A 57,671-nucleotide genomic window follows, 5' to 3' on the forward strand; every position below is an offset into this window, starting at 1 on the left:
CATGAAACCGGAAAATGCATTTTATTTTCTACTCATGATATTGATATGGCGATACAATTGAGTGACGAAATGATTATTATGACACCGGAAACAGTGCTTCAAGACGAGCCTTGTAATTTTATTGCAAAAGGAAGTTTTAACACCTTATTCAAAGACGAACATATTGTTTTTGATGCTGAAAAAGGAAAATTCATGATTGTTTAGTTCCAACATTTTATTCCGTCCAAAATCGTACTAACCATTCCCTTTCAATAAATTTATACTCACTGTTGCAAGATTTGAGTCTGGGAATCTCCTAAAGAAATTAGCATCCGGATACAATCCCGCTTCAGCAGCGATTTTGTGCAAAACGGGAATTTCAACGATGTATTGATCAGAGAAACCATGCGTGGCATCATAAGCCGTAGCGGCCGTTTTACCTAAATTAGCAGCAGTCAAATTTGGAGCAATCGTATGCAATTCAATCATTAACAATCCAAATTTCCGAACGTACGGCGACCATTTGTTCAAATGTTCCAATAGATTATCTTCGACAAGACCATTGCTGATTCGCTCTCCCCTATGCGCAAATGCTCCAGTTGAATGACTTACTCTGCCTTTAGTAACGTGTTTTGGTATTTCCCAAATTCGGTTATGATCCAAGAAGGTTCTCACATTCAGTAAATCCTTCAAATCAATGTTATAATTTTCCAATAAGTCATTGGCTAACAAATCCGGTTGACCAATATCGCCCCAAATTACTTTGGCCCAAATATCGGCTTTGATTAAATTGGCTCGGGTTACTTTCAAGGCTGCCTGATTGTAATCGGCACCAACAAGGAATAAAGGATAATCATCCAGCATTTTTCCGCGAAGGGTTTGTCGTTCGATCACAGTATAAATATGCTCTATAAATGCTCCATTGCCACAACCCATATCGAGAATTCCTTTGGGCTGATCTTCTATTGGTAAATTAAATAATTTGATGATAATCTCATCTACGATTTTAAAATAAGTATCGTGTGCGCCTCCGCTTGCCCAAACATTCATTTCTCGGTCTACATGAATTTCATCTTCGCCCTCGGCAACCGTTCGAAGTATATTTGGATTGCCAAAAAGCAAATCTTCCATTTTACTAAAAGTAGGTAAATAGGAAACCGTCACTCCATAAGCAGAAGCTCTTTTGGCAAAAAACAATCCCTTTTCCGTAAACTGATAATTGCCTTTTTTTTGGGTAAACCAACCTAAATCAACAAAGAAATCCAGTATAATTTTGAAATTTTCAGGCGACTTATGAAATTCTTCGGGACGGAAAGAAATTTCCATAAAATATTTATGGAACATACCGCTCATACCCAGTCTTACTAATATTGGCCCAACCAAACAACCTTCAATATGCGTTAGAATCTGATGCTGAATTTCATTGGTCAGCGTATCATCCGAAAATGAAATTCCATATTTTTTTTTATACAAATCGAAAATTAAACCCAATCGAGCGAATGGCATATCGTCTAATAATCGCGTGCGAAATTGCATCGTGAAATGCAGTAAATCAAGAACATCTTCATACAAATAGAACATTGAAAAAGCAATCGCGCTTTTATTGTTTATGCTGAATTTAATTTGATCTGTGGAGGTATGGATATGATAGTCCAAGAATCCTTGCGAACACAAAACACGCAAACCCACATTGAGATAGCCTCCATTGGCTTTAAAATATTCGGTAAGTTCCGTAAGTGTGACTTCTTTTTTGTCAAGGATATAGGATAGCATTCCTTTTTCAAACAAAACATATGCAACCGGAGCGGTAACCAAACCATCTAAATGATTGAAAATGGTGCTTCTAAGAGTAATTTTATCAATCATAAAAAGTACGTTTTAAGGGAGAAAAAACACAATTAGATCCAGAATGACCTATTCAAATATATGAAATTCCATCCACAAAATTGCCTTACTTTTTACAATTCAAAATTTACAACTTACCGTTTATTAGTGATTTGCCTCTTTGCTTCGCCAATGACAAACGCGACAGAATTTGCAATATTAAAACTTCTAATTAACGGTGACATTGGAATTGTCAGATGATTGGGAAATTCGTTTAAAACAGCTTCGCTCAAACCCTTACTTTCTTTCCCAAAAACCAACCAGTCACCATCCTGAAAATCATTCTCCAAATACGATTTTTCGGCATGGGAACTCATCAGGAAAACTCGGGATAAATCAGGAATCTGCGCTTTCCATTCGGCTACATTTTGATATTCAGTAACATCAAGATGCACCCAATAATCCAAACCGGAACGTTTTAGGTTTTTATCATTTATGACAAATCCAAAAGGATGAATTAAGTGCAAACGGCTTTCGGTACCTACGCACAATCGGCCAATATTTCCCGTATTATTTGGGATTTCAGGTTCTACTAAAACGATGTTTAACATTGCAATTATTGTTATTTTTTATTGTTATTTTTCATTCGAATCGACTGCAAAATCAGATACTTCCAAAACTTCTCCTGCCTGTAAGTCATTGAGATGTACGTCCCCTATTCGAACACGAACCAATCGTAACGTAGGAAAACCAACAGCGGCAGTCATTTTTCGGACTTGGCGAAACTTCCCTTCATTTACCGTTATCGAAGCCCAAGAAGTGGGACCGTGACGTTCATCGCGTATCTTTTTTCCTCTTGCGCCAAAAGCGGGAATTTCGTTTATCAAGAATGCTTTACACCGTTTCGTGATGTATTTCGTACCATTAAAACCTATTTCGACTCCTTTTTGCAATTGCTCAATCGCTTCCTGATGGATAATGCCATCGACTTGGACATAATATTCCTTGTCGACTTTTTTACTACGAATGATTTCGCTCATCATCCCGTCTGTGGTCAACAGCAACAATCCTTCGGAATCTTCGTCAAGACGCCCTATTGCCATCGTTCCTTTTGGGAAATCGTGCAATTCACCCAGCAGTTTCTTTTTTCTTTTTAATTCGTAAATAAACTGACTCAGATACCCGTAAGGCTTATGAATGATGAAATGAGAATGAGACATTTTAGTGTATTAGTTGTGCGTGCAAAGATAGTTTTGTTTTCTCTGGATTTAAAATAGTGTCGCCATACATTTATTGGTGTAAACCAAAAGCTATGTTAAATGATTGAATTCCTTCGTTTAAAAGACGTAATCTTATAGAAGCTAACAGTATTAGCTTTAAAATTAAAGAGTATGGAAAGCAACGATTTAGGTTCAAAAAAAACAAATAATAAACAAAATATAAACGAAGGATTTAGCGGTCAGAATCTAGCCCAAAATACGAATCCTGAAGTATCACATTTAAAATCAGAAGTAGAAACTGATAGTCATGGAAATCAAAAAATTGTCCAAAGAGCACGGAATATAGACGGAACTTTAGAACAAAATGAGGATAGCACTCCTATAAATTTAAGTTCTGATATTGCAAATGTCTCTGAAGAACAAGCTAAAAAAATGGTCGAAAATAAAGATCATAACTCGGATATCATTCCAAACCGTTATCCAAATTCCCATCCGGATAATAAGGAAGACCGAGGAAATATAAAACTGGATGAATAACAATTGATTTTATTTAAAAAAGGCCAATACGAATCTAATTCCTATTGGCCTTTTTCATTTTCTATTCTAAAGTATTACTTCTTAATTTCCCAATACCAATGAATAAAGTACCAAAAAAAAGAAAAGCCAACAACATAAAAAAGCTGTTAAGCAATACTTTATCATAACCCAAAAGTATCACATCTATAAATGGATAGGGATAAAAACTAAAAAAAGCGCCCCGAATTAACGTGTAAACCAAATACACCGCAGGGAAAATCAACCACGGAAAGATGTTTTTGAATTCCAATGTTTTCTTAGGTACAAATAGAATCCAATATACTAAAACCAAAATTGGAATAACCAGATGCAACAACTCATCCACTACTTTTTGAGAACCCGTAGGCACCCATAAAAATCTAAGAATTGCATTGTAAACAAGTCCAACAATGGTAATGTATAACGTAATTGCTGTTGTGTTTTTAGGTTTCGAAAAAAATAATCCCCATTTGGATTTTGGCTTTAGCCAAAGAAAAGTAAAACAAACTGCCACTAAAATATTCGATTGAATCGTGAAAAAACTAAAAAAACGAACAATCGTTTCCGAAAGTGACACCACCCGATTGATAATGATAAGGTACAATTGTAATACAACCGCAAACCAACCGACAATAGCAATAATTGCAAAAAAACGAGAATTCAATTTTAAAGATTTATCCTGCATATTTTTTAAAGTATAAAAATTAATTGGCAACTAATTTTGCAAATCCATGAATGCTAAAACTTGAGATACTATTTTGATTTCCGAAAGGAAAGAAGGAAACTTTTGTTTATTTTTACAAACTTACAAAAAGAAATTTTATGTCAAATATACTTCCGTTTTTATTGATTTTCATCGTTGCTCTCGCTATTGGTATTTTTATTGGCAAACTCATTTTCTCCGCCCGATTCCAATCGGAAAAAATCAGTTTAGAAGAAAAACTAATTGCTTTTACTTCCCAATTCAACCAACTAAAAGAGCAGATTGTTATTGATAAAACAACTTTTGAAAAGCAATTAGAAAATGCAAATTCCGAGAAAGAAAGCATTCGAAGTGAAAAAGACAGTCTGGCGATTCAGCTTTCTAAGAAAGAAGTTGATTTTGAGAATCTTTGGGAACGCAACAAAGAACAAAAAGAAGAAGTAGAGAAATTACAGGAAAAATTCACCAAGGAATTTGAAAATCTCGCCAACAAAATATTAGACGAAAAATCCAATAAATTTACGGAACAGAACAAGGAAAACATGAAAAACATCTTGACGCCTTTGCAGGATAAAATTCATTTGTTCGAAAAGAAAGTCGAAGACACCCACAAAGAAAGCATCGATTACCATGCCGCTTTGCGCCAACAGATTCTGGGGTTACGAGAAATGAATATCCAAATGAGCAAGGAAACCCTCAACTTGACGAAAGCTTTGAAAGGCGACAGTAAGATGCAGGGAAATTGGGGCGAATTGGTTTTGGAACGCGTTCTTGAAAAATCAGGATTAGAGAAAGGCCGTGAATATGAAGTCCAACAAGCGTTCACTACCGAAGATGGAAATCGTGTTTTTCCGGACGTTGTCATCAATCTGCCGGACGGTAAAAAGATGATTGTCGATTCTAAAGTTTCTTTGACCGCTTATGAAAAATACATCAATGAAGAAGATGACGATGTAAAAGTTGGATTTTTAAAAGAACACGTTAACTCCATCAAACGCCACGTAGAACAATTAGGCAATAAAAACTACCAAGATTTATATCAAATAGAAAGCCCTGATTTTGTATTGTTATTTATTCCAATAGAGCCTGCTTTTGCAATGGCTCTGAACGAGGATACAAGTTTGTACAACAAAGCTTTCGAGAAAAACATAGTTATTGTTACTCCGGCGACTTTATTAGCTACTTTGCGAACGATTGACAGCATGTGGACCAACCAAAAGCAGCAGGAAAACGCACTTGAAATTGCACGTCAAGCTGGTGCTTTGTATGACAAATTTGAAGGTTTTGTTGGGGATTTAATCCGAATTGGAAAGAAAATAGACGAAAGCAAAACAGAATACAGCGGTGCTATGAATAAACTCGTAGAAGGAAAAGGAAACCTGATTGTGAGTGTGGAGAAATTGAAAAAAATGGGAGCCAAAGCGAAAAAAGCGCTTCCGGAAAGTATATTAAATAGAGCAGAAAAAGACGAAAATCAACTTTTAAACTAAACAAAAATGAGAAAATTTTTAATGGTTATAACTTTAATACTTGTAGTATCAGTTGCCGGTTATTTTGCTTTTTTATACACTGCCACGTATAGCGAAGGGGTACGTTCAGGAGAATTAATAAAAGTGAGCCGTAAAGGAGTTGCATTCAAAACATGGGAAGGCGAAATCAGTCAAGGGATTTCCGGAGCACAAATTTTCTCTTTTTCGGTATTGGACAGTGAGGAAAAAGTAATTACTGACTTACAAGAATTCGAAGGACAATATGTACAAGTTAATTATGTAGAACGTTACAGAACATTTCCTTGGTGGGGTGATACACATTATTTTATTACAGAAGTCAAAAAAGTAAATTCTCCTTTTAAAATAAAATAAATGAACCGTACTTTTAAAACCGTTGCGTCCTCAAATATTCGAATTTCAGAATTGATGTTGCCGTCACACACTAATTTTAGCGGTAAGATTCATGGCGGTTATATTTTATCGTTATTAGATCAGATTGCATTTGCCTGTGCATCAAAATTTTCAGGGAATTATTGTGTGACAGCATCTGTTGATACGGTCAATTTCCTCAAACCAATTGAAGTTGGCGAACTGGTTACGATGAAAGCCTGTGTGAACTACGTAGGAAAAAGTTCTATGATTATAGGCATTCGGGTTGAGGCCGAAAATATTCAAACGGGAAAAATCAAACATTGTAATTCTTCTTATTTTACGATGGTAGCCAAGGACAAAGAAGGAAACAGCATGCTTGTTCCCGGGTTGATTTTATCTAATATGAATGAAGTACGCCGTTTTTGCAATTGCATCAAACAAATTGCCTTAAAAAAAGAAAAAGACCTACACGAAGAGAAGTTTGATTACACCTCCAAGGAATCATTAGAAAGCTTAAAAAAATACAACATAAAGCTAGAATTATAATTACACTAATCGATAACTAACACTTTTGTAAAAAAACACTTTTCTACGAATATTACATTCTTGATTATACTTTAATTTCTGATTAAAAAAATCATGAAAAATTAACTGATTCGGTCATTTTTTCAACCGGTTAATACTTTTATTTCATCGGTTAATTTCGTAACTTTAAGTAATTTAATTCATAAATCATTATGAAAAAAATTACTCTAATAGTACTACTCATTATTGCAATTAAATCTTTGGCACAAGATAAAATGGTGACTTATGGAGCTATCATACATTTTGAGGCTTCAATTCCTTTATTTGAAGAAGTAAAAGCAAGTAATGACAAAACAACCTGTATTTTGATAACTAAAACGGGACAAATTGCTTGTTGGATGAACATCAAAGATTTCAAATTTCAAAGAAGCTTGATGGAAGAACATTTTAATGAAAACTACATGGAAAGCAAACGATTTCCTAGAGCCGTTTTTAAAGGCAGAATTGAAAAATTTGATTTAAAAAACATCAATTCAGATTTGAATCAATATCAAATAACCGGTAAAATAACGATACGCGGGCGAACTAAAAAAATAGTGATTAATGGAACTATGAAAAAAGTGGGCAAAGGGATTGAACTTCATTCTGAATTTCCTTTAAATACGGATGATTTTAAAATTGATATACCTTTTATTGTTCGCACCAAAATATCCAAAAACGTAAACACACAACTCATTTGTGTCTTGAAATAATTCTATTTTGCTAAACAATTCCTTAATGCTTCTTCGAGATTTTTAAATTTAAATTTAAAACCAGTTTGTTCGATTTTATCAGATGACACTCTTCTTCCGGTGAGTACAATTAGGGCCATTTCCCCCATAACTAACTTTAATACAAAAGTAGGAACATTAGGTAACCAAACAGAATACCCAAAAATACGTGCTAATGTTTTAGAAAAAATAGTATTAGTCGTAATATCATTAATGGCTGCGTTATAAGCACCCTCCATATTAGGATTTAAAACCGCTTGAAGATAGATGTTGCACAAATCATCAACATGAATCCATGGCATGTATTGCTTTCCGGAACCAAGTGCAGAACCTAATCTAAACTTAAATAACGGAATAAGTTTTTTCAAAAAACCATCATTTTTTCCTAAAACTAATCCAGTACGGATTTTTACGGTACGAATGTTTAAGTTCTCAATAAAATCCAAGGCATCTTCCCATTTCTGGCAGGTATACCCCAGAAAATCATTCGCATAAGGTGAGTTTTCATAACAAATCTCTTCGCCATTCACTGCACCATAAATTCCTACAGCGGAAGCCGAAATAAAAGCATCTAGCTTTTTATTGTTCTTTTTTAAAACAGAATATAACAACTGAGTCGATTTCTCCCTACTATCAATAATAGCCGCTTTTCGTTTTGCTGTCCATCTTTTCTCAGCAATATTTTCACCTGCTAAGTGAATGATATAATCCGCATTTAAAACGGCACTTTCTTCAATAGTCTGATTTGCGACATCCCATTGGTAATAGAAAATGTCAGCTTTATTTTGTTTTTCACTTCTACTTAATATAGAAACTGAATAGCCATTTGCAATTAATAAGTCCGTTAAATGGCTCCCGATAAATCCCGAACCGCCGCTTATTAAAACATTTTTTTTCATAATAGTGTAAAGCTAATGATTTATAATGGTATAAAATTATATTAAATTTTGTTTAACTTTATTAATATATAGTTAAACATTTCATATCTTTATACTTTAATTTGAAATACACTAAAAATGGCTGCTAAAAAAACAGTACTAACAAAGGACAAAATAGTTTCAATGTACATGAATTATGTACTTGATCATAGTGAAAAACCGAAATCAGTATATCATTTTGCAAAAATAAATGATTTTACGGAATCTGAATTCTATGCGTTTTTTGGAACTACAGAAACTATCGAGAAAGAGATTTTTAAAATGTTTTTAGAAAAAACAGTAGAATTACTGAATAAAAACAAGGAATACGAGATGTATGACATGAAAAGTAAAATGCTAAGTTTCTATTTTACTTTTTTTGAAATCCTAACTGCTAACAGAAGCTATGTCCTGCTCGTTTTAAAAGAACACAACAATCAATTAAAAAAATTGATGCAACTTTCTGAACTTAGAAATAGTTTCAAAAATTATCTTATCGAAATAATCTCAGATGAATTTAGAACACAACAAGAAAAATTTCAGAATTTTCAAGAGAAAGCATTTCAGGAAACCTCATGGATTCAACTTTTATTGACGTTGAAATTCTGGCTGGATGATTCTTCTCCAGCTTTTGAGAAAACAGACATCTATATTGAGAAATCAGTGAAAGCCTCTTTTGAATTAATGAACATCACTCCGCTTGACAGCTTAATAGACTTTGGAAAATTTATTTTCAAAGAAAAAATATACAATAAGTAATGAAAACGATAGACTATATCCCTACTTCAAAAATTGAAAGGGCTACAAAACTAGTGCAAACCGGTGCGAAAGTAGGTGTAAACTACCTTAAATATTACGGAGAAAAAATTGTTAATTCTGATTTGACTCGTGATAAACTCAACGAAGATAATGCCGAAGATATTTATGACGGACTAAAAAGTTTAAAAGGTAGTGCGCTCAAAGTCGCGCAAATGTTAAGCATGGACAAAAGTTTTTTGCCACAGGCTTATGTAGAAAAATTTTCACTTTCACAGTTTTCTGTTCCGCCACTTTCGGCTCCATTAGTATTAAAAACGTTCAAAGCAAATTTTGGTAAAACACCGTATGACATTTTTGATGAATTCAACGCTAACTCTGTAAACGCCGCAAGTATAGGACAAGTTCATGTTGCGATAAAAGACGGAAAAAAACTGGCTGTAAAAATTCAATATCCTGGTGTAGCCAATAGTATTTCATCTGATTTGGCTTTGGTAAAACCCATTGCAATCAGAATGTTTAACCTTCAAGGGAAAGACTCTGATAAATATTTCAAGGAAGTGGAGGACAAATTGATTGAGGAAACCAATTATTTATTAGAATTAAAACAAAGTCAAGAAGTTGTTGAAGCCTGTAAAAATATTGAAAATCTGGTTTTCCCAAACTACTATTCTGAATATTCATCAGAGAAGATTATCACGATGGATTGGATGGCAGGAATTCACCTTTCGGAGTTTACAAATAAGAATGACAATCAGGAAATCGCAAATAAAATCGGTCAAGCATTGTGGGATTTCTACATGTATCAGATTCATATCCTTAAAAAAGTACATGCTGATCCGCATCCGGGAAATTTCTTAGTAAACGATAAAAATCAGTTGGTAGCATTAGATTTTGGCTGTATGAAACTAATTCCTAACGATTTCTACATTCCTTATTTCGAATTAATAAACAAAGAAGTGATTGATAACAAAAAACTTTTTAGTCAGAAATTATTCGAATTAGAAATCCTTAGAGTAGATGATTCCAAAGAGGAAGTGGACTATTTTACTCGAATGTTTTATGATTTATTATCGTTGTTCACACAACCTTTCCAAACTGAAACTTTTGATTTCTCAGATGCAGCATTTTTTGAAAGCATAGCACAATTGGGAGAACGATTTTCAAAAGACACCAATCTTAGAAAAATGAATGGCAATCGAGGTTCTAAACATTTCATTTACATGAACAGAACGTTCTTTGGGTTGTATAATTTAATGTTTGATTTGAAAGCGAAAATCGTTGTCAATGAATATCAAAAATACAACTAGTGAAAAAGGGAAATCTGCCTTCAAAAATGTGTTTGGTTTGCAGCCGACCTTTTAGTTGGCGGAAAAAATGGGAGAAAGTTTGGGACGAAGTAAAATATTGTAGCGAGAAATGCAAAAGAAACAAAAAGGGTTAGTCTGGTTTAGAAATGATTTGAGAGTACATGATAACGAATCGCTGTCGAATGCTATAAAAGAAAATGATAGCATAATTGCTATTTATTGTTTTGACCCAAGGCATTTTGAAAACACACGTTGTGGATTTAAAAAAACCGAGAAATTTAGAACTAAATTCCTAATTGAATCGGTAACAGCATTGAAACAAAATCTGGGAAAATTAAATATTCCACTTTTGGTGTATCACCAAAAACCAGAAGATATTATTCCGGAAATTATTGCTCAAAATGAAATCAGCTATGTTTATTTTCAAGAAGAATGGACGAGTGAAGAAATGGAAGTTTTGAAGAATATCAAATCTAAAGTTCCGGGTTCAATAGCGTTTAAAGCTACTTATAATCAGTTTTTATTTCATCCGGATACGATACCGTTTGCGATTGAAAAGATTCCAAATGTTTTTACACAATTCAGAAATCAATGTGAAAAGTCTACGAAAGTCGTACCTGAATTTTCAGTTCAACAGATGCCTGAAGAAAATTGGATCGCAAATGAAACTGTAATTCCTACGATGGAAACATTAGGATTTACTGACTTTCAAATAGATTCTAGAACAGCTTTTCCTTTTCGTGGTGGTGAAAATGAAGCGTTACAAAGGTTGGAGCATTATTTTTGGGAGACCAAAAAACTAAGTGTTTATAAATTGACTCGCAACGGATTAATCGGCACTGAATTTAGTTCAAAATTTTCTCCTTGGTTGGCCAATGGTTCAATTTCGGCGAAGACCATTTATTGGGAAATTGTAAAATATGAACAACAAATTGGGAAAAATGATTCTACATATTGGTTGATTTTCGAACTCATTTGGAGGGATTATTTTAAATACGTTTCGATGAAAAACGGAGATTCGATTTTTAAAATTGGAGGGATTTTAGACAAAAAATACGATTGGAAAAACAATCCATTATCGATAAAAAATTGGATTAACGGCACAACTGAAGAGCCTTTTGTCAATGCCAATATGATTGAATTGCAACAAACAGGCTGGATGAGCAATCGCGGCAGACAAAATGTAGGTTCTTATTTTGCAAAGAATCTGTTGTTAGACTGGCGCATTGGAGCTGCCTATTTTGAGGCTATGCTCATTGATTATGATGTTCACAGCAATTACGGAAATTGGATGTATGTTTCAGGAGTTGGTAATGACCCCAGAGATCGAAAATTCAATATTAAATTACAAGCGGAGAATTACGACGGACAATCAAAATTTCAGAGATTATGGCTGCAACAACAATTATTTTAAAAATAAATGAATACAAATAAGAAACATATAAATGTCGTTTGGTTTAAAAGAGACCTTCGTTTACAGGATAACGAAGCGATTTTTAATGCCCTAAAAACTAATACTCCTACTTTGTTGCTTTATGTATTCGAAAAATCCTTAGAAAATGATTCCCATTACAGCTCGAGACATTGGAATTTCATCAAGCAATCACTTGTAGATATCAATAAACAACTGGAACAATCCAATACACAGGTATTAGCGGTATCGTCAGAGGTACTTCAAGTTTTCAATATACTTGAGGAAACATACAAAATTGAAACCGTTTTTTCGCATCAGGAAACTGGTTTAAAAATTACTTACGAAAGAGATAAAACTTTCAAACGGTTTTGTAAAAACAATCAAATCAATTGGGTTGAAAACACAAATAACGGAATTTTCAGAGCGTTAAGAAACAGAACTAATTGGGTTTCAAAGTGGGAAAAATACATGAATGAACCCCAATTTATTTTTGATTCTAAATCAGAAAACTTCCTGAATACAGAAGCAATAATTGAACTTGAAAAAACATTAGAAAAGACGAATTTAGAAACTGTTCCGGATACTATTTTTCAAAAAGGCGGCAGTACGATGGCTGGAAAATATCTGCAAAACTTCTTTGAGGAACGCTATCACAATTATAGCTCGCATATTTCGAAACCTTTATTGGCTAGAAAAAGCTGCAGTAGATTATCACCATACATTGCTTGGGGAAATTTATCATCAAGACAAGTTTTGCAAAAAGCAGCCACGTTCAGACTGACATGTAGCCATAAAAAGCAAATTGATTCTTTTATATCCAGACTGACTTGGCAGGCACATTTCATTCAAAAATTTGAGATGGAAGAAATTATGGAGTTTGAAAGTGTTAACAAAGGCTTTCATTCGTTGAAAAAGAAAGTCAATGAAAATTATATTGAAGCTTGGAAAACGGGAAAAACGGGATTTCCATTAATCGATGCTTCCATGCGTTGCTTGAATGAAACCGGTTATTTGAACTTTAGAATGCGTGCAATGCTAGTATCGTTTTTTACACATAATTTATGGCAGCCTTGGCAGGAAGCAACACAACATTTATCACAAATGTTCCTTGATTTTGAGCCTGGAATACATTTTCCCCAGTTACAAATGCAGGCTGGTGAAACCGGAATCAATATGTTACGTATATATAATCCAATAAAGAACAGTTACGAACACGATCCTGACGGTGAATTTATAAAAAAGTGGGTGCCCGAATTACGCAATTTGCCTAGAGGATTTGTACATGAACCTTATAAAATGACGTATTTAGATCAAAAATTTAATGATTTCGAAATAGGTACCAGCTATCCGAAACCAATTGTAAATATGGAACGAACGAGGAAATTTGCCAGTGATTTTTTATGGAAAATGAAGAAAAATCCATTGGTAAAAGAGGAAAGTTCACGCATATTAAAATTACACACCATGGCCGATATTGGCGACAGTGAATAATTTTTCAATAGTAATCTAAAAAAATAGCAATTTCAAATAAATAAAACATCGTGACTGTAAAAAAAGAACTTACTGATTTAGACAAAGACCGAATCATAGAAATGGCATGGGAAGACCGAACCACTTTTGATGCGATTTTAATGCAATTTGGATTAAAGGAACAAGAGGTTATCGACTTGATGCGCAACGAAATGAAACCTTCGAGTTTTAGAATGTGGCGCGAAAGAGTGCAAGGCCGCAAAACAAAACATGAAAAATTGAGGGATTTTCGAGAAGGACGTTTTAAATGTACGATGCAAAGACAAATTAACAACAACAAGATTTCCAAACGATAAAAATTAGTGTTCAGCGAACAGTAATCTGTTAAAATAACAATATATATAAAAAATGAAAAACATAGTAATCATTGGTGGTAGTAAAGGAATTGGTAGTGCTATTTTGTTGCAACAATTAGAAACAAACATAGTCTACAACATCAGTAGAAATGCTCCAGACATCACACATCCCAACCTGAAACACTTTTCTGCAGATGTCTTGCAGGATGCACTTCCAGAAATTGAAGCCATCGACACCTTGATTTACTGTCCGGGTTCCATCAATTTGAAACCAATAGGAAGTCTTAGTATCGATGATTTCAGAACTGATTTTGAAATTAATGTCATTGGCGCTGTAAAGGCCATCCAGAAATATTTACCTGTTTTAAAAAAGGGAACTAATCCATCGATTGTTTTGTTTAGCACCGTAGCCACAAAATTAGGAATGCCGTTTCATGCTAGTATTGCTACCGCAAAAGCAGGTATTGAAGGATTAGTAAAATCGTTGGGAGCAGAATTAGCTTCGGTAGTACGCATCAATGCCATTGCTCCCACGATTACTGAAACATCACTTTCAGCAGGAATTTTAAGAAATGATCGAATGAAAGAAAACATGGTGGAACGCCATCCGATGAAAGGTTATTTGAAACCGGAAGAAGTGGCAAATATGGCAAACTTCCTGATTTCTGAAAATGCTAAATCAATCTCAGGTCAGATATTTGAGATGGATTACGGAATAGTGACTTTTAAAATTTAAAGAAGTCGTTATTTATCATCTTAGAAAATAAGTTTTAAACCATTAAGAAATTAAGTATATTTAGAAAGAGTACTTAACTTTTCTTAATCTTTTAATGGTTTACTAAAAAAATTAAAAACATCCAATAAAATAATTAGCCAAATTTAAATTGAAAGACAGCATACCATGATAAAAGAAATGAAAAGTTACGAGAAAATTGAACAATACGATACTGAAATAACAGAAGCTTTAGCAGATAATTATAGAGTAATCATTGAAAATTTAGGGGAAGATGTTACTCGTGAAGGTCTTGAAAAAACACCAGAACGTGTAGCCAAAGCCATGCAGTATTTAACTCATGGTTACGGATTAGATCCATTAGAGATATTAAAATCAGCGATGTTTACAGAAGACCATCAACAAATGATTGTGGTAAAAGACATCGAGGTATACTCTATGTGTGAACATCATATGTTGCCATTTTTTGGAAAAGCACACGTGGCTTATATTCCAAATGGTAAAATTGTAGGTTTAAGTAAAATACCTAGAGTGGTAGATGCTTTTGCCAGAAGAATGCAAGTACAGGAACGATTGACAGACCAGATTAAAAATTGTATTCAAGATGCTTTGAATCCACTTGGTGTAGCGGTTGTAATTGAAGCCCAACACATGTGTATGCAAATGCGAGGAATTCAAAAACAAAATTCAGTTACCACGACTTCTTCCTTTACAGGAGCTTTCGAAAAAGACAAAACCAGAAAAGAATTTATCAGTTTAGTTTCTAATAAACTGAGTTAATTTTTATCATTTAAATACAAAACCGTGAAAATTCTCTTAACAGGTGCAACAGGTTATATCGGGAAACGACTTTTGCCTTTGTTGGTGGCACAAGGACATGAAATAATCTGTTGTGTAAGGGATAAAAATAGGTTTTATTGTCCAATTGAATTTCAAAAAAGTATAACCGTAATTGAAGTTGATTTTCTCAAACAAGAAACATTGACAGCCATTCCAGACACAATTGACGCAGCTTATTATCTGATTCATTCCATGTCAGGAACGGCAACTAATTTTGATGAATTAGAAAGCTTGTCAGCATTGAATTTTGTGCAACGATTGAATGAAACCAAAGCAAAACAAGTTATTTATTTGAGCGGAATCATCAATGATAAATCGCTGTCCAAACATTTATCATCGAGGAAAAAAGTAGAAGAAATTTTAAATATTGGAACGTTTGCCACAACAACATTAAGAGCGGGAATTATTGTGGGTTCTGGAAGTGCCTCGTTCGAAATCATTCGGGATTTAGTGAATAAATTGCCCATCATGATTACTCCAAAGTGGCTTAACACAAAATGCCAGCCAATTGCAATTCCTGATGTTCTTGATTTTTTATCCAAATCTTTATTAAATCCGCTTACTTACGATCAGAGTTTTGATATTGGCGGACCAGATATTTTAACGTACAAAGAAATGCTTTTGGGATTTGCGGAGGCCAAAAAACTAAAGCGATGGATTTTTACTGTTCCTATCATGACCCCAAAATTATCCTCGTATTGGTTGTATTTTGTAACCTCAACATCATATAGACTCGCATCAGCACTAGTCAGTAGTATGAAAGTAGAAGTGGTTTGCAGTGATAACAAAATCAATACTTTGCTAAATGTTTCGCCTATGACATACAAACAAGCGCTTTCCCGTGCTTTGATAAAAGTAGACGAAGATAAGGTTGCTTCGAGCTGGAAAGATTCTTTAGTCAGCGGACGCTTTAGCAGCAATTTGTCAGAATATTTAAAAGTTCCAAAAAAAGATTGCTTTATCGACCGACGTAAAATGGAAATCATAGATCGAGATTTTACCATCAACAGAATTTGGTCCATCGGTGGCGATACAGGTTGGTATTATGGTGATTGGTTGTGGGATTTACGTGGTTTTATTGACAAATTATACGGTGGCGTGGGTTCCCGAAGAGGACGAACGAATCGTCATGACATTCATTCTGGTGATGCCTTAGATTTTTGGCGCGTTTTGTATGCCAATAAAGAAGAGGGAAAACTAATCTTATTTGCCGAAATGAAATTACCAGGTGAAGCTTGGTTAGAATTTAAAATTATCGGAAATACTTTGTATCAAGCGGCGACTTTCAGACCAAAAGGAATTTGGGGAAAATTATACTGGTATTCTGTTTTACCGTTTCATGGATTTATTTTCGAGGGAATGCTGAAGAAATTGATTCAATAGTAAACAAATATCCTTTTCTGTACCTACTGGAAAAAGGAAATACAAATTGAACAGGTTATCAATCTGTTCAATTTGTATCTTTTATTTTAAAATTCCGGCCTTGTAAGTTGCAATCGCTCTGTCTCTAGCCATAGCGTGTTCTACCATTGGTTTTCCATATCCTAAATCAAATTCTGGAATCCATTTTCGGATGTAGATTCCTTTTTCGTCGAATTTTTTTTGTTGAATCTCCGGATTGAAAACACGGAAATAAGGCGCAGCATCACAACCGGTTCCTGCTGCCCATTGCCAGTTTCCTACATTTGCAGACAATTCGTAATCCAGTAATTTTTGAGCAAAATAAGCCTCACCCCATTGCCACTGAATCAATAAATGCTTGCAGAGAAAACTCGCCACAACCATTCGGACTCTGTTGTGCATGTATCCTGTTTCATTGAGCTGACGCATTCCGGCATCAACCATAGGATATCCAGTTGTTCCCGAACACCAACGCTTGAAATCCTCTTCATCATTGCGCCACTGAATCCCATCATAAGCTGATTTGAAGTTTTGCGTAACGACTTTTGGAAAACTGAATAAAATTTGCATGAAGAATTCTCTCCAAATTAACTCACTCAAAAAAACATCGTTTTTGTGAAATGCCCAATTGACTAATTTCCGCACGCTTACGGTTCCAAAACGCAGATGTGGTGAGAGATACGAGGTTTTGTCCATGGCTGGAAAATCCCTTATATCTTGATAATTTGAAATGAATTTTAAGTTGTGTGGTTTTACTTTTATTGGACTTTCTTCAAAACCTATTTGTTCCAAAGTAGGAACAGTAAAACTATTTTTATTGAAGTTAGAAAACATACCAGTGGCATCGTATTCTGGAACCGGAGCCATAGCTTTGTATTTTTCTAACCACTTATTTTTAAAGGGAGTGTAAACCGTATACGGCAATCCATCAGCTTTTGTGATTTCTTTTTCTTCAAAAATAACTTGATCTTTAAAAGAATAAGTGATGGTATTGTTAGCTTCCAAAATTTCACAAATAACGGTGTCACGTTGTATAGCATACGGTTCGTAATCTTTGTTGAAAAAGACTTCTTTGACATCGAATTCTTCTAAAAGAGATTTCCAAACATCAATAGTTTTTCCTTTTTTTACTAAAAGTGAACTTCCTAGTTCTTGTAATTGTTGATTTATTTTCGAAAGTGATTGGTGAATGAAACCTACTCGAGCATCGTTTTTTGGTAAACTCTCTAAAATGGAATCATCAAAAATAAACAACGGAATAACAGGATATTTTGATTTTAAAGCCTGAAATAATCCAACGTTATCTTCTAAACGTAAATCGCGTCTGAACCAAAAAAACGATACTTCTTGCTTGTCCATTATTTACCATTAAACATTTGATCTACCATAACACGTCTGTGATCAAAGATAGCTTTCAATTTATTTTTTACGATAAGTGTATTCATTATACGACCTATGAAACCTAAAGGCAACGCATAATGAACTAAATCAGTCATTTTTACTCCGTTTTCTGTAGCTTCGAAAAAGTGTTTGTGATGCCACAATGCATAAGGGCCAAAACGTTGTTCATCGATAAAATAACTATTCTCTTTCACAAATGTGATTTCGGTAACCCAAGGCAATTTTAACCCTAAAAGTGGTGAGACTTTGTATTGTATTATTTGCCCAGCGTACATGGATTTATTATCGAAATCTGTGATTTCGAAACCCATTGTTTCCGGTGTGATTTTTTGAAGATTACTTGGACTGGAGAAAAAAGCCCAACAATCTTCTAAGCTTGCATTTACATGCTGAACGGTTTCTTTTTTATAGAGTTTCATCTAAAAATATTTAAGATTTTTGATTAACGATTCTTGATTTAAGATTTTCAAACGTGCTTATAAGGATTTTCAGAAATCTGCTCCCGAAGCTTCGGGACAAAAATCATTAATCTTGATTCAAAAATCTCTTTAACTTTACGGAATTGTGCGTGAGGGATGACAGTGGAGCTCTTTTTATAGGTGGTCTCGTTTTTTTTTAGAACGAGACCAGATGTAAAAAAGCGGGAACGTACAGCCTGACCTGCTTTTTCAGCGGGTCACGCCCAAATGGAATTGTTACATTTTATAATATTTGAAAGGCACAAATAACATTCCGAAACACTCTCCGTGTTCCTTACCCAAATGTTTATGATGTACTTTGTGGGCTTTTCGCAAGCCTATCAAATACTTATTATTAGTGTTTTTGAACCACTTGAAACGCTGATGAATTAATACATCGTGGATCATGAAATAACAAAAACCATAAAATGTGATTCCGAGTCCAATGAAAAATAAATAATTCATACCGCCTTGCACGCCAAAGTAGAAAAGAACGATGCTAGGAAGAGCAAAAATTACAAAGAAAATATCATTTCGTTCGAAAATATTGGCGTATTTAGGTTGGTGATGATCGGCATGAAAATACCACATTAAACCGTGCATTATGTACTTATGTGTAAGCCAGGTCACACACTCCATGAAAAGGAAAACACCAAAAAAGATTAAAAAGGAAATCATTATTTTTTTTATTTAATTAAAAATATACTTTTCAAAAAAGGCATTATTTTATACCAATTTTAATTTATACGTTACAAAAGATTGTGCTAAAAGACCCGCTTTAGTATAATTAGAAACTCGAATTCTTGCATTTCCAATTTCATCGCAAGGCGTGTTTTCTAATTTTTTTAGTAGTTTCTTGTAGTATACAAAGGCGGTGTAAACTCCAAATTTAGCTTCTATTGGTAACTTTACAATTCCTTCATAGGCAACTTTGAAATCTTCTTCGATTTCATTTATGATTGCTGTTTTAGCTTTTTCATCGAATGAATTCAAATCGACTCCAGGAAAATAATTTCGGTTCAACACTAAATTATCATCTTTTAAATCTCTCAAAAAATTAACTTTCTGGAATGCAGAACCTAATCGCATTGCTTCTTCTTTTAGTTGATCATATCGTTCATTATCACCTGCAACAAAAACCTTAAGACACATCAATCCAACCACGTCTGCCGAGCCATAAATATATTCATCATATTCAGCTTTACTGTTATAATCGGATTTAATTAAATCTAATTTCATACTTCTCAAAAAAGCTTGAATTAAATCATCCGAAATATTGTATTGTTTTACTGTTTGCTGAAAAGAATTCAAAATTGGATTCAGACTTATTCCTCTTTCAATTGATTTGTAATACTCATCCTCAAACTCTGTGATTAAACTTTCTTTATCGAAACCGTGAAATGAATCTACAATTTCATCTGCAAAACGAACAAATCCATATATACTATAAATGGCATCTCTTATACTTGGCGACAACATGTAAACTGCCATAGAAAAAGAGGTGCTATAATTTTTTGTAACTAGCTTGCTACATTTAAAAGATACATCATCAAATAATTGCTTCATATTATTGCTCTGAAAATTGCTTATTAATTAATTCTGACACTAATTTACCTGAAATTAATGCTGGCGGAACACCTGGTCCCGGAACGGTCAATTGACCTGTGAAATATAAATTCTTTACTTTTTTACTTTTTAATTTAGGTCTCAAAAAAGCGGTTTGTAATAATGTATTCGCCATTCCGTATGCATTACCTTTATAAGAGTTATACTCAGAGACAAAATCGTTTTTGCAAAATGATTTTTTAAATATAATATTATTTTTTACACTTTGCTGAGTTAACGTTTCAAAACGATCCATTATTTTTTCAAAATATTCTTCTCGTAATGCCTCAGTATCATTGATTCCCGGAGCCAGAGGCACTAAGAAAAAACCAGATTCCATTCCTTCTGGGGCTGCGGTTTTATCTGTCAATGACGGGAAATTAGCATAAAACAACGGCTCAATTGGCCATTGTGGTTCATCATAAATATCCTTAGCATGTTGATAAAAATCGACATCAAAAAATAATGCATGATGTGAAATATTATCTATTTTTTTGTTGAAACCAACATAAAATAACAATGACGAAGGTGCGAAAACTCGACTGTCCCAATATTCATCAGAATACGCGCGATGTTTTTGATCCAATAATGTTTCGGTATGATGGTAATCGGCACCACTCAAAATCAAATCAGATGTAATTGTTTCGCCATTTACAACTAAAGCCTTAGCTGTTTTATTCTCAACAATTATCTTTTCAATATTTGAATTCGTGTGAAACGTAACTCCTAATTCTCTTGCTAAACTTTCCATCGCACGAACCACATCAAACATTCCTGTTTTAGGATGCCAGGTTCCAAGACCAAAATCAGCATAATTCATAAAACTATAAAAAGAAGGTGTATCTGAGGGTTTTGCTCCAAGAAACAAAACTGGAAATTCCAAAATTTGAATCAGCCTTTGATTTTTAAATTTCTTCCGAACATCTTTACTGATGTTGCTGAAAAACTGTCCTACTTTTTTAGCCGTTTCAACTGTTATTAATTCTAATGGAGAAACTCCCGGACGGTATACTAAATCCTTTATTGCAATGTCATAGTTGCTTTTGGCTTCAGCCATAAAATCATTTAATATTTTTCCGCTACCTTTTTCAATCGCTTCAAAAGCAAATATGATGTCAGTTAAATTATCTGCAATGGTAATGAAGTCATCGATTCCGTAATACACACGATACGCAGGTGACAACTTTATTAACTCATAATAATCCGAAGTTTTTTTATCAAAATCAGCAAAAAAACGATCAAATACATCGGGCATCCAGTACCAACTTGGTCCCATATCAAAGGTGAAACCTTCCATTTTTAATTGTCTTGCTCTTCCTCCAATTGTTGCATTTTTTTCATAAACGGTTACATCGTGACCGCTTTGCGCTAAATAACAGGAAGCTGCAAGTGAGGAAAACCCAGAACCTATTATTGTTATTTTTTTTATTTCTTTCATTTGTTTAGCAAATATACAAAAAGTTTAAACAAAAAAAATTAAATTTCATCCACTAATTCAGAAATGGAATTGAAAATTGATATTTTATCTGAAAGCCCTTCTTTGTTAATAAATTCAACCAAACGTCCTGTGTACCATAACTCCGTATTGTCATCTAATAATTCATCAGCCATTTTTTGAACATAGTCGTTTAAAATATCCCTTTCAGGTTGCACTGTGAAGTACGAAATAAAAACAATAGAGTCAAAATGTTTTTTTAAATCTTTCAAATTACTGATAGGCATACTTTCGCCCAGATAGATGGTTTTGTAACCTAGCAAGAGAATTTCATAATTTAAATACATCAACCCAAGTTCATGAATTTCATTCATTGGTAGCGAAAGCACAAAAACTTTATCGTTTTTTGTTTGCTTCAAAACTTGAAGTTTCTCTGTATTTATGAGCAATTTTTGCTTGATTAAATAACTAACAAAATGCTCATGGGCTGGTGTTATTGTATCTGATTGCCATAATAATCCCAACTCATTCATCAAAGGAATAAAGACTTGATGAAAAACTTCTTTGAATGATTTTTCAGCAATCAACCAATTGTATGTATTGAAAAACAATTCTTGGTCAAAATTCATCATTGCCATTTTAAACTCACTGATTGCATGACTTTTGGCCGTTTTGTTCGAAATTATTTCTCGTACAAGCGATGGGATTTTTTCTTGTGGATAGGTCGCTATTTTTGAAATTTTATAGCCATAGTCATGCAACAAAGTTATGTTTAATAGTTTTTGCAAACTAGCCAAATCGTACAATCGGATATTAGTATCTGTACGCATCGGTTGAAGAATATCATATCTTTTCTCCCAGATTCGTATAGTATGTGCTTTGATTCCTGAAAGATTTTCAAGATCTTTTATACTAAACACACTTTTTATATTGTTCATCATTTGTCTAAATTTAATAAACAAATGTAAAATAAATTTTATTATAAATTTGAAATAATTTGAAAACTATTGTATTATTCTAAAGTGACGCTGTAAAAAGCATTCAATTTGTCTAAATCAAGAACTGTTTTGGAATTATCAGTACTTCTAGTATACATAGGTTCAAATTTTGCTCCATAGATAACTTCCTCAAAAGTATATGAAGTTCTAATGGCAACGGTATTACTAAACATGTCATCAAAGGTTTTTATAAAAACAAGAATTTCTCCATGGATACTATCAAAATCGTCTTTGGTCAAGTTATACAGCGGACTGTTTTCAGTTATGGGATGTACCAAAGTCCAGCTTAAGGTTAATGCATTTATTCTCTCCAATTCTAAATCTAAAGTATAAAATCTATTCGTTTTAGCACCATTCTCCTCCACACTCATACCTAGAGTTATTTTGGCTTCAGCATCAGTGAAATTGGTGTTTTTGAAAGGTGTAATTCGTATCATTAGACCTTTTATTTCTCCATAAGGAGCTATCAGGGCATTGTGAGAAAATTTCAAAAAAGCGGTTGGCTTACTAAAACGTCCAAAGAATAAACCAGTAGCAATTGCAAAACTCAATAACCCTATCAAAGCCTCAGCAGCCGCTAACAAACTGGTCAAAAAACCAGAAGGACTAATGTGTCCATACCCCACTGTTGTAAAAGTTTGTGCACTAAAAAAATAGGCTTGACCAAATTGAACCCAATTTGAGCCTGTAACATCAATCCCATTTAAATTTTCGATTCCGATGGCATAATACAGCAACGCAAATAGAAAATTCATACCCACGTAAAACAACAAAAGAATTAACATGAATTTCCATCTTGGCAAATCAATCATGGTATGATACCAACTAATGCGATGCAAAAGATGCATGCCGCGTTTCTCTACATTAGCTGTTCCATTTTTATTTACAAAACGTCCACCATAATTATTGGCATTTGTTCCAAAACCAGTATTTGTATCTGCCTTTGCTTTTGAATTTATTTTCTTCATTGCAGTTATTGCTATTCATTTATTACGAAGTAAAAATAGCAAAAAACCTTTTATAAATTAGGAAGTGATTTCACCTTTAGAATATGCCCTTCCTAAATTCCAACTTATTTTTACAATACTATTCTTTTATTTGTAATAACAGTTTTAAATCTCTCATTAATGTTCGCTTTCAAGAACTTTCTTTTTTTTAATAATTCATAATTTTTACACTAAATGTTTTTAAAAAATAATCATAATGATTTAAAAATCAATACCTTTATATACTTTTTTTTTATTTCAACATAAAATTAGAATCATGTATTAAGGGATGTTAAAAGATAGAATTGAGGCGGGTAAATTGCTTTCAGAAAAACTAAAAAAATACCAGAATAGCAACACCATAGTACTTGCCGTTCCCAGAGGCGGAGTACCTGTGGGATATGTAATTGCTAAAAGTTTACACCTTCCTTTAGACATCGTTCTTTCAAAAAAAATAGGACATCCCAGTAACACCGAATTTGCGATAGGCGCCATCTCATCAGATTCTATGATTCTTGATGAACATCCAAATGTTTCTAAAAAATACATTGACCATGAAATTATTCGATTGCGGAAATTAATGACCGAGAAATATCAACATTACATGGGCAATAGAAAACCGCTGGATGTGAAAGAAAAAAATATAATCTTAGTAGATGATGGTATCGCTACAGGAAATACTTTACTTGCCAGTATAAGCATGCTTCGAAAAAAAAATCCAGCAAAAATAATTGTGGCTACACCTGTGATACCTTATGACAAAGTGCCTGTATTTAAAAAAAATGCTGATGAGTTTATCTATCTAATAGCTTCCAAATATTTTAGAAGTGTGGGCGGATTTTATGAAGAATTCAACCAAGTGGAAGATGCCGAAGTGATACACTTGTTGAGTCTTCCCATAGATACTGACTAATGTTGTTTTAAGCTGTAGTTTTATTTTTAAAATTGAAATGATAGAAAAATCAGATTTCTACTTTTCAAAATTAAAACTAAAAAAATTGCAGTTTCCACTAATACTAAAACTATCGCTTTTTTTCCTAAATTAGTTAAATCAAAATAAAAGCTATGAAAAAACTAACCAAAGAGGATATCAGTCAGGAAGTATTTGACTTATACGATGATTACGCCCATAACAAAATTGAACGAAGACAATTCGTCGAGAAACTATCCCTGTTTGCGGTAGGAGCGCTAACACTACCGTCACTCCTTAGCTTTATGACACCAAATTATATTGATTCTATTTTGATAAAACCCGGTGATCCCCGATTAAAATCAGAATTCATCACTTACGATTCTCCTAAAGGCGGAGGAAAAATTAAAGGTCTTTTATCCCAACCCACAGGAACCAAAAAGAAATTACCGGGAATCATCGTCGTACATGAAAACCGTGGACTGAATCCGTATATTGAAGATGTAGGACGAAGAGCAGCCGTGGAAGGATTCATTACTTTGGCACCAGACGCATTATCGCCTCTGGGCAGTTATCCCGGAAATGATGACGCGGGAAGAGAATTACAAAAAAAACGTACCCGTGAGGAAATGCTCGAAGACTTCATTGCAGCCTACGAATACCTAAAATCCCACAAAGATTGTAATGGTCGTATTGGTGTGGTAGGATTTTGTTTTGGCGGTTGGATTGCCAATATGATGGCGGTAAAAATCCTAGATTTGTGTGCCGCTGTTCCGTATTACGGCGGGCAACCCACGGCAGCTGAAGCCGAAAAAATAAAAACGCCTATCCTAGCGCAATATGCTAGTTTAGACACGCGCGTAAATGAAGGTTGGCCCGCTTTTGAAGCCATCCTTAAAAAGAACAAAATAGAACATATTGCTTATTTCTATGACGGTGTGAATCATGGTTTTCATAACAATACGACTCCCAGATACGATGAAAAAGCCGCCACTTTATCTTGGACAAGAACCATAGATTTTTTTAAGGAAAAATTGAAGAAAAAATAATTACAGATTATTTTTAAAGAGAATACTGCGTAAATTGAGCAATCTTATAAACAAACGGGAGAAACCAATGATGATAAGGATCGACTACAAGAATAAATTCATTGTTAAAACAACACCTCGGGCTTTCTGTAACAGCTAAAGAAGATGGCTGTTAAACAAGTTCATCTTTGAGCATATACACCCGTTACAATATATCGGATTTAAGTCTTTTGAAGTAACCATCAGAAGACTGAAAAGGGATTTATTTTTTGGAATTTTGGGTATGTAGATAGTTCTGCTTTGAAGGACCCCTTCGGTCGTTTAATAAAAAAATATGTTAAATAAATCACAAATTAACAAGTGATAAATAATTATTTTCGTTAGTTTTGTTTAACTTTTTTACTTAAAACTTAAACAATGAAGATTATGAAAAAATTTTTAAAATTATATTTTTTATCATGTTTATTTTTATCCAGTATGACGTTTTTTACTGGATGTAGTGATGACGAGGCTTTGCCACAACTCACCGGGGAATCAAAACAATTCGTTTTGTTCAATAAATCGAACCCTTCCATTAGCGGAACCGTTACTATTTCCAAAAGAAATGATGATGCTACTCTGATCACAGTTCAATTAAACGGCACTAGTGCTGGTGGAACTCACCCTGCACATATCCACGCTAATTCAGCTGCAGAAGGCGGAGCTATTGCACTTGACCTATCAGCTGTTGATGGAAGTACAGGTAAAAGTGAAACGGTGGTTAAAACTTTAAATAATGGCTCACCAATCACTTATGATCAGTTAATAAATTTAGATGGTTATGTTAATGTGCACCTTAGTGTAGTTGATCTTGAAACATTGATTGCGCAAGGCGACATTGGTATAAATGAACTTACAAGTACTAGCAAAACGTACCCCCTAAGTGCAGTTTCTAATACCGCCATAAGTGGTACTGCAAAATTCACTAAAAGAGTAAGCGGTAAAACTTTGGTAAGTATAGCACTAACTGGAACAACTCCAGGAGTTAGTTCTATTGCACATATTCACCTCAATACTGTCGCTCAGACAGGCGGTGTAGTAGTAGATCTCACACCGGTAAATGGATCTTCTGGTAAAAGTGAAACTAGTGTAAATAAACTCAATACTGGAGCAGCCATCACTTATGATGAGCTCTTGATTTTTAATGGTTATATAAATGTTCATGAAAGTGCTACAGCCATATCAACATTAATAGCACAAGGCGACATTGGTAAGAATGAACTTACTAATACTAGCAAAACATATACTTTAAGCGCGGTTTCTAACAACGCGATAAGCGGAACAGCGAAATTCACAAAAAGGGTTAGCGGTGAAACTTTAGTAAGTATCTCCATAACTGGAACAACTGCAGGAGTTAGTTCTCCCGCACACATCCATCTCAATACTGCCGCCCAGGGAGGACCTATAGCAATTGATCTTACCAATATCACCGGTGCTACTGGAAAGAGTGAGACTAGCGTGAATAAGCTTAATAATGGAACCCCCATAACCTATGAGGAACTATTGAATTTTAATGGATACATAAATGTTCATCAAAGTGCTAACAATTTGGCAACAATAATCGCTCAAGGAAATATTGGATCTAATACTGGAAATCCTACTACTGTAAATTATAATGTTACTAACTCAGGAGCTACATCTTATGTTTTTAACGGAAATGGTTTAACCAATAGTAATAATCCTAATTTAACATTCCAAAGAGGAAAAACATATACTTTCACTGTAAATACACCTGGACATCCTTTTCTAATTAAAAGTGTTCAAAGTACAGGAACTCTAAATCCATTCAGTGATGGGGTAACCAACAATGGATCATCAAATGGAATTATAACTTTTACGGTACCAAGTAATGCACCAAATACATTATATTACATCTGTGAGTTTCATTCATCAATGACAGGTATTATAACAATTACTAATTAAGAAAAAAACAAAAGTACCCAGATAGCGCTAATATTAGACAATCGTTAGTGCAGTTTTGCAAACTGTGCCTACATAAGCGAGTAAAAATCACAAATAGCTATGAGAAATTCATAGCTATTTGTGATTTTTAAAACAAAAAACAAACCTCTCTACGATATTTAATCAAATGTATCCAACTTTGACACTCAACAATGATGCACAAGAACAAACCATTATACCACAAAAAACAATCTCATTAATACAAATTAAACGTCACATACGTAAACGTAAATTAGTTTCAAAATATAATCCGCAAGTAAAATGGTATTATCGCTGTAACGGTTTTTAATAGCCTACCTTACCAAGAAATTAATGTCTATAGAACACAAGGTTCGATTGGTCGAAGAATTATTTGACCGTCTTGAAAATGAAGTTACGGTGTTCCAATCAGAAACTCATTTACAGTGTCGCACCGGTTGCGGCAAGTGTTGTTCCACTCCAGACATCAATGCTACGCCACTAGAGTTTTTACCTTGGGCATTGTATTTATTTTTAAACGGGAAAGCCGAGGAAATGTTAGTCGAGCTAAACAATAAATCCGACAGCAATTGTCATCTATACCGACCACTTACTGTACTGGACAGAAATATGGGAAGTTGCAGCAATTATCGCTATCGCGGATTAATTTGCAGGCTTTTTGGGTATGCTGCCAGTAGAGACAAATATGGCAAACTACGATTAGCTACTTGCAAAATAATCAAAGAAGGACAACAAGAAAACTACAAAACGGCCGAAGAAGCCATCAGCAAAGGACTCTACATACCTGTTTTTACTGATTACTACATGCAACTCTCACAAATTGACAGTAGATTAGCCACTACCATACTTCCTATAAATGAAGCTTTAAAAGTTGCCATCGAAGAAGTCTTGCATTATTATGCGTACAGACCATTTCCGGGCGGTCTCGAAAACATCGCCTAAAACACAAAACACATTCCATAAAAAAAGCCCCAAACGAGGCTTTTTCAATATATAAACTCAAGCTTATTTGCTCAAATACATTTTTCTTCTGGAGTACAATTCGTAGAACTGATCGTCTTTCAAGTCATCAATAAACAAGATACTTTCTCCTGTTGATTTCATTTCTGGTCCTAATGCTTTGTTCACATTTTGGAACTTGCTAAAAGAGAAAACCGGTTGTTTAATAGCATATCCTTTCAACTGTGGGTTGAAAGTAAAATCGGTTACTTTATTGTGTCCTAACATTACTTTGGTAGCATAGTTCACATAAGGTTCTCCGTATGCTTTTGCAATAAATGGAACCGTACGAGATGCTCTAGGATTGGCTTCGATGATATAAACCGTATCGTCTTTAATCGCAAACTGAATGTTGATTAATCCAACCGTTTTCAAAGCTCTTGCAATTTTTTCTGTATGATCTTTTATTTGCTGCATCACAAATTCACCTAAATTGAAAGGAGGTAAAGTGGCGTTAGAATCTCCCGAGTGCACTCCACATGGTTCGATATGCTCCATAATTCCTATGATATACACATTTCCATCGGCATCGCAAATCGCATCTGCTTCGGCTTCGATTGCTCCTGCCAAATAATGGTCTAACAGCAATTTGTTACCTGGAATCGATTTCAATAAGTTGATAACGTGCTCTTCCAACTCTTTTTTGTTGATTACGATTTTCATTCCCTGACCTCCTAATACATAAGAAGGACGAATCAATAATGGAAAATCTAAAGTATCTGCTAAAGCAGAGGCTTCATCCGCCGTTTCAGCAATTCCAAATTGAGGGAAAGGAATATTTAATTCGGTTAATAAATCAGAGAAACGCCCTCTGTCTTCGGCTAAATCCAAGGCATCAAAACTAGTTCCTATGATTTTTACTCCGTATTTAGACAGTTTTTCTGCTAATTTCAAGGCCGTTTGTCCTCCTAATTGCACGATAACACCTTCTGGTTTTTCGTGTTGGATGATGTCGTAAATATGTTCCCAAAAAACGGGTTCAAAATACAATTTATCTGCTGTATCAAAATCAGTCGAAACCGTTTCTGGATTACAGTTGATCATTATTGTTTCATAACCGCATTCTTTGGCGGCAAGTACCCCGTGAACACAAGAATAATCAAACTCGATTCCTTGTCCAATTCTATTTGGGCCTGACCCAAGAACGATTATTTTCTTTTTGTCTGTTACAACACTTTCGTTGTCAACGTAACGTGTTCCGTCTGCTTTTTCTATTTCAGCCTCAAAAGTCGAATAATAATATGGTGTTCTTGCTTTAAATTCTGCCGCACAAGTATCTACCAATTTGAACACTCGGTTGATGTTCATTTCAGTACGCAACGTATGTACTTGGCTTTCCTTGCAACTCATCATGTGTGCAATTTGTCTGTCGGCAAACCCTTTTTGTTTGGCTTCCAGCAACAATTCTCTTGGCAAATTAGCTACAGTATATTTAGAAATCTCTTTATCTAAAACATACAATTCTTCGTATTGTTTCAAGAACCACATATCGATTCTGGTAATTTCATGAATACGGCTCAAAGGAATTCCCATGGCGATAGCATCGTAAATCACGAAAACACGATCCCAACTCGCAAAAGTCAATTTCTCTATAATTTGCTCATAATTGGTATATCCCTTTCCATCAGCTCCTAAACCATTTCTTTTGATTTCCAATGATTGTGTGGCTTTGTGCAAGGCTTCTTGGAACGAACGTCCTATTCCCATTACTTCCCCAACCGATTTCATTTGAAGTCCCAATGTTCTGTCAGCTCCTTCAAATTTATCGAAATTCCAACGTGGTATTTTTACAATTACATAATCTAAAGTCGGTTCGAATAAAGCCGAAGTTGATTTGGTAATTTGATTTTGCAATTCATCTAAATTGTATCCTAAAGCCAGTTTAGAAGCAATTTTTGCAATTGGATAACCCGTTGCTTTCGATGCTAAAGCTGATGAACGAGACACACGAGGATTGATTTCAATCGCAACAATATCTTCTTTATCATCTGGCGAAACAGCAAACTGTACGTTACAACCTCCTGCAAAGTTTCCGATAGAGCGCATCATCAAAATGGCCATATCACGTAACTTTTGGAAAGTCGTATCGGATAATGTCATTGCTGGTGCAACCGTGATGGAATCTCCGGTATGAATTCCCATTGGATCCATATTTTCGATAGAACAGATAATAACAACATTGTCGTTTTTATCTCTCAATAATTCCAATTCGTATTCTTTCCAACCTATTAAAGCTTTGTCAATTAAAACTTCATGAATAGGCGACATTTCTAATCCGTAAGAAAGTTTTTCGTCAAAATCTTCTTTAGTATGTACAAAAGCCGCTCCAGTTCCACCTAATGTAAATGAAGGGCGAATGACTAACGGGAAACCAAATTCCTGTGCAATTTCTTTCCCTTCCAAGAAAGAAGTAGCTGTTTTTGCGGGTGCAGTAGGCACATTTATTTTATGAAGCAATTGTTTGAATTGCTCTCTGTCTTCGGTAATATTAATGGCGTTTACATCAACCCCGATTAATCGTACTCCAAAATCTTCCCAAATTCCTTTTTCATCTGCTTCCAGACACAAGTTCAAAGCGGTTTGTCCACCCATTGTAGGTAAAACGGCATCGATTTGAGGATGTGCTTTAAGGATTTCGATAATTGATTTAGTTGTCAAAGGCAATAAATAAACATGATCGGCCATGGATGGGTCGGTCATAATCGTTGCCGGATTAGAGTTAATAAGAATAACTTCAATTCCTTCTTCACGAATAGAACGAGCAGATTGCGATCCCGCATAATCAAATTCGCACGCTTGACCAATAACAATAGGACCTGAACCTATTATTAAAACTGACTTTATAGATGTATCTTTTGGCATTGTATGGTAGTATTGTGTTGTGTAGTTGTTGTCTTCAAAAGATTAAAGTTACTGAACTCAAACCCTTTAACTGTAAATCTTAAACTTTTTTTAACGAATAGGTATAAAAAAAGGCGATACTAAAAAAAGTAACGCCTTATTTATGTTTATAAAAACATTATTTTTTGTGTCTTGGTTCGCAAGAAACAGTCAATTTATGTCTTCCTTTAGCTCTTCTACGCGCAAGAACTTTTCTTCCATTAGCAGAAGCCATTCTGTCCATAAATCCGTGCTTATTTCTTCTTTTTCTTTTCGATGGTTGAAACGTTCTTTTGCTCATTGCTTTGTATCTTTAAAATCTTATTTATATGTCTTCCTATTTTTGAATAACTGTTATTCTAAAACCGAGTGCAAATATACAAAGACTTTTTTTTCTCACAAGTAGTTTTGTAAAAATATTTTCAATTCATTTTACTATATTTGTGATCTTAAAATAATCATACTATGTTTCACAGAAATATTAAACTTATTATCGCCGGACTAATTATAATTACTGGCATTTGGCAATTCACGGAAAGCAATATCGGTAATGGAATTTTCCTTATATTATTGAGTGCAATTCCTATTTTCCTTTACTTTAAAAACGAATTCATCTTATTAGCCTTCTTAAAACTAAGAAAACAAGATTTTGAAGGAGCTAAAAAATGGTTGGCTTACATCAAAAACCCGGAAACAGCTTTAGTCCAAAAACAACAAGGATACTTTAATTACCTGCACGGAATCATGCTTTCGCAAACGAATATCAATCAAGCGGAGAAATTTTTCAAAAAAGCAATTGAACTAGGATTATCAATGGATATGGATTTGGCTGTAGCCAAATTAAACTTAGCCGGAGTTGCCATGACACGCAGAAGAAAATTAGAAGCTACAACACTATTGAATGAAGCCAAAAAATTAGACAAACAGAATATGTTGAAAGATCAGATTGTCATGATGAAAGAACAAATGAAGAAAATATAATTTTTTATAATTATCGAAAAAGGGTCAAATGATACACATTTGACCCTTTTTTATTTGGTTATATCCTAAATTTTTGGAAAACAAAGCTACTCCCCATTTTTTATTAACTATATAAGAAATATAAGTTCATATAGCATTTGCTGATTTTAGTTTTTATGTGGGTTATATTTCCTTAAATGCTTTGTCTAGTTCAAAAAAATTAGTTAATATCCTTTTAACGGAATTTCGATTTGGTATTTTTTACCAGTATCATTTATTAGTTTTGTTTCTCTGAGCCAAGGGTTGTGAATTTTTAAAATCTTATAGTTAATCCCTTGCCCTTTTGCAAAATCAGCCAAATCTGTAATCGTACTGTCAATTTCGATTTTCTTAGTTGGTAAGGTTGCATATAAATCTTCGGGAGCAATTGTAAATCCATATTTTACGGGATTCTCCATGATTTCTTTCAATGCTAAAATCCTAAAAACATAGCGAGACGTTTCTTCGGTAAGCAACAAATCATAGTAATTTGTCACTTTTTGAATGTCAATTTGTTTATTGACACCCGTCATTCCTCCGTTATAAGAGGCTGCCGCCAAAGTCCAGCTTCCAAATTTACCTTTGGCACTCAAAAAATAACTGCAGGCCGCTTGCGTTGATTTTTCTAAATCATAGCGCTGATCCACATTTTCATTGACTTCCATTCCGCGTTCTTTGGCCGTATCGTGCATGAACTGCCAAATCCCTCTTGCTCCTGCTGGCGAAACAACATTGACCAAGCCACTTTCTATAACTGCCAGATATTTAAAATCATCCGGAATTCCGTTCTTTTTTAAAATAGGCTCAATCACTGGAAATGCACGATTGGCTCTCTTAATAGCCAAAATAGTAGAAGCATGCAGATTTACATTTACCAGCAATTCCCTGTCCAAACGTTCTTTTACATCTGATATTTTCAATGGTGTTTCCTCGCCTGCAAAATCTAATTTCACAGGAAAATCACCCGCAATTTCTTTTGTAACCTCTTTTCCTTCTGTCGGATTTTTAGCGGCAAAAATAAATACACTACTCGCAAAAATCACGGTAAGGATTATGGCACCTTTATTAATCAATTTCATCTTTTCTTTTTTAGACCTTTCATATAGCTATAAAAGTGCGTTTACTTCTTTTCTGTTCCCAATATAATGGAAGGCAAATTTTCATTCAACCATTTGTACTTATTCAAAATCATAATGTGCGTCCCTCCTTTTACAACGACACAATTCTTGATATATTTTATAGGAAACACATCATCCATATCTCCATGAATGTGGATTACTCTCTCGTCAACAACAGTTCTATCCCATAAAATCACTTGTTCCACTGCCCAATTCAAATAACGAATATCCCGAACCGAGAGAAATTTCTCGTATAGCTTGAGCCTTTGATTTACTTTTTCGCCAAAGGAAAACTTAGCAAGACTTTCAATATTTGCTATCAGATTCATGGGAATTAATTTATAAGCTTTGGTAGTTTTAGCAATTTTCATTCTTCTGGGAAATTCCACATTACTTTTGACACTCGAAATAATAATTATTTTTCTGGGTTCAACATATTTAGCCATTTCCTGTACCAAAATACCTCCGAACGAAACCCCAATCAAAACCGGATTAGGATGCGTAATTTTATCTGCAATTCTCTTGGCATAATCCGTCAAAGACTCATTATTAAGAGGGATTTCCCACTCCAGCAAGACTATTTCAAACATTTCTTCGGGAAGTGCAATTCGCTCAAAAATGGTTGTACTTGCCGCTAATCCCGGCATTAAATAAACTGCGATTTTACTCATAATTGTTTTAACTATTTTATAACAAAATTCAGTCTTTTTATGGCGAATTTTGTATAAAAATAATTTTTTTATTCAAACCCTATTCACTTTTCACTTTATATTATCAATAATTTATGACTACACAACTATTTGAATCAAATACAAGAGGCAAGGCAGATTTTGGATGGCTTAAAGCCAATTTTTCTTTTTCTTTCGGAAATTATTTCAATCCAGAACGTATACAATTCGGAATGTTACGCGTTTTAAATGACGATACTATTGCGGGCGGATCAGGTTTTGGCACTCATGGCCACGCCAATATGGAAATCATCACTATTCCGCTCGAAGGCGGGCTGCAACATCGCGACAGTATGGGAAATGAAGGTGTAATTGGTTTTGGAGAAGTGCAGGTAATGAGTGCCGGATCTGGAGTAGAACATTCTGAAATGAATGCCAGCCAGAAAAACGAAGCAAAAACACTGCAGCTATGGGTTTTTCCTGACACCGAAAACGTGGCTCCAAGATATGACCAAAAATCATTTGATATTGAAAATCAAATCAATACCTTTGTAAACATCGTTTCGCCAAAGGAAAAAAATGACGGGAATGCACTTTGGGTTTACCAAAAAACCTTTTTCCATTTAGGCATTTTCGATAGCAATACCACCACTAAATATGAGGTTAAAATCCCTAAAAATGGTGTCTATTTATTTTTGATTGAGGGCGAAATAGAAGTGAATAATCAAACTTTGAGGGCAAGAGATGCCATGGGAATAACCGATTTTGATCAATTCGAAATTAAAATCAGTACCAAATCAAAAATACTATTGGTAGAAGTGCCAATGAATTAGCGTTAATTAGTATGGATACAGCAATCACTATGGAAATCAAAGACAATACTTTTTCAAGACAATTTGAAACTATAGTTGAAAAAGAATTAATCTCAGTTGAGTATTCTTTTCAGGAGAAAAAAATATTTCTGACAAAATTAAATGTACCGGAAACATTCAAAAACGAGGAATTCGTTTCTAATTTTCTAAAAAATATCATGGAAATTGCGATTGAACGAAAATTAAAAGTTGTTCCAATCCAGCCTAAAATAGTGGCATTTTTCAAAAAAAATCCTGTCTACAAAGAGCTCTTACCACCCGGAATAAGATTATAAAAAAAGGCTGTGTCATATAAAAACACAGCCTTTTTATTTAATGAAAATTCAAAACCCGTATTAATTTCTATCCTTACCACGAGAAGGATTATTCGTTCTTGCCGGAGCCGATTTTTCCATAGGTCTTCTAGATGGAGCAGAACGAGCTCCTTCGTTTTGTTGACGACTTGTCGGCGCATTGGATCGAGATGGACGGGCAGTTGAAGGATTATCTTGTCGGCTTCTTGGAGCCGGTTGACGATTTATTGGTGCTGCAGGCCGAACAGGACGCGCTGATGAAGGGCTTTGTTGACGATTTTCTTCTACATTTTGACGTCTTGTAGGTCTCATGGGCTGATCCGAACGGGAGGTTCGAGGATTTACAGAACGGTCTCCTCGCATTTGTTCTCGAGTTCTAGGAAGAACCGTTCCTTGCGGTCTTGTAAAACTTCTTCCTTGATAGGTATCTCTATAAACATTATTGATTCTGTTTCTCCTTACCACCGGAGAACTGTTCCTTCTGGAATAATAATAGGAATACGCAAGCGGATATCGTACATATCCCACTCTGCGATAAAAATCATTTCTATAATAATGGCGGTGGTAATCCCAATAATTATAATAATAAATAGGAGTCCATGCACGCCAATAAGACGGATAATAACCCCAACGCCAAGGAGATATATAAACTACAAATGACGGAGAAAATAAATTGATTATTATTGGCCAATTGTTAACATATAAAACTCCATTCCAATAATTACTCGTGTACGTTCTTTCATAACCTAAATAACCTGGATTTGGCGTATACCCATCTCCTGCTGAAGGTTCCAGAATATAATCTTCACCATACAATTCTTCATCGCCTATAATTTGAATAATAACCTTCCCATATCTATTTTTATTGACTTCTATAACGGCCACATCCTGATATTCAATTCTATTTACCGCTACACGAAGGACTATTGAATAAGAATCGCCTTCTCTATAACTAACTACATGAATATAATCGACATAGCCATCATTATTCAAATCAAGATTATTAACATTGGTATCTTTATCATTAATTGCTCTTTCAAATTCTTCTAAAGTTTTTGATTTTTGAAAAATATCTAATACTGCATAAAGATTAAGGTTATCACCCGGCAAACCCAAAGCTACCGGCCTGTTGTCTATTTGTGAAAACAGAGGCACACTAAACAGCGTGGTACCTAAAAAGACTAAGGATAAAATTAATTTTTTCATGACTAAAAAATTTTATACATTGAAATTAAATCACTACACAAGGTACGAAAAATTTAAAATTAAATACTTAATAAAAAGCACTTTAACCTTTTATATATAAAAAATCACATTCAAAAATCACTATCGTTTTACTGCAAAAAAACTACTCAAAAATTGACTTAAATAAAAACGGCATGCGTTATCCGCATGCCGTTTTAGTATTTATAAACTGTTCTTACCAAAGACTATTTTTCTATCTCTCGCATACTGTCCATTTTTTTATTTGCCAAGAAACCGGTAATATCTTCAAAATGTTCTACTACTCTTTTGTTTCCAAATTCGAAAACTTTAGTTGCCAATCCATCCAAGAAATCCCTGTCGTGAGAAACCAAAATTAATGTTCCGTCAAAATCACGCAACGCATCTTTGATAATATCTTTGGTTTTCATGTCCAAGTGATTCGAAGGTTCATCCAGAATCAATAAATTCACTGGTTCCAACAATAATTTAATCATTGCCAAACGCGTTTTCTCGCCACCCGAAAGCACTTTCACTTTTTTAGTCACATCATCACCCTGAAACATGAAAGCTCCTAAAATATCTTTAATTTTAGTTCGAACATCACCCACGGCAATATCATCAATAGTTTCAAAAATAGTAGCATTTTCGTCTAATAAAGAGGCTTGATTCTGGGCAAAATAACCAATCTGTGCATTATGACCAATCTCTAAACTTCCACCATTTATTTCGATTTCTTTCATAATGGCTTTGATCATTGTCGATTTTCCTTCCCCATTTTTCCCAACGAAAGCTACTTTTTCTCCTCTTTCGATAACCATATTTGCATTCGAAAAAACCACATGATCGCCATATGATTTTGACAAATCCTTTACAATTACCGGATATTGTCCGGAACGTGCAGCAGGCGGAAATTTTAGTTTCAAAGCCGAAGTATCCACCTCGTCAACCTGAACAATAACCAGCTTCTCTAACATCTTAACACGAGACTGAACAGCATCCGTTTTAGAAAACGTCCCTTTAAAACGATCGATAAAAGTCCTGTTATCAGCAATCATGCGTTGTTGCTCGTCATACGCTTTTTGCTGATGCACACGTCTGTCTTTTCTGAGTTCCAAATAATGAGAATATTTGGCTTTATAATCATAAATACGTCCCATTGTAACTTCGATGGTACGATTCGTAATATTATCTACAAAAGCCCTGTCGTGAGAAATTACCACAACAGCTTTGGCTGAATTAATCAAGAAATCCTCTAACCATTGAATACTTTCAATATCCATGTGGTTGGTAGGCTCATCCAGTAAAATTAAGTCTGGTTTTTGCAAAAGGATTTTGGCAAGTTCGATTCGCATTCTCCATCCACCGGAAAACTCTGAAGTCTGACGGCTAAAATCTTCACGAACAAATCCCAAACCGATTAGGATTTTCTCTACTTCGGCTTCATAATTTATTTCTTCAATAGCATAAAATTTCTCGCTTAAGTCCGAAACTCTTTCGATTAATTTCATGTACGCATCACTTTCGTAATCAGTACGAATGGTTAATTGCTCATTGATTTCATCGATTTCTGCTTTCATTGCAAAAACTTCTCCAAACGCTTTCGAAGTTTCTTCCATCACCGTCGCACCATCTGTAGTCAATAAATGCTGAGGCAAATAGGCTACAACTGCATCTTTTGGTGCCGAAATATTACCGGTTGAAGGCTTGCTTTGACCTGCAATAATTTTAAGCAGCGTCGATTTTCCTGCTCCATTTTTACCCATTAAGGCAATTTTATCATTTTCATTTATAGCAAAAGAAACATCACTAAAAAGTGTTGTGCCACCAAACTGCACAGAAATATCGTTAACTGTAATCATTTAGATTTTTAGATTTTTAGACTGCTTAGATTATTAGACTTCTCAGCAAGTGTTTTTTAAAAGTGCAAAGATAGATTAATTCAGGAATTGGACAATTGAATAATTTATAACAATTTAAATTTTGAATAAAAGAAATATAAAATTTAAACAGCGCACAATAATAGTATTTTTTTATAGTTTTGCATTTGATAATTAGACCTTTAACAACAAAAAACATTTTCATTTGAAACAACATTAAATCTTAAAAACAACAAATCCCTAAATCATTATGAAAATAGTAATCCCTGTTTAAACAATGTAAAAACAGGAGAATGGTATAGAAAATAAAACCGATGCGTAAACCGAAAACCTAACTTTTATAGGTTGAATGAAAATTTAAAAACTAGATCATGACAAAAACATTAACAATTATTCTCTTGTGCGCTTTCCAGTTTATTGCAGCCCAAAGCAATGAAGAAATTGTACAGAAAGCTTGCGAAGTACAAACAAAATGGGGCTTTAAAGCCAAAAATAAAAATATTATTACACTCATTGATTTTTCAAAATCAATCAACGAAGCAAGGCTCTACGTTATTGATTTAAAAAACAACAAAATACTTTTGACCAGTAATGTTGACCATGGTTCCGGCTCAGGCACAGGATTGACTCCCAGTTCTTTTAGCAATATTGAAGGAAGTAAAGCCACTTCATTAGGATGCTATCTTACATTACAGACGTATCAAGGGATGTGGGGATATTCTTTACGATTAGATGGGTTGGAAAATGATAAAAACTCGAATGCTTTGAAAAGAAATATCGTTGTCCATTCTTCAAAAAAGATGTTCAGTAAATTTAGTTGGGGATGTTTTTCAGTTCCGGACAATAATGCCAACACCTTGATAAACTTGATAAAAAATGGCTCGCTTATTTATGCCTATCAATAAAGGTTACTTAAAATAAAAAGCCTCTATCAAGAGGCTTTTTTTATATCTAAAATGAGAAATTATTCTTTTCTCCACTTTTTTGATTCCTCAAAAACATGTTCAAGAATAGCCGCTTCTCTTTCGTCAAAATCTACGTTTCTGCGACTCATCACTAATCGAGCTGTTTCAAAAGCTTTTTTGGTCACATAAGTCGTAAAACCAGAAGCACCACCCCAAGAAAAGCTAGGCACAAAGTTGCGAGGAAATCCGCTGCCAAAAATATTAGCGCTTACTCCTACTACCGTTCCGGTATTGAACATGGTGTTAATGCCGCACTTGCTGTGATCTCCCATCATCAAACCGCAAAACTGAAGACCCGTTTTAGCAAAACCTTCCGTTTCATAGCTCCACAATTTCACTTCTTCGTAATTATTCTTTAGATTAGAATTATTGCTATCCGCTCCAATATTACACCATTCTCCAAGAACAGAATTTCCTAAGAATCCATCATGTCCTTTATTAGAATATCCAAATAAAACGGAATTATTAACTTCTCCTCCAATTCTGGAATAAGGTCCAACCGTTGTAGCGCCATATACTTTTGAAGCCATTTTTACAACTGCATTTTCACACAAGACAAAAGGGCCTCTGATTACGGAACCTTCCATGATTTCTGAATCTTTACCAATATAAATAGGACCTGCAGAAGCATTTAAAGTCACAAATTCTAGCTTTGCCCCTTCTTCTATAAATATATTTTCGGGTGCGATGACATTAACACTTTTTGGAATTGGTTGTGATTTTCTATCCTCAGTCAGGCATTCAAAATCCTCTCGTATCGCTGCATCGTTTTTGGAAAAAATATCCCAAGTATATTCTACTGTTAAGCAATCATCAGTATATTCAATAATTTCATAGGTATCAAAATCTACTTCTTCCTGCTCATCATTCGTATAAAAAGCAATTACTTCATCTCCTTTGAAAATAGCCTGATTGGGTTCCAGATTACTAACCATTTCTGCTAAAACATCATTAGGAAGAAAGGAAGCGTTTATCATTACATTCTCTTCTAATTCTACCATTGGGAATTTCTCAGACAAATATTCCTCTGTCAATGTAGTTGTGGTAGAACCCAAACGCATTTCCCATTTTTGACGAATGGTCATGATTCCAATAAGAATATCCGCAACCGGACGCGTGAAAGTAAAAGGCAATAAGGCGTTTCTGGAAGGTCCGTCAAAAAGTATGTAATTCATAAAAATTGTTTATTTGTTGATTCGGTTATTTGTTGATTCGAAAATTAATTTCATCAACCTGCCGTTTTAATAATATTGACACCAAAGTTACAAAGTTTTCAAATAGATAAAAATAAAAAAGCCTCCCAAAAAGGAAGGCTTTAATGTATTTGATAACAAGTTAAAATTATTTAACGTGTTTAGCGTATTTAGTTTTGAATTTATCAATACGTCCTGCAGTATCGATAAGTTTAGATTTACCTGTGTAAAAAGGGTGAGAAGTTCTAGAGATCTCCATTTTTACAACTGGGTATTCAACACCGTCAACTGTTAATGTTTCTCTTGTATCTGCAGTAGATTTAGTGATAAAAACTTCGTCATTTGACATGTCTTTAAATGCAACTAATCTGTAATTTTCTGGGTGAATTCCTTTTTTCATCTTGTTAATCTTTTTTATTTGTTAATTATAATTAGTCTTGAAGCTTTTCTTCTAACAGAAAAGGTATAAACTTCTTATAACTTTTTGTTTTACACTATTATTTTGAGTTTGCAAATTTACAATTATTTTCCAATAAACAAATCTTTGCTTCACTTTTTTTATATAATCGTAAAAAACGATTTTTAGCTACGAATATATTGGGAATTGTTATATTTGTGAATTAATTCTAAAACAACAACAATGATAAATGAAATTATTAAAAAGAATGGAATAACCTTTGGAGTAACAATTGGAATTGTTTCTGCATTAATTACTTCAACAATTTACGCTATTGATTTAAATTTGTTTACTTCTTGGTGGATTGGAGTTTTAAGTATTTTGGTTTATCTTACATTAGGAATTATTTTACTTTCGAAAACAAAAAAAGAGCTCAACAATGTTTTCTCTTTCAAAGATGCTTTTACAACTTACTTCATTGCTACACTAATAGGTATTTTAATTTCAACTCTTTTTAATGTTCTTTTATTCAATTTTATTGATCCTTCTGCTAAAGAGACTTTAAGTGAATTAATGATTAAATATACTGTCAACATGATGCAAAAATTTGGTACACCAGCATCAGCCATTAACGACGCTATAGCAAAAATGAAAGAAAACAATCCTTATTCTACATTGGAATTACTAAAAGGATCTATTTTTAGTATTGTTTTTAGTTCAATTTTCGGATTAATTTTGGCAGCATTCTTTAAAAGCAAATCTACACAAGAATAAAAATTAATGAATTTATCTATACTCATACCGCTTCTTAATGAAGAGGAATCACTTAATGAACTATACAACTGGATCATCAAAGTGATGCAATCTCATAATTATACGTACGAAATCATTTTTCTGGATGATGGAAGTACTGATAATTCATGGACTATTATCGAAGGATTTGCACAAGAAAACCCTCATGTAAAAGGGGTTCGTTTCATGAAAAATTTTGGAAAATCACAAGCATTGCATGCTGGTTTTGCAAAAGCACAAGGTGATGTGATTATTACTATGGATGCTGATTTGCAGGACAGTCCAGAGGAAATTCCGGGATTGTATGATATGATTACCAACGGTAAATATGATTTGGTTTCCGGATGGAAAAAGAAACGCTACGACTCCGTAGTGACAAAAAACTTGCCTTCTAAATTATTCAATTGGGCTGCGAGAAAAACTTCGGGAGTTGAATTGAATGATTTCAATTGCGGATTGAAAGCATACAAAAATGTTGTTGTAAAAAACATTGAAGTTTCGGGCGAAATGCACCGATACATTCCAGTTTTAGCAAAAAATGCCGGTTTTGGAAAAATTGGCGAAAAAGTAGTACAGCATCAAGCCAGAAAATACGGCGAGACCAAGTTTGGTATGGAACGTTTCATCAATGGTTTCTTGGATTTAATTACCATTTGGTTTCTTTCCCGTTTTGGAAAAAGACCGATGCATTTATTTGGTGCCATGGGATCGTTAATGTTTATCATTGGTTTTATGCTTGCCGGTTACATTGGTGTTTCAAAACTATACCATATGTATAATGACATGCGTTATAGTCTGGTTACAAATAACCCTTGGTTTTATATTGCACTTACGACAATGATTTTGGGAACACAATTATTTTTGGCCGGATTTCTTGGCGAAATAATTTTGCGAACAAAAAATAATGAAGAGCGTTATAAAGTGTCGAGTGAAGTTAATTTTTTATAAATTTAACTAAAACTAAATTTAAAGATAATAGTTATCGTTTACACTACAACTAGCCCTGATAACAGCGGCATCCTTTTTCTTTTTTTTCTTTAAAAAAAGAAAAAGGATGCCGCTGTTATCAGGATATAGCTCCTAAAACAAAACAACTGTATTTAAATTTTAATTACGAATTTAGAAACTAAAAAACATATAGAATGGATATCAAACAAAACATTTTGGACGCAGTAAATGAGTGGCTTACGCCAATATTTGACACCGCTACGCAGGAAGCGATTAAAGAATTGATGACTACATCGCCTAAAGAACTGGAAGAGAGTTTTTATAAAAATCTTGAATTTGGAACTGGTGGAATGCGCGGAGTTATGGGTGTGGGAAACAATCGCATCAATAAATACACACTTGGAAGAAGCACGCAAGGACTTTCGGATTACTTGCATACTGCATTCCCTAACCAGCCTTTGAAAGCAGTTATTGCTTACGATTGTCGTCATAATAGTGATACGTTGGCCAAATTAGTTGCGGATGTTTTCTCGGCTAACGGAATTGAAGTGTATTTATTTTCGGAATTGAGACCTACTCCAGAATTGTCATTTGCAGTGAAACATTTAGGCTGTCAGTGCGGAATTGTTCTTACGGCATCTCACAATCCACCGGAATATAACGGATACAAAGTGTACTGGCAAGATGGTGGACAAATTGTACCGCCGGAAGATGAGGGAATCATCAATGTTATTGAGAATTTAAATTACAATCAAATCAAGTTTACTGCCAATGAAGATTTGATACACTATATTGATACAGAAGTTGATGAAGCTTTTATCAAATCGACTATCGAAAATGCCAGTTTTGGAACTTCGGCTGAAGCCAAAAAAAATCTGAATATTGTTTTCACTTCTTTGCACGGAACATCTATAAAATTAGTTCCTGATACTTTATCGCAAGCGGGTTATCCTAATGTGAATATTGTTGAAGAACAAAGAGTACCAAATGGTGATTTCCCAACCGTAAAATCTCCAAATCCTGAAGAGCCGGAAGCATTGACAATGGCATTGGCATTGGCTGACAAGACTAATTCGGATATCGTTATTGGGACTGATCCTGACTGTGACCGTTTAGGAATTGCCGTTAGAAATAACGAAGGCAAAATGACGTTGCTTAACGGAAATCAAACCATGATTTTGATGACTGCATTTTTATTGGAACAATGGAAAAAAGCGGGTAAAATCAATGGCAAACAATTTGTGGGTTCTACAATCGTTTCTACTCCTATGATGATGGAATTAGCAACAAACTACGGTGTAGAATGCAAAGTTGGTTTGACTGGTTTCAAATGGATTGCCAAGATGATTAAGGATTTTCCTGAGTTGGAATTCATTGGTGGTGGCGAAGAAAGTTTTGGTTATATGGTAGGCGATGCCGTACGTGATAAAGACGCTGTTGCAGCTACTTTATTGATTTGCGAAGTTGCGGCTCAAGCCAAAGCAAAAGGAAGCACGGTTTACAAAGAACTACTGCAACTGTATGTTGATAACGGTTTTTACAAAGAATATTTAGTTTCATTGACTAAAAAAGGAATGGATGGCTTACAGGAAATCAATCAGATGATGATTGATTTGCGTGAAAATCCATTGAAAGAAATCAACGGACAACGAGTTGTCATGGTAGAGGATTACCAATCTTCAATAGCTAAAAACTTGCTTACTGATGAGGAAACCAAAATGGAAATTCCAAAATCGAACGTATTGATTTATTATACCGAAGACGGTTCTAAAATTTGCGCCAGACCAAGTGGAACGGAGCCTAAAATAAAATTCTATATCAGTGTAAATACGGAATTGGATTCAGTAGCAGATTTCAACGAAGTAGAAAGCATTTTGGACAATAAAATAAAAAACATTATTACTTCAATGCAATTGAATTAATAAAAAAAAACAAAATTGATTTTTCAGACAGACCCGATAAGTTCTCCACTTATCGGGTCTTGATGATAAAAAAACAACTTAAATGGATTCAAATTTCAAAAAAATTATTCCTTTCACAAACCCGTACCGTTCTCATGTGGTTTGGAACGTAATATTCAATATTTTTTACGCACTCTTTAGCACCTTGTCTTTTATTGCATTAATCCCAATGATGGATGTCCTTTTTGGTACTACTGAAAAAGTTAATCAAAAACCTGTTTTAGAGTCTATTTTTGACATCATCAAATTTTCTAAAGAATACTTATATTACAACATCACACTACTAACCGAAAAGAATGGTCCTGAATTTGCCTTACTGTTAGTTATTGCCATAGTGAGTATAACTTTCCTATTCAAAAATCTATTTAATTACTTAGCATCTAATCATTTGATGCATCTTAAAAATGGTGTATTGAAGGATTTAAGAAATTCAATGTATCACAAAATCATCAACTTACCAGTTTCCTACTATTCTGAAAAAAGAAAAGGTGATATTATGGCTCGAATGTTAGGTGATGTAAATGAGGTTCAAAACTCTTTTTTTTCTGTCTTAGAATTGATCGTTAAGGAGCCAATGACCATCATATTCACCCTCGTTGGTATGATTGCAATCAGTTTCAAGCTAACCTTGTTTGTCTTTATTTTCATCCCTCTTTCAGGACTATTAATATCAAAAATTGGTAAATCACTGCGCAGCAAATCCGAAAGAGTACAATATGAAAACGGCTATCTAATTTCTATTGTAGAAGAATCTTTATCTGGACTAAAAGTTGTTAAGAGTTACAATGCCGAATCAAATTTTAAACAAAAATTTAATGATTCAGTTACCCGAGTTTTAAAATTGTCTAACAGCATAGGTAAAAAAAACAACTTGGCTACGCCTTTAAGTGAGTTCTTAGGGATTATTACTATTTGCATATTGCTTTGGTTTGGTGGAAAAATGGTACTTGTTGACAAATTACCTAATGGAAAAGCCTTACTTGATGGAGCTAAATTTCTAGCTTATATGGGTCTTGCTTATAACATCTTAACTCCTGCCAAAGCCATATCTAAAGCTTCCTATTCAGTAAAAAATGGACTAGCAGCAGCCCAACGTGTTTTTGAAGTTTTAGAAGTAAAAAATGAGATCACAGACAGCGAAAATGCGATTAAAAAATTAACTTTTGAAGACAGTATAGTAATTAAAAATATTAATTTCAGATATGAAGACGAGAACGTTTTAAAAGACTTTTCGCTTCAAGTTAAGAAAGGACAAACTGTTGCTCTTGTAGGACAATCTGGTAGTGGAAAAAGTACGATTGCCAATTTATTGACTCGTTTTTATGATGTAAATGAAGGTACAATAGCTATTGATGGAATTGACATCAAAGACATGAACCTGCATTCCCTTCGTGATTTAATGGGATTAGTAACGCAAGACAGTATTTTGTTTAATGATACTATAAAAGCAAATATTGCTTTGGGAAAACATGATGCCACCGATGCAGAAATCATTGAAGCCCTAAAAATTGCAAATGCTTACGAATTTGTGAAAGACTTGCCACTAGGAATTCATACAAATATTGGCGACAGCGGAAACAAACTTTCCGGTGGACAAAAACAACGATTATCCATTGCCAGAGCGGTTTTGAAAAATCCTCCAATTATGATTTTAGATGAAGCTACATCAGCATTGGATACCGAAAGTGAAAAATTCGTTCAAGTAGCACTTGAAAACATGATGCAAAACAGAACTTCAATTGTTATTGCACACCGTCTGTCTACCATTCAAAAAGCCGATTTGATTGTGGTAATGCAAAAAGGAAAAATAGTGGAGCAAGGAAAACACGAGGAACTTATTGCAATGAATGGGACATATAATAAATTAGTTACCATGCAGTCTTTCGAGTAAGTTACCATAAAATACACTTCAGGCTGTTAAAATTACAGTTCAGTAAAAAATTTAAAAAAGGTTGAGTAACATCTAATATATTTACTCAACCTTTTTAATTTAATACTGAAAAATATGATTTTCAAAATTATATTAACCATTCATATCATTTCCGGATTCACCGCATTACTGTTAGGAACGCTGCTTTTAATTCGCAAAAAAGGAGATGTCATTCATAAAAAACTTGGCAAAGTATTTACTTTAGCAATGGTTTCAACTGGTTTGTGCGCATTCTACCTTTCGTATGTACATCCTAACTTATTCCTTTTTATAGTAGGCGTGTTTACAATTTACCTGTCTATTTCAGGATATCGAATGATCCATTTAAAAAAGGCTCATCTGGGTCAAAAACCTAAAATAGGCGATGCTTTTTTAACTATTCTAATGCTTATTTCCAGTATTATCTTCTTTTATATTGGGTTTAAATATATGTTAGCAAAACAAATTTTCGGGATAGTTTATATTTTGTTTGGAAGTATTAGTTTGCGATTATGTTCCGTTGAATACAAAGCTTACACCGGAAAAGTAACTGATAAATTATACGGATTAAGGAATCATATCGGTAGAATGACTGGAGCTTATATTGCTGCTTTTACGGCATTTCTTGTCATTAATAACACTTTTTTACCCGCAGTTTTAGCGTGGAGTTTACCAGGAATTATTGGTGGTATCTTCATCGGTCGAACATTACGAAAACTAAAATCTCAAAAATCAAATCAATACCAATGAGAAAAAATCTACTACTCTCAGTGCTGTTTTTAATATCTTTTTTAAGCAAAGCTCAATCTGTCAAAATTGATACAATTCCTTTTACAACTACATCATCATTATTAGTTTTCAAGGGACAAATAAATGGTGTCGAAACTGATTTTGTGTTAGATACAGGTGCCGCTATTGGAGTGATAACCGCTGAAAAAGCGAATAGCGCTAATATAAAAATCACAGGAAAAAAGAATATCACTGACAGCAATGAGAATGTAAACTCAATGTCAGAAGCCATGATTGAAACAGTAACAATTGGCTCTTTCGAAATTAAAAATATAAAAAGTGTCGTTTATGACATGCCGTTTTTGGCTTGTAATAATTATTATTTATTGGGTGCAAATGCAATCAACAAGCTGAACTGGAAAATTGATTTTGAAAAAAAACTTTTATACGTCTCAAAATCAACTTTTGAATATTCTGACGAAATGCTTGAAATGCCCATTAATTATAAAAACAACAGACATTTTACTACTTTTAATATCCATGAAACTGAATTCAAAAACTGTTTAGTAGACTTAGGATATAACGACTTTTTTGAAGTTTCTGAGAAAGAACCCTTTTTTAAAAAACTAAAACAGGAAAATCAAGATGCAATAATTTCTGGTTCGCGATTGACAATGAGTCTTTCAAATATGGAAATCAACAAGTACGAGACTTTAAGCTTTGATAATTTGATGATAGGCAACACACGATTTGATGATTTAAAAATTGAAATCAGGGCCAATATTGAAAATAAAATCGGGCTCAAATTCTTTTCTCAATTATCCTCAATTATGATACTAAACAATGACAATTCTAAATATTATTTGAAACTTTCAAACAAACCTATTTCTTTACAAATGAGTTTTGATGCCGATTGTTTTTTAAAAAATGGCAAGTTAATAATAGTCGGCAAGAACAACAATTCTCAAAGTTCAGCAAAAGAATTAGCAACAGAAGAAGAAATAAAATCAATAAATGGTTTAGCTGCAACGTATTTTATAGACGAGTGTGATTTTTTATTGTGGAGAATTGAAAATCTTAAAAAAGACAGCTATGAAATAGAAAAGTTGAATGGACAAAAAATCATTATAAAAAAACAAGTCCTTAAATCATAATTCTAAAATAAATTGGTGAACTTTACATGTCTTATTTACTTGTTGCCCCGACAATTTTTTAAATAATTTAAATGTACATCAATAATCAAAACATAAAACTACCTGAAGACCCAAATACTATTGTTTGGAAATATCTTGACTTATCTAAATTCTTAGATTTATTAATGTCTGAGAAGTTATTCATGTCACGATCTGATAAATTTGAAGATCAATATGAAGGCACTTTTAGCGAACCCACTTTTGAGGAAATAAAAAAACTTTCCATTGACAATCCTGACTTTTTAAATTATTACAAAACACATCGGGAAAAAGTTGCGATTAGCAGCTGGCATATCAATGAATATGAATCGTTTGCTATGTGGCAAATTTTCACGCAAAACAGTGAAGGTTTGGCGATTCAATCAACCATTGGCAGATTACAAGAATCCCTTGTTCCGGAAACTAATTTCAATCAATATATTGGGGAAGTAAATTACATCGATTACAAAAAAGAACACATTCCGTTTGATGATATGTTTTTTCCTTTTTTATTCAAGCGAAAAAGTTTTCAATATGAAGGCGAAGTACGCATCATTACAGACATTGGTAAAAGTGACATCAAAATCAATGAGGGACTTAAAATCAATGTAGATATCAATCAATTGATTGAAAAAATATACATTCATCCCAAATCCGAAAACTGGTATAAAAACCTGGTCATTCAATTAGTAAAACAACTGGGATTTGATTTCACCATTGAAAAATCAGACTTGGAAAGTGATATTTTGATTTAAAATCGACACTTCTAAACTGGCTCGTAACCAATTATTTTCCATTCCTTTTTTGACAAATCGATATAGTAATAATTCACCACATCTTTCTTATCAAACTCTCCGTTTTTGTTAGTATCTTCAACTGTTCTGTAGTACAAACGATTTTTTGAACCTATCAATTTCCAATCTATTAATTCCTGAAAATCGGAAGATATTTTAGTAAATTTCTCCCCGCTGATTTCGCTTAAATACAATGCTTTTATATCACTTGTATCTAATTTCCCGTCTTTATTCGTATCCATATCAACCATAGTATACACCATAATCTGGTTATTGGTTTTGTCAGCAACTGACTTCAAATACGTAGCAGTTTGAATCAAAACAGGTTTGTCTGTCAATTTTCTGATGGAATCCGAATCTACTTTTTGAAATTTTAAATTCTGTAAAAAACCGGTGATTTCATATTCACCATAGTTCGATATTGTAAAACTCAAATCGTTCACACTGGAAGAACCATATCTCGATTTTATGCCTTTCTCACGAATGCTTAAATCAGCTACGGGATGAATCAAATAATCCGTTCCTTCCATTTGAAGTGGCAAATCGGCAATTTGTATTTGGGTAGAATCCGCTTTGGCTAGTTCTTTAGCCCTACTCGCTCCATCGTAAGTAACTTTTGGTTTTTCAACCTCTTCTTTACAACTGGTTAAAAGCAAAATTGCGATTCCTAATATTGTGATGTGTAGTTTTTTCATGTTGTTGTACTATTAAAATTCAAATGTAATCATTTTTAAAAATGGTAACGCCATTCAATACTTGATTTAACGAATTAAAATTGGGTTAAACTTTACCACTTCTTAACGTTTATAACTTCGCAGTCAATTTTACATTAAAAACTCTGGTGGTCATATAATTAGGAATTGCATATTGATTTTTCGAATATACATCCCGAACCCAAGTATTCGTAATGGCATTTTGATTGTCAAAAAGATTAAAAATTTCTAATCCTATCGCCAACTCTTTAAAGTTTTTGAACCAACCCGTATTATTCTCTTTTCTTGTAGTGTTATCTATGAAAACTTTGGAGAAACCAACATCTACACGGCGGTAATCATTCAATCGATTTTGGTATAAGTAAGAATCAGCATACGATGGCGAACCTCCCGGCAATCCAGTATTGTAAACCAAATTCAAGTACAATTTTATACTTGGAATATTAGGCATATAATCTTGAAACAAAAGCCCAAATTTCAGTCGTTGATCTGTAGGTCTGGCAATATATCCTTTATCATCACTATTTTCTTCTGTTTTCAAATAGCCAAAGCTAAACCAAGATTCCGTTCCGGGAACAAATTCCCCGTTCAAGCGAACATCTAATCCTTGAGCATAGGCTGTTGCATTATTATTGGCTGCGTAACGAATGCGAACATTGTCAATCGTGTACGTATTTACATCTGTCAGCGATTTATAATACAACTCCGAGACTAATTTAAAAGGACGATCCCACATCTTAAAACTATAATCATTTCCAAAAACAATATGCACCGATTGTTGCGCCTTAGTATTGGGTTGCACCATTCCATCCGCACCTCTCAATTCCCTGTAAAATGGCGGCTGATGGTATAATCCTCCTGAAAGTCTAAAAACCATATCTTTCTCCCAGGCTGGTTTTATGGCAAACTGTGCTCTGGGACTAAAAGTAATTTGGGACTTTCCAGTTATAGCAGTACCTATAACTTCCCAATTGTGCATGCGCACGCCGGCATTATACCAAACTTCACTCGAACCAATATTCGATTTCAAACTCCATTGACCATAACCCGAAAATCTATTGATGGAGTTAAAATTAGTCGATCGAATATTTTGATACGGAACAAACGGTCCGGTGTAAGGCGAATACGGTTGATCATTTTTAGGCAAATCAATAATTGGTGGATTCAATGAAAAACCAGCCGAATCAATTACCTCCCACTCTATTATTCTGTCACGAATGGATTCCCGTGTATATTTAATTCCCCATTCAAATTGATTTTCTTTCCAATCGTGAAATCCTTTTATCTCGGTATTTACAATTAGTGCATCCAAATCATTTCTGGCATGACTCAGCTGCGAACCAATCCCTCTTGTAAAAGCAACTTCTCCAAAAGTTTCTGACCCAATACTGGAATCCACTTCACCTAAACGATATTGGGCGAAAATATCAAAATATTCTTGTTCTAAAGTATGAAAAACAGAACCGATGAATTTCAACGTAAAATTATCAGAAACATTGAATGTTGTTTTTAAAGCTCCAAAATAAGTATCGTATTTATCCTTTTCCTGACCTTCATAAAAAACAGTAAGTGCCATAGGATTATCTATGGTTCCAAAAGTAGTCTGTCTCGTCAATGGCTGATATTGGTATTTATTTTGAGAAATATTCCCTAAAAAACTCCACTGCCATTTAGCCGAGGCCTGATAATTTATATTGGTTTGAATATCTGCAAATGACGGCGTAAAATTAGTCTGTGTCTCTTGGCTTTTTACCAAAAGGCTGTTGTTTCGATATCGAACTCCCGTTACCGCAGACCATTTTTTATCTTTAGAAACCGCATCAACAGAAAGGCTTCCGCCAAGAAAACTCGCTTCAAGGCTTGCACCAAATTTAACCGGTTTTCGATACGTAATATCTAAAACAGACGATAGTTTATCTCCGAATTTAGCTTGAAAACCTCCCGCCGAGAAGTCCACATTTTGTACCAAATCAGTATTAGTGAAACTCAAACCTTCTTGCTGTCCCGAACGAATCAGAAACGGGCGATAGACTTCAATTTCGTTTACATAAACCAAATTCTCATCATAATTCCCACCGCGCACGGCATATTGTGTACTCAATTCGTTATTAGAGTTTACTCCAGGTAAGGTTTTTAAAATATTTTCGATACCGGCATTAGCTCCAGGAATTTTCCGAATAACCTCAGGCTCAATTGTAGAAATCCCTTGAATCAGCTTTCTGTTATTGGACGTCACAATCACTTCACCCATTTGTTCTTCCTGATCACTCATCACTGGGTTGAATTCCTTTTGCTCATTGGAATCCAAAGAAAAAGTTATTGTTATTTTTTTTAACGAAACATGCGTAAAAACAAGCGTTACTTTTTGGTTCGCAGGAACTTTTAGATCGTAAAATCCATTTTTATTGGATTGAGTGCCAATACTGGAATAAGAAACATTTACGTTACCTACGGGTTGATTGTTTTTGTCTAAAATAACTCCTTTTATTCTAGCCGTTTGAGCCAATAAAGATAGGCTTACGAAGAAGAAAAAGAAAACAAAAATTAATTTATTAGTACTCAAATGATTTGGTTTTTATTTTTTTTGGCTTCTAAAAAAACGAGTTTCAAAGGTAGTTGAATTTCCTACATTATCAATCACAACAACTTTTAAATCATTGGCACCTTCAGCGACAATTCCATCAGTAAAATAATGGGTTAGTTTTCTGGTTTTATTATCAAATTCGAATAACACCCATTTTCCGTTTAAATAGCCGTTGTATGATTTTATGCCAGACACGTCATCGTATATAGAAAGCTGAATTGTTTTTTGCTCGCTGATCCATTTCCCTTCAACAGGAACCGCCATAGTTATTTTTGGTGCAATAGTATCTGCAACCAAAGCATATTTACCTAAAATTTTAACCTTTGTATTGAATATGCTGTCTTTTCTATAGGTTGGATTGTAATTTATTTTCTTTCCTTCTATTCTGCCAATGAACATTTTCTCTCTCTGCGCTTCAGTCGATTTTGTATCTTCAATTGAAACCGTAAAATTAGTGTGAGCAGGAACTGTATCGTCGTGTAAAAACAACGTGTCATTTTTTACATCAAAATTCAAATCAAAATCTTCATAAAAAGTTCCCGCAGGAAAGAAAACCGACATATTTGCTAAAGCAAAATTGCTGTCTTTATTCGCTTTTACAAAATAGTTCGATTGCACTGGCTCAGGACTTATAGTTATAGACAATAAATCATATTGAATAGGAATGGCTATTGTCTTTTTATTTCCAAAAAAATCCGAAACTTCAATACGATATAACGATGCTAAATTTGGAGTTACCTGTAAAACTCCTTTATTTTCATCGGCTTGTATAATGCTCAGATTATACGGGTTTTTCATGAATAATTTCTGAACCCGTTGCTGCATTTTCTTATATCTCGAATAATCAATCAGCGCATTGATATAGCGCATTTCGTCAAATGAATAGGTATTGAATTCATAACCGAAATTTGGTTTTCCATTATAAAAAGACTGCACTTTATATACTCCGTTATTATTAAACGAAACATCATCAGTATCATAAGCCGAAATACCAAAACCTATTGTACCGTTTGCAACTACTTTATCAGAAAGGTAAGTTCCATCTTTTTGCAAGGAGACATTTAGCAACAAAGGTCGTTTCGAGTGATTAACCGTAGTTTTTGAATCCAAAGGATACACATAAACTCCGGAAACGACAGGTTTCTTTGTATCTTTTAAAAATTTATCGTACCCAAAAAGCATCGGATTGATTATAAACTCTGTTTTAGTATCCCGAAATTCAAAATGTAAATGTGGCCCTTCTGAAGCTCCTGTATTACCGGAAAAAGCAATGATTTCTCCTTTTTTTACTACCATTTCATCAGGTTTAAAAAACATTTCGATTTCAAATGACGCTTCTTTATAATGCGTTTTCTTGATGTAGTTTTCTATTTCGCCATTGGCCATTTTTAAATGCCCATAAACTGAAGTATACCCATTCGGATGGTTGATGTAAATAGTTTTTCCGTTACCAAAAGTAGAAATCTTTATTCTTGATACATAACCATCGGCCACTGCGTATACTTTCAATCCTTCTTTTTGTTGCGTTCTTAAATCAAAACCTGCATGAAAATGGTTGGGTCTCAATTCTCCAAAATTTCCTGATAATTGCATCGGAATATCTAAAGGAGATATAAAATAATCTTTTGGATAGTCAACTTGTGCAAAAACAGAAGTGCAAAAAAATAAAAAAAATACAGAAAATCTCATCGTTTACATTTTTGCTAAGATAAAAAAAGTATTCAAAACAGCGATAAAAAAAATGGTTCGTAACCATTTGTACAACTGATATTTAATTAATTTAATGCAAAAAAAATAATAAAATATTGCAAAATTAAAAAGGAATACTAACTTTGTATGATTATGTAATGAATAAGATATATAATGAGTGCAATTGCAGAAATTATTGATACTCTTGAAAGTAAGATTGAAAAACTTTTTACAAAAATGAAAGGTTTGGAGAAAAATAATCAAGATTTGAAAAACGAATTAACAAAAACTGCATCCATAATACAAACTCAGTCACAAGAGATTGAAGCGCTAAAAACGCAGTATGAAACACTCAAAGTAGCAAATACATTACTAGGCAGTGACGATAATAAAAGAGATACGAAGCTTAAAATAAATTCATTAATTCGCGAAATTGATTACTGTATAGCACAGCTATCAGATTAATAAAAGATATGGACGAAAAGCTTAAAATTAAAATATCAATCGCAGACAGAGTCTACCCGTTAACGGTTGATTTCTCTCAGGAAGAAGGCCTTAGAAGCGCTTCTAAAAAAATTGATACGATGATCAAGCAATTTGAAGAAAATTATGCTGTTCGTGACAAGCAAGATGTATTAGCCATGTGTGCTTTACAATTTGCCTCACAAACGGAACAAAAACAAATTGATAATGCGATAGATGGAGAAGCAACCATCGAAAGAATTAAAAAAATCAATGCGATTTTAGATCAATATCTCGACAAATAAACGTTCTTTACAAAAACTAAGATACTGCCTACATTAGTTCATATTTGGTAAACTCAACACTAACAATTTAGAATGAGCAAATCATCGTTACTATAGCAAGCCAATTCAGTTTGGAAGCTTGAACAACGAGTTAGCTCAAAACTTGTCTTTTCGAGTTTATACAAGCAATCTAATGTAGGCTTTTTTATATATAAATTTTAACAAACATGGACAACATATTAACGATTATTATTTCAGGAATTATAGGTATTGCGGGAGGTTTTGGGATCGCCAAATTGATTGAAAAAAGCAATATTTCAAACTTAATTAAAAACGCAAAAAAAGAAGCAGCATCCATATTAAAAGATGCAAATCTGGAAGCTGAAAACATAAAAAAAGATAAAATTCTTCAAGCAAAAGAAAAATTTATTGAATTAAAATCAGAGCACGAACAAGTTATTTTATCCCGTGATAAAAAAGTTGCAGAAATAGAAAAAAGAGTTCGTGATAAAGAATCTCAAGTTTCTAATGAATTATCAAAAGCTAAAAAAGTAAATGATGATTTCGAATCTAAAACTTTAGAATACACCACTAAAATTGAAAACCTAGATAAGAAACAATCTGAAGTTGACAAATTGCATAAAAGTCAATTGCAACAATTGGAAGTCATCTCCGGTTTATCTGCTGAAGAAGCTAAAGATCAATTAGTAGAAGGATTGAAAGCGGAAGCAAAAAGCAAAGCAATGTCTCATATTCAAGACACTATTGAAGAGGCAAAATTAACTGCACAACAAGAAGCTAAAAAAATCATCATCAATACCATTCAAAGAGTTGGTACAGAAGAAGCAGTAGAAAACTGTGTTTCGGTATTTAACATTGAATCTGACGACGTAAAAGGTAGAATCATTGGTCGTGAAGGTAGAAATATCCGTGCACTGGAAGCTGCGACTGGAGTAGAAATCATTGTAGATGATACACCAGAAGCGATTATCCTTTCTTGTTTTGATCCTGTACGTAGAGAAATTGCACGTTTGGCTTTACATAAATTAGTAACTGACGGAAGAATTCACCCAGCTCGTATTGAAGAAGTAGTTGCAAAAACCGCTAAACAAATTGACGATGAAATTATAGAAGTTGGTAAACGTACCGTTATCGATTTAGGAATTCATGGTTTACATCCTGAATTGATTAAAGTGGTAGGACGTATGAAATACCGTTCTTCTTACGGACAGAATTTATTACAACACTCCCGTGAAGTTTCTAAACTTTGTGGAATCATGGCAGCTGAACTTGGCTTAAACGTAAAATTGGCTAAAAGAGCTGGTTTATTACACGATATTGGTAAAGTTCCAGATGCTGAAAGTGATTTACCTCACGCATTATTAGGAATGCAATGGGCTGAGAAATATGGTGAAAAAGAAGAGGTTTGTAACGCTATTGGAGCACACCACGATGAGATTGAAATGAAATCATTATTATCGCCAATTATTCAGGTTTGTGATGCAATCTCAGGTGCAAGACCAGGAGCGAGAAGACAAGTATTGGATTCTTATATTCAACGTCTAAAAGATCTTGAAGAAGTAGCTTATGGATTCAGCGGTGTGAAAAATGCATATGCCATTCAAGCCGGTAGAGAACTTCGTGTAATTGTGGAAAGCGAAAAAGTTTCTGATGAAAACGCGGCTAACTTATCTTTTGATATCTCTCAAAAAATCCAAACAGAGATGACGTATCCTGGACAAGTTAAAGTAACTGTAATTCGTGAAACAAGAGCCGTGAATATCGCTAAATAATTTATTTAAATTTTACATATAAAAAAACTTCTCATCATTGAGAAGTTTTTTTATACATGCTATTTAATTACTTTATAAGATACTTTAGATCTATCGAACACAATTAACTAATCACTTAAACTGTCGTGAAAAACGATTTTAAAAGTAGTTCCTACTCCTACTTCACTTTCAACCGAAACAGTCCCTTTCATCGATTCTATTTGATTTTTTGTGATATGCAATCCTAATCCTCTAGCCTCTTCATGCTTGTGAAATGTTTTATACATCCCAAAAAGAGAATCTCCATATTTCTTCAAATCGATACCCAATCCGTTATCAGAAATTGACAACGTTTTTTTACCATTTTCCAAAGCGAAAAAATATTTTATCTCTACTGGTTTATTAGGATTCGAATATTTTATGGCATTTGTTGTAAAATTCAACAAAATACTTTCTAAATACGCAGGATTAAAATCAACAAAAACGCCCTCAGGAATCTCATTAATAATGGCAACTTGATTATAATTTTTTAAATTCTTGATCAAATCTAAAGTCTTATTTAAATATAAATTCAAGTCTAATGATTTGATCGGAATGTTCGAATTACTTTGAATTAATACCAATTGAGTCAAATTAGCTATTGTTTCGTTTAAGTCATTGGAAACAGTGCGCAAATGAGCCAACATTTCTTTGTTACTTTCTAAATCTTCATCGGCATCAATAATGTCTAATAGTGATTTAATATTTCCTGCTTGTGTATTTAAATTATGGGATACAATATGTGAAAAATTCAATAGTCTGCTATTTTGCTGACTATATAATTCCATCGTTCGCACTAATTCTAACTCTTTCTCTTTTTGCGAGGAAATATCAGTATGCGTGCCAATAACTCGCAATGGCTTCCCATCTTCATTACGCTCAATTACTTTACCTCTGTCTAAAATCCATTTGTATTTTCC

57 protein-coding genes (2 of these 57 cut by a window edge) are annotated in these 57,671 nt (G+C 34.0%); 33 read left to right on the forward strand and 24 right to left on the reverse strand.

Annotated elements, in window-relative coordinates:
* Positions 1 to 204 carry the end of an ABC transporter ATP-binding protein gene (locus tag QLS65_RS14725; protein WP_282718518.1) on the forward strand. 579 nt of this gene lie to the left of the window's left edge, so 204 of the gene's 783 nt are visible here — the last part of the coding sequence; its start codon lies beyond the left edge, outside the window; the stop codon is at positions 202 to 204.
* A gap of 30 nt (positions 205 to 234) precedes the next feature.
* Here the strand turns inward: QLS65_RS14725 and QLS65_RS14730 are convergent, their stop codons facing one another.
* The 3 genes from QLS65_RS14730 to QLS65_RS14740 all read right to left on the reverse strand — a co-directional run bounded on the left by QLS65_RS14730 (position 235) and on the right by QLS65_RS14740 (position 3,023).
* Positions 235 to 1,845 carry a class I SAM-dependent methyltransferase gene (locus QLS65_RS14730; protein WP_282718519.1) on the reverse strand — a complete coding sequence of 537 codons (1,611 nt, stop codon included), beginning with the start codon at positions 1,843 to 1,845 and terminating at the stop codon, positions 235 to 237.
* Positions 1,846 to 1,958: 113 nt separating this feature from the next.
* Positions 1,959 to 2,414, reverse strand: a complete 456-nt coding sequence (locus tag QLS65_RS14735) for a tRNA (cytidine(34)-2'-O)-methyltransferase (protein WP_282718520.1) — start codon at positions 2,412 to 2,414, stop codon at positions 1,959 to 1,961.
* Between the two features lie 24 nt (positions 2,415 to 2,438).
* Positions 2,439 to 3,023: a pseudouridine synthase gene (locus tag QLS65_RS14740; protein ID WP_282718521.1), complete on the reverse strand. Its 585-nt coding sequence runs from the start codon at positions 3,021 to 3,023 to the stop codon at positions 2,439 to 2,441.
* A 171-nt stretch (positions 3,024 to 3,194) separates the two neighbouring features.
* Between QLS65_RS14740 and QLS65_RS14745 the strand changes: the two genes are divergently transcribed.
* Positions 3,195 to 3,560 (forward strand): hypothetical protein, encoded by a 366-nt coding sequence (locus QLS65_RS14745; RefSeq protein ID WP_282718522.1) that lies wholly within the window; start codon positions 3,195 to 3,197, stop codon positions 3,558 to 3,560.
* A gap of 61 nt (positions 3,561 to 3,621) precedes the next feature.
* Here the strand turns inward: QLS65_RS14745 and QLS65_RS14750 are convergent, their stop codons facing one another.
* Complete coding sequence (locus tag QLS65_RS14750) at positions 3,622 to 4,263, reverse strand: Pr6Pr family membrane protein (RefSeq protein WP_282718523.1); 642 nt, start codon at positions 4,261 to 4,263, stop codon at positions 3,622 to 3,624.
* Positions 4,264 to 4,400: 137 nt separating this feature from the next.
* Here QLS65_RS14750 and QLS65_RS14755 point away from each other — a divergent pair, with 137 nt between their 5' ends.
* The 4 genes from QLS65_RS14755 to QLS65_RS14770 all read left to right on the forward strand — a co-directional run bounded on the left by QLS65_RS14755 (position 4,401) and on the right by QLS65_RS14770 (position 7,420).
* Positions 4,401 to 5,771, forward strand: coding sequence for a DNA recombination protein RmuC (locus tag QLS65_RS14755; RefSeq protein ID WP_282718524.1), 1,371 nt, complete (start codon positions 4,401 to 4,403; stop codon positions 5,769 to 5,771).
* A 6-nt stretch (positions 5,772 to 5,777) separates the two neighbouring features.
* Positions 5,778 to 6,143, forward strand: coding sequence for a 6-phosphogluconate dehydrogenase (locus QLS65_RS14760; RefSeq protein WP_282711394.1), 366 nt, complete (start codon positions 5,778 to 5,780; stop codon positions 6,141 to 6,143).
* On the forward strand, positions 6,144 to 6,689 hold the full coding sequence (locus tag QLS65_RS14765; protein ID WP_282711395.1) for an acyl-CoA thioesterase: 546 nt from the start codon (positions 6,144 to 6,146) through the stop codon (positions 6,687 to 6,689). It abuts the gene before it with no gap.
* A gap of 191 nt (positions 6,690 to 6,880) precedes the next feature.
* Complete coding sequence (locus QLS65_RS14770; protein ID WP_282711397.1) at positions 6,881 to 7,420, forward strand: YceI family protein; 540 nt, start codon at positions 6,881 to 6,883, stop codon at positions 7,418 to 7,420.
* 2 nt (positions 7,421 to 7,422) lie between these two features.
* Here the strand turns inward: QLS65_RS14770 and QLS65_RS14775 are convergent, their stop codons facing one another.
* Positions 7,423 to 8,337 carry a TIGR01777 family oxidoreductase gene (locus QLS65_RS14775; RefSeq protein WP_282711399.1) on the reverse strand — a complete coding sequence of 305 codons (915 nt, stop codon included), beginning with the start codon at positions 8,335 to 8,337 and terminating at the stop codon, positions 7,423 to 7,425.
* Between the two features lie 117 nt (positions 8,338 to 8,454).
* Between QLS65_RS14775 and QLS65_RS14780 the strand changes: the two genes are divergently transcribed.
* The 9 genes from QLS65_RS14780 (at position 8,455) to QLS65_RS14820 (ending at position 16,617) form a co-directional block, all read left to right on the forward strand.
* Positions 8,455 to 9,114 carry a TetR family transcriptional regulator C-terminal domain-containing protein gene (locus QLS65_RS14780; RefSeq protein WP_282718525.1) on the forward strand — a complete coding sequence of 220 codons (660 nt, stop codon included), beginning with the start codon at positions 8,455 to 8,457 and terminating at the stop codon, positions 9,112 to 9,114.
* Positions 9,114 to 10,421 (forward strand): ABC1 kinase family protein, encoded by a 1,308-nt coding sequence (locus QLS65_RS14785; RefSeq protein WP_282718526.1) that lies wholly within the window; start codon positions 9,114 to 9,116, stop codon positions 10,419 to 10,421. The genes QLS65_RS14780 and QLS65_RS14785 overlap by 1 nt, the downstream gene beginning before the upstream one ends.
* On the forward strand, positions 10,421 to 10,555 hold the full coding sequence (locus QLS65_RS14790) for a DUF2256 domain-containing protein (RefSeq protein ID WP_282711402.1): 135 nt from the start codon (positions 10,421 to 10,423) through the stop codon (positions 10,553 to 10,555). Before QLS65_RS14785 ends, QLS65_RS14790 begins: the two co-directional genes overlap by 1 nt.
* The gene (locus QLS65_RS14795; RefSeq protein WP_282718527.1) at positions 10,531 to 11,835 is read left to right on the forward strand and encodes a DASH family cryptochrome; all 1,305 of its coding nucleotides are present in this window, start codon (positions 10,531 to 10,533) and stop codon (positions 11,833 to 11,835) included. Before QLS65_RS14790 ends, QLS65_RS14795 begins: the two co-directional genes overlap by 25 nt.
* Before the next feature lie 6 nt (positions 11,836 to 11,841).
* Positions 11,842 to 13,326: a cryptochrome/deoxyribodipyrimidine photo-lyase family protein gene (locus QLS65_RS14800; RefSeq protein ID WP_282711404.1), complete on the forward strand. Its 1,485-nt coding sequence runs from the start codon at positions 11,842 to 11,844 to the stop codon at positions 13,324 to 13,326.
* Between the two features lie 50 nt (positions 13,327 to 13,376).
* On the forward strand, positions 13,377 to 13,661 hold the full coding sequence (locus QLS65_RS14805; RefSeq protein ID WP_282711406.1) for a TIGR03643 family protein: 285 nt from the start codon (positions 13,377 to 13,379) through the stop codon (positions 13,659 to 13,661).
* 52 nt (positions 13,662 to 13,713) lie between these two features.
* Positions 13,714 to 14,397 carry an SDR family NAD(P)-dependent oxidoreductase gene (locus tag QLS65_RS14810; protein WP_282718528.1) on the forward strand — a complete coding sequence of 228 codons (684 nt, stop codon included), beginning with the start codon at positions 13,714 to 13,716 and terminating at the stop codon, positions 14,395 to 14,397.
* A gap of 165 nt (positions 14,398 to 14,562) precedes the next feature.
* Positions 14,563 to 15,174, forward strand: coding sequence for a GTP cyclohydrolase I FolE (folE, locus tag QLS65_RS14815; RefSeq protein ID WP_233550004.1), 612 nt, complete (start codon positions 14,563 to 14,565; stop codon positions 15,172 to 15,174).
* A gap of 24 nt (positions 15,175 to 15,198) precedes the next feature.
* Positions 15,199 to 16,617 carry an SDR family oxidoreductase gene (locus QLS65_RS14820; protein ID WP_282711409.1) on the forward strand — a complete coding sequence of 473 codons (1,419 nt, stop codon included), beginning with the start codon at positions 15,199 to 15,201 and terminating at the stop codon, positions 16,615 to 16,617.
* An 81-nt stretch (positions 16,618 to 16,698) separates the two neighbouring features.
* Here QLS65_RS14820 and QLS65_RS14825 read toward each other — a convergent pair whose 3' ends face one another.
* The 7 genes from QLS65_RS14825 to QLS65_RS14855 all read right to left on the reverse strand — a co-directional run bounded on the left by QLS65_RS14825 (position 16,699) and on the right by QLS65_RS14855 (position 23,500).
* Positions 16,699 to 17,994 carry a cryptochrome/photolyase family protein gene (locus QLS65_RS14825; protein ID WP_282718529.1) on the reverse strand — a complete coding sequence of 432 codons (1,296 nt, stop codon included), beginning with the start codon at positions 17,992 to 17,994 and terminating at the stop codon, positions 16,699 to 16,701.
* The gene (locus QLS65_RS14830; protein WP_282711412.1) at positions 17,994 to 18,455 is read right to left on the reverse strand and encodes an SRPBCC family protein; all 462 of its coding nucleotides are present in this window, start codon (positions 18,453 to 18,455) and stop codon (positions 17,994 to 17,996) included. The genes QLS65_RS14825 and QLS65_RS14830 overlap by 1 nt, the downstream gene beginning before the upstream one ends.
* Positions 18,456 to 18,731: 276 nt before the next feature.
* Positions 18,732 to 19,172 (reverse strand): sterol desaturase family protein, encoded by a 441-nt coding sequence (locus QLS65_RS14835; protein ID WP_282711413.1) that lies wholly within the window; start codon positions 19,170 to 19,172, stop codon positions 18,732 to 18,734.
* A gap of 48 nt (positions 19,173 to 19,220) precedes the next feature.
* Positions 19,221 to 20,060: a phytoene/squalene synthase family protein gene (locus tag QLS65_RS14840; protein ID WP_282718530.1), complete on the reverse strand. Its 840-nt coding sequence runs from the start codon at positions 20,058 to 20,060 to the stop codon at positions 19,221 to 19,223.
* Between the two features lies 1 nt (position 20,061).
* Positions 20,062 to 21,537 carry a phytoene desaturase family protein gene (locus QLS65_RS14845; RefSeq protein WP_282718531.1) on the reverse strand — a complete coding sequence of 492 codons (1,476 nt, stop codon included), beginning with the start codon at positions 21,535 to 21,537 and terminating at the stop codon, positions 20,062 to 20,064.
* A gap of 38 nt (positions 21,538 to 21,575) precedes the next feature.
* Positions 21,576 to 22,472 (reverse strand): MerR family transcriptional regulator, encoded by an 897-nt coding sequence (locus QLS65_RS14850; protein WP_282711851.1) that lies wholly within the window; start codon positions 22,470 to 22,472, stop codon positions 21,576 to 21,578.
* A 74-nt stretch (positions 22,473 to 22,546) separates the two neighbouring features.
* Complete coding sequence (locus tag QLS65_RS14855) at positions 22,547 to 23,500, reverse strand: ion channel (RefSeq protein WP_428831883.1); 954 nt, start codon at positions 23,498 to 23,500, stop codon at positions 22,547 to 22,549.
* A 307-nt stretch (positions 23,501 to 23,807) separates the two neighbouring features.
* On the opposite strand from QLS65_RS14855, the gene QLS65_RS14860 reads away from it, so the two are divergent.
* The 4 genes from QLS65_RS14860 to QLS65_RS14875 all read left to right on the forward strand — a co-directional run bounded on the left by QLS65_RS14860 (position 23,808) and on the right by QLS65_RS14875 (position 28,378).
* A complete protein-coding gene (locus tag QLS65_RS14860; RefSeq protein WP_282718532.1) occupies positions 23,808 to 24,431 on the forward strand; it encodes a phosphoribosyltransferase in 624 nt (207 codons plus the stop codon).
* A 152-nt stretch (positions 24,432 to 24,583) separates the two neighbouring features.
* Positions 24,584 to 25,477: a dienelactone hydrolase family protein gene (locus QLS65_RS14865; RefSeq protein WP_282718533.1), complete on the forward strand. Its 894-nt coding sequence runs from the start codon at positions 24,584 to 24,586 to the stop codon at positions 25,475 to 25,477.
* 405 nt (positions 25,478 to 25,882) lie between these two features.
* Positions 25,883 to 27,418 carry a CHRD domain-containing protein gene (locus tag QLS65_RS14870; protein ID WP_282718534.1) on the forward strand — a complete coding sequence of 512 codons (1,536 nt, stop codon included), beginning with the start codon at positions 25,883 to 25,885 and terminating at the stop codon, positions 27,416 to 27,418.
* A 351-nt stretch (positions 27,419 to 27,769) separates the two neighbouring features.
* Positions 27,770 to 28,378: a YkgJ family cysteine cluster protein gene (locus QLS65_RS14875; protein WP_282711421.1), complete on the forward strand. Its 609-nt coding sequence runs from the start codon at positions 27,770 to 27,772 to the stop codon at positions 28,376 to 28,378.
* 63 nt (positions 28,379 to 28,441) lie between these two features.
* Here QLS65_RS14875 and carB read toward each other — a convergent pair whose 3' ends face one another.
* Together carB and rpmH are read right to left on the reverse strand one after the other, a co-directional pair.
* Positions 28,442 to 31,297: a carbamoyl-phosphate synthase large subunit gene (gene carB, locus QLS65_RS14880; RefSeq protein ID WP_282711422.1), complete on the reverse strand. Its 2,856-nt coding sequence runs from the start codon at positions 31,295 to 31,297 to the stop codon at positions 28,442 to 28,444.
* A 157-nt stretch (positions 31,298 to 31,454) separates the two neighbouring features.
* Positions 31,455 to 31,616 (reverse strand): 50S ribosomal protein L34, encoded by a 162-nt coding sequence (gene rpmH / locus QLS65_RS14885; RefSeq protein WP_007136275.1) that lies wholly within the window; start codon positions 31,614 to 31,616, stop codon positions 31,455 to 31,457.
* 164 nt (positions 31,617 to 31,780) lie between these two features.
* On the opposite strand from rpmH, the gene QLS65_RS14890 reads away from it, so the two are divergent.
* Positions 31,781 to 32,296, forward strand: a complete 516-nt coding sequence (locus QLS65_RS14890; protein WP_282711457.1) for a DUF2892 domain-containing protein — start codon at positions 31,781 to 31,783, stop codon at positions 32,294 to 32,296.
* Between the two features lie 203 nt (positions 32,297 to 32,499).
* Here the strand turns inward: QLS65_RS14890 and QLS65_RS14895 are convergent, their stop codons facing one another.
* Both QLS65_RS14895 and QLS65_RS14900 read right to left on the reverse strand, forming a co-directional pair.
* Positions 32,500 to 33,393, reverse strand: coding sequence for a lytic transglycosylase domain-containing protein (locus tag QLS65_RS14895; protein ID WP_282718535.1), 894 nt, complete (start codon positions 33,391 to 33,393; stop codon positions 32,500 to 32,502).
* A gap of 41 nt (positions 33,394 to 33,434) precedes the next feature.
* Complete coding sequence (locus QLS65_RS14900; protein ID WP_282718536.1) at positions 33,435 to 34,103, reverse strand: alpha/beta hydrolase; 669 nt, start codon at positions 34,101 to 34,103, stop codon at positions 33,435 to 33,437.
* A gap of 113 nt (positions 34,104 to 34,216) precedes the next feature.
* Here QLS65_RS14900 and QLS65_RS14905 point away from each other — a divergent pair, with 113 nt between their 5' ends.
* Both QLS65_RS14905 and QLS65_RS14910 read left to right on the forward strand, forming a co-directional pair.
* A complete protein-coding gene (locus QLS65_RS14905; RefSeq protein ID WP_282718537.1) occupies positions 34,217 to 34,933 on the forward strand; it encodes a pirin family protein in 717 nt (238 codons plus the stop codon).
* A gap of 29 nt (positions 34,934 to 34,962) precedes the next feature.
* Complete coding sequence (locus QLS65_RS14910) at positions 34,963 to 35,247, forward strand: GNAT family N-acetyltransferase (protein ID WP_099716384.1); 285 nt, start codon at positions 34,963 to 34,965, stop codon at positions 35,245 to 35,247.
* 60 nt (positions 35,248 to 35,307) lie between these two features.
* Here the strand turns inward: QLS65_RS14910 and QLS65_RS14915 are convergent, their stop codons facing one another.
* Both QLS65_RS14915 and QLS65_RS14920 read right to left on the reverse strand, forming a co-directional pair.
* Entirely contained in the window at positions 35,308 to 36,471 is a 1,164-nt protein-coding gene (locus QLS65_RS14915) for a hypothetical protein (protein ID WP_282718538.1), read from the reverse strand.
* 224 nt (positions 36,472 to 36,695) lie between these two features.
* Entirely contained in the window at positions 36,696 to 38,330 is a 1,635-nt protein-coding gene (locus QLS65_RS14920; protein WP_099716090.1) for an ABC-F family ATP-binding cassette domain-containing protein, read from the reverse strand.
* Between the two features lie 389 nt (positions 38,331 to 38,719).
* Here QLS65_RS14920 and QLS65_RS14925 point away from each other — a divergent pair, with 389 nt between their 5' ends.
* The gene (locus tag QLS65_RS14925) at positions 38,720 to 39,253 is read left to right on the forward strand and encodes a murein L,D-transpeptidase catalytic domain family protein (protein ID WP_099716091.1); all 534 of its coding nucleotides are present in this window, start codon (positions 38,720 to 38,722) and stop codon (positions 39,251 to 39,253) included.
* A gap of 59 nt (positions 39,254 to 39,312) precedes the next feature.
* On the opposite strand, the gene QLS65_RS14930 is transcribed toward QLS65_RS14925, so the two are convergent.
* Positions 39,313 to 40,488: a GlmU family protein gene (locus QLS65_RS14930; protein WP_282718539.1), complete on the reverse strand. Its 1,176-nt coding sequence runs from the start codon at positions 40,486 to 40,488 to the stop codon at positions 39,313 to 39,315.
* Between the two features lie 166 nt (positions 40,489 to 40,654).
* Complete coding sequence (locus QLS65_RS14935) at positions 40,655 to 40,906, reverse strand: type B 50S ribosomal protein L31 (RefSeq protein WP_039109118.1); 252 nt, start codon at positions 40,904 to 40,906, stop codon at positions 40,655 to 40,657.
* Between the two features lie 240 nt (positions 40,907 to 41,146).
* On the opposite strand from QLS65_RS14935, the gene QLS65_RS14940 reads away from it, so the two are divergent.
* The 7 genes from QLS65_RS14940 to QLS65_RS14970 all read left to right on the forward strand — a co-directional run bounded on the left by QLS65_RS14940 (position 41,147) and on the right by QLS65_RS14970 (position 49,169).
* Entirely contained in the window at positions 41,147 to 41,677 is a 531-nt protein-coding gene (locus tag QLS65_RS14940; RefSeq protein ID WP_099716094.1) for a DUF4199 domain-containing protein, read from the forward strand.
* A 6-nt stretch (positions 41,678 to 41,683) separates the two neighbouring features.
* Positions 41,684 to 42,643: a glycosyltransferase family 2 protein gene (locus tag QLS65_RS14945; RefSeq protein WP_282718540.1), complete on the forward strand. Its 960-nt coding sequence runs from the start codon at positions 41,684 to 41,686 to the stop codon at positions 42,641 to 42,643.
* Positions 42,644 to 42,837: 194 nt separating this feature from the next.
* Positions 42,838 to 44,565, forward strand: coding sequence for a phospho-sugar mutase (locus QLS65_RS14950; RefSeq protein WP_282718541.1), 1,728 nt, complete (start codon positions 42,838 to 42,840; stop codon positions 44,563 to 44,565).
* 82 nt (positions 44,566 to 44,647) lie between these two features.
* Positions 44,648 to 46,495 carry an ABC transporter ATP-binding protein gene (locus QLS65_RS14955; RefSeq protein WP_282711470.1) on the forward strand — a complete coding sequence of 616 codons (1,848 nt, stop codon included), beginning with the start codon at positions 44,648 to 44,650 and terminating at the stop codon, positions 46,493 to 46,495.
* A gap of 114 nt (positions 46,496 to 46,609) precedes the next feature.
* The gene (locus QLS65_RS14960) at positions 46,610 to 47,263 is read left to right on the forward strand and encodes a DUF2306 domain-containing protein (protein WP_282718542.1); all 654 of its coding nucleotides are present in this window, start codon (positions 46,610 to 46,612) and stop codon (positions 47,261 to 47,263) included.
* Positions 47,260 to 48,396, forward strand: coding sequence for a retropepsin-like aspartic protease (locus QLS65_RS14965; RefSeq protein WP_282718543.1), 1,137 nt, complete (start codon positions 47,260 to 47,262; stop codon positions 48,394 to 48,396). Before QLS65_RS14960 ends, QLS65_RS14965 begins: the two co-directional genes overlap by 4 nt.
* Before the next feature lie 71 nt (positions 48,397 to 48,467).
* Positions 48,468 to 49,169, forward strand: coding sequence for a hypothetical protein (locus tag QLS65_RS14970; protein ID WP_282718544.1), 702 nt, complete (start codon positions 48,468 to 48,470; stop codon positions 49,167 to 49,169).
* Positions 49,170 to 49,180: 11 nt separating this feature from the next.
* Here the strand turns inward: QLS65_RS14970 and QLS65_RS14975 are convergent, their stop codons facing one another.
* The 3 genes from QLS65_RS14975 to QLS65_RS14985 form a co-directional block, all read right to left on the reverse strand.
* The gene (locus tag QLS65_RS14975) at positions 49,181 to 49,903 is read right to left on the reverse strand and encodes a hypothetical protein (protein ID WP_099716101.1); all 723 of its coding nucleotides are present in this window, start codon (positions 49,901 to 49,903) and stop codon (positions 49,181 to 49,183) included.
* Between the two features lie 109 nt (positions 49,904 to 50,012).
* Entirely contained in the window at positions 50,013 to 52,484 is a 2,472-nt protein-coding gene (locus tag QLS65_RS14980) for a TonB-dependent receptor (protein WP_282718545.1), read from the reverse strand.
* Between the two features lie 12 nt (positions 52,485 to 52,496).
* Entirely contained in the window at positions 52,497 to 54,194 is a 1,698-nt protein-coding gene (locus QLS65_RS14985) for a M23 family metallopeptidase (protein ID WP_282718546.1), read from the reverse strand.
* Between the two features lie 174 nt (positions 54,195 to 54,368).
* On the opposite strand from QLS65_RS14985, the gene QLS65_RS14990 reads away from it, so the two are divergent.
* From QLS65_RS14990 to rny, 3 genes are all read left to right on the forward strand, one after another.
* Positions 54,369 to 54,659, forward strand: a complete 291-nt coding sequence (locus tag QLS65_RS14990) for a hypothetical protein (protein WP_099716104.1) — start codon at positions 54,369 to 54,371, stop codon at positions 54,657 to 54,659.
* A gap of 8 nt (positions 54,660 to 54,667) precedes the next feature.
* Positions 54,668 to 54,961 carry a cell division protein ZapA gene (locus tag QLS65_RS14995; protein ID WP_099716105.1) on the forward strand — a complete coding sequence of 98 codons (294 nt, stop codon included), beginning with the start codon at positions 54,668 to 54,670 and terminating at the stop codon, positions 54,959 to 54,961.
* 206 nt (positions 54,962 to 55,167) lie between these two features.
* Complete coding sequence (gene rny, locus QLS65_RS15005; protein WP_099716106.1) at positions 55,168 to 56,733, forward strand: ribonuclease Y; 1,566 nt, start codon at positions 55,168 to 55,170, stop codon at positions 56,731 to 56,733.
* A 107-nt stretch (positions 56,734 to 56,840) separates the two neighbouring features.
* Here rny and QLS65_RS15010 read toward each other — a convergent pair whose 3' ends face one another.
* On the reverse strand, positions 56,841 to 57,671 hold the 3' portion of the coding sequence (locus QLS65_RS15010) for a PAS domain-containing sensor histidine kinase (protein WP_282718547.1). It continues 696 nt past the right edge of the window; only the last 831 of its 1,527 coding nucleotides appear in the window; its start codon lies beyond the right edge, outside the window; it ends in the stop codon at positions 56,841 to 56,843.

It is taken from the genome of Flavobacterium algoritolerans (genome assembly GCF_030010385.1).
In the GTDB taxonomy this organism is placed as follows: domain Bacteria; phylum Bacteroidota; class Bacteroidia; order Flavobacteriales; family Flavobacteriaceae; genus Flavobacterium; species Flavobacterium algoritolerans.

Coding starts and splice junctions, on each gene's coding strand:
- QLS65_RS14730 (WP_282718519.1), bottom strand. CDS start 1,845: ATGATTGATAAAATTACTCTTAGAAGCACCATTTTCAATCATTTAGAT.
- QLS65_RS14735 (WP_282718520.1), bottom strand. CDS start 2,414: ATGTTAAACATCGTTTTAGTAGAACCTGAAATCCCAAATAATACGGGA.
- QLS65_RS14740 (WP_282718521.1), bottom strand. CDS start 3,023: ATGTCTCATTCTCATTTCATCATTCATAAGCCTTACGGGTATCTGAGT.
- QLS65_RS14745 (WP_282718522.1), top strand. CDS start 3,195: ATGGAAAGCAACGATTTAGGTTCAAAAAAAACAAATAATAAACAAAAT.
- QLS65_RS14750 (WP_282718523.1), bottom strand. CDS start 4,263: ATGCAGGATAAATCTTTAAAATTGAATTCTCGTTTTTTTGCAATTATT.
- QLS65_RS14755 (WP_282718524.1), top strand. CDS start 4,401: ATGTCAAATATACTTCCGTTTTTATTGATTTTCATCGTTGCTCTCGCT.
- QLS65_RS14760 (WP_282711394.1), top strand. CDS start 5,778: ATGAGAAAATTTTTAATGGTTATAACTTTAATACTTGTAGTATCAGTT.
- QLS65_RS14765 (WP_282711395.1), top strand. CDS start 6,144: ATGAACCGTACTTTTAAAACCGTTGCGTCCTCAAATATTCGAATTTCA.
- QLS65_RS14770 (WP_282711397.1), top strand. CDS start 6,881: ATGAAAAAAATTACTCTAATAGTACTACTCATTATTGCAATTAAATCT.
- QLS65_RS14775 (WP_282711399.1), bottom strand. CDS start 8,337: ATGAAAAAAAATGTTTTAATAAGCGGCGGTTCGGGATTTATCGGGAGC.
- QLS65_RS14780 (WP_282718525.1), top strand. CDS start 8,455: ATGGCTGCTAAAAAAACAGTACTAACAAAGGACAAAATAGTTTCAATG.
- QLS65_RS14785 (WP_282718526.1), top strand. CDS start 9,114: ATGAAAACGATAGACTATATCCCTACTTCAAAAATTGAAAGGGCTACA.
- QLS65_RS14795 (WP_282718527.1), top strand. CDS start 10,531: ATGCAAAAGAAACAAAAAGGGTTAGTCTGGTTTAGAAATGATTTGAGA.
- QLS65_RS14800 (WP_282711404.1), top strand. CDS start 11,842: ATGAATACAAATAAGAAACATATAAATGTCGTTTGGTTTAAAAGAGAC.
- QLS65_RS14810 (WP_282718528.1), top strand. CDS start 13,714: ATGAAAAACATAGTAATCATTGGTGGTAGTAAAGGAATTGGTAGTGCT.
- folE (WP_233550004.1), top strand. CDS start 14,563: ATGATAAAAGAAATGAAAAGTTACGAGAAAATTGAACAATACGATACT.
- QLS65_RS14825 (WP_282718529.1), bottom strand. CDS start 17,994: ATGGACAAGCAAGAAGTATCGTTTTTTTGGTTCAGACGCGATTTACGT.
- QLS65_RS14830 (WP_282711412.1), bottom strand. CDS start 18,455: ATGAAACTCTATAAAAAAGAAACCGTTCAGCATGTAAATGCAAGCTTA.
- QLS65_RS14835 (WP_282711413.1), bottom strand. CDS start 19,172: ATGATTTCCTTTTTAATCTTTTTTGGTGTTTTCCTTTTCATGGAGTGT.
- QLS65_RS14840 (WP_282718530.1), bottom strand. CDS start 20,060: ATGAAGCAATTATTTGATGATGTATCTTTTAAATGTAGCAAGCTAGTT.
- QLS65_RS14845 (WP_282718531.1), bottom strand. CDS start 21,537: ATGAAAGAAATAAAAAAAATAACAATAATAGGTTCTGGGTTTTCCTCA.
- QLS65_RS14850 (WP_282711851.1), bottom strand. CDS start 22,472: ATGAACAATATAAAAAGTGTGTTTAGTATAAAAGATCTTGAAAATCTT.
- QLS65_RS14855 (WP_428831883.1), bottom strand. CDS start 23,500: ATGAAGAAAATAAATTCAAAAGCAAAGGCAGATACAAATACTGGTTTT.
- QLS65_RS14860 (WP_282718532.1), top strand. CDS start 23,808: ATGTTAAAAGATAGAATTGAGGCGGGTAAATTGCTTTCAGAAAAACTA.
- QLS65_RS14865 (WP_282718533.1), top strand. CDS start 24,584: ATGAAAAAACTAACCAAAGAGGATATCAGTCAGGAAGTATTTGACTTA.
- QLS65_RS14870 (WP_282718534.1), top strand. CDS start 25,883: ATGAAAAAATTTTTAAAATTATATTTTTTATCATGTTTATTTTTATCC.
- QLS65_RS14875 (WP_282711421.1), top strand. CDS start 27,770: ATGTCTATAGAACACAAGGTTCGATTGGTCGAAGAATTATTTGACCGT.
- carB (WP_282711422.1), bottom strand. CDS start 31,297: ATGCCAAAAGATACATCTATAAAGTCAGTTTTAATAATAGGTTCAGGT.
- rpmH (WP_007136275.1), bottom strand. CDS start 31,616: ATGAGCAAAAGAACGTTTCAACCATCGAAAAGAAAAAGAAGAAATAAG.
- QLS65_RS14890 (WP_282711457.1), top strand. CDS start 31,781: ATGTTTCACAGAAATATTAAACTTATTATCGCCGGACTAATTATAATT.
- QLS65_RS14895 (WP_282718535.1), bottom strand. CDS start 33,393: ATGAAATTGATTAATAAAGGTGCCATAATCCTTACCGTGATTTTTGCG.
- QLS65_RS14900 (WP_282718536.1), bottom strand. CDS start 34,103: ATGAGTAAAATCGCAGTTTATTTAATGCCGGGATTAGCGGCAAGTACA.
- QLS65_RS14905 (WP_282718537.1), top strand. CDS start 34,217: ATGACTACACAACTATTTGAATCAAATACAAGAGGCAAGGCAGATTTT.
- QLS65_RS14910 (WP_099716384.1), top strand. CDS start 34,963: ATGGAAATCAAAGACAATACTTTTTCAAGACAATTTGAAACTATAGTT.
- QLS65_RS14915 (WP_282718538.1), bottom strand. CDS start 36,471: ATGAAAAAATTAATTTTATCCTTAGTCTTTTTAGGTACCACGCTGTTT.
- QLS65_RS14920 (WP_099716090.1), bottom strand. CDS start 38,330: ATGATTACAGTTAACGATATTTCTGTGCAGTTTGGTGGCACAACACTT.
- QLS65_RS14925 (WP_099716091.1), top strand. CDS start 38,720: ATGACAAAAACATTAACAATTATTCTCTTGTGCGCTTTCCAGTTTATT.
- QLS65_RS14930 (WP_282718539.1), bottom strand. CDS start 40,488: ATGAATTACATACTTTTTGACGGACCTTCCAGAAACGCCTTATTGCCT.
- QLS65_RS14935 (WP_039109118.1), bottom strand. CDS start 40,906: ATGAAAAAAGGAATTCACCCAGAAAATTACAGATTAGTTGCATTTAAA.
- QLS65_RS14940 (WP_099716094.1), top strand. CDS start 41,147: ATGATAAATGAAATTATTAAAAAGAATGGAATAACCTTTGGAGTAACA.
- QLS65_RS14945 (WP_282718540.1), top strand. CDS start 41,684: ATGAATTTATCTATACTCATACCGCTTCTTAATGAAGAGGAATCACTT.
- QLS65_RS14950 (WP_282718541.1), top strand. CDS start 42,838: ATGGATATCAAACAAAACATTTTGGACGCAGTAAATGAGTGGCTTACG.
- QLS65_RS14955 (WP_282711470.1), top strand. CDS start 44,648: ATGGATTCAAATTTCAAAAAAATTATTCCTTTCACAAACCCGTACCGT.
- QLS65_RS14960 (WP_282718542.1), top strand. CDS start 46,610: ATGATTTTCAAAATTATATTAACCATTCATATCATTTCCGGATTCACC.
- QLS65_RS14965 (WP_282718543.1), top strand. CDS start 47,260: ATGAGAAAAAATCTACTACTCTCAGTGCTGTTTTTAATATCTTTTTTA.
- QLS65_RS14970 (WP_282718544.1), top strand. CDS start 48,468: ATGTACATCAATAATCAAAACATAAAACTACCTGAAGACCCAAATACT.
- QLS65_RS14975 (WP_099716101.1), bottom strand. CDS start 49,903: ATGAAAAAACTACACATCACAATATTAGGAATCGCAATTTTGCTTTTA.
- QLS65_RS14985 (WP_282718546.1), bottom strand. CDS start 54,194: ATGAGATTTTCTGTATTTTTTTTATTTTTTTGCACTTCTGTTTTTGCA.
- QLS65_RS14990 (WP_099716104.1), top strand. CDS start 54,369: ATGAGTGCAATTGCAGAAATTATTGATACTCTTGAAAGTAAGATTGAA.
- QLS65_RS14995 (WP_099716105.1), top strand. CDS start 54,668: ATGGACGAAAAGCTTAAAATTAAAATATCAATCGCAGACAGAGTCTAC.
- rny (WP_099716106.1), top strand. CDS start 55,168: ATGGACAACATATTAACGATTATTATTTCAGGAATTATAGGTATTGCG.